This window comes from Priestia sp. AB (assembly GCF_028369225.1).
In the GTDB taxonomy this organism is placed as follows: Bacteria; Bacillota; Bacilli; order Bacillales; family Bacillaceae_H; genus Priestia; species Priestia megaterium.
This window is the reverse complement of sequence record NZ_JAQMYN010000005.1, coordinates 173,015-230,685: the sequence shown is the minus strand read 5'-3', so window position 1 is coordinate 230,685 and position 57,671 is coordinate 173,015. Positions and strand designations below refer to the sequence as shown.

At 38.4% G+C, this 57,671-nt stretch carries 55 protein-coding genes, 1 pseudogene and 2 riboswitches (2 of these 58 running past the window's edge); of the genes and pseudogenes, 21 read left to right on the top strand and 35 right to left on the bottom strand.

Going from position 1 to position 57,671, the window contains the following annotated elements; all coding sequences use genetic code 11:
- Both POF52_RS17240 and POF52_RS17235 read left to right on the top strand, forming a co-directional pair.
- Positions 1 to 386, top strand: partial view of an FAD:protein FMN transferase gene (locus tag POF52_RS17240; protein ID WP_271993616.1) — the 3' portion only. The gene continues 538 nt to the left of window position 1, outside the view; 386 of the gene's 924 nt are visible here — the last part of the coding sequence; its start codon lies off the left edge, out of view; it ends in the stop codon at positions 384 to 386.
- Positions 361 to 939, top strand: a complete 579-nt coding sequence (locus POF52_RS17235) for a ferric reductase-like transmembrane domain-containing protein (protein ID WP_271993614.1) — start codon at positions 361 to 363, stop codon at positions 937 to 939. Before POF52_RS17240 ends, POF52_RS17235 begins: the two co-directional genes overlap by 26 nt.
- A 32-nt stretch (positions 940 to 971) precedes the next feature.
- Here POF52_RS17235 and gdh read toward each other — a convergent pair whose 3' ends face one another.
- From gdh to POF52_RS17215, 4 genes are all read right to left on the bottom strand, one after another.
- The gene (gdh, locus tag POF52_RS17230; protein WP_043980290.1) at positions 972 to 1,757 is read right to left on the bottom strand and encodes a glucose 1-dehydrogenase; all 786 of its coding nucleotides are present in this window, start codon (positions 1,755 to 1,757) and stop codon (positions 972 to 974) included.
- A 17-nt stretch (positions 1,758 to 1,774) separates the two neighbouring features.
- On the bottom strand, positions 1,775 to 2,635 hold the full coding sequence (locus POF52_RS17225) for a RhaT/GlcU family sugar-proton symporter (RefSeq protein ID WP_013081864.1): 861 nt from the start codon (positions 2,633 to 2,635) through the stop codon (positions 1,775 to 1,777).
- Positions 2,636 to 2,854: 219 nt separating this feature from the next.
- On the bottom strand, positions 2,855 to 3,541 hold the full coding sequence (locus POF52_RS17220) for a response regulator (RefSeq protein WP_013081863.1): 687 nt from the start codon (positions 3,539 to 3,541) through the stop codon (positions 2,855 to 2,857).
- A 12-nt stretch (positions 3,542 to 3,553) separates the two neighbouring features.
- A complete protein-coding gene (locus POF52_RS17215) occupies positions 3,554 to 5,122 on the bottom strand; it encodes an ATP-binding protein (RefSeq protein WP_271993611.1) in 1,569 nt (522 codons plus the stop codon).
- A 108-nt stretch (positions 5,123 to 5,230) separates the two neighbouring features.
- Between POF52_RS17215 and POF52_RS17210 the strand changes: the two genes are divergently transcribed.
- Together POF52_RS17210 and POF52_RS17205 are read left to right on the top strand one after the other, a co-directional pair.
- The gene (locus POF52_RS17210) at positions 5,231 to 6,289 is read left to right on the top strand and encodes a DctP family TRAP transporter solute-binding subunit (RefSeq protein ID WP_255323476.1); all 1,059 of its coding nucleotides are present in this window, start codon (positions 5,231 to 5,233) and stop codon (positions 6,287 to 6,289) included.
- A 145-nt stretch (positions 6,290 to 6,434) separates the two neighbouring features.
- Positions 6,435 to 7,703 carry a dicarboxylate/amino acid:cation symporter gene (locus POF52_RS17205; RefSeq protein WP_013081860.1) on the top strand — a complete coding sequence of 423 codons (1,269 nt, stop codon included), beginning with the start codon at positions 6,435 to 6,437 and terminating at the stop codon, positions 7,701 to 7,703.
- A gap of 75 nt (positions 7,704 to 7,778) precedes the next feature.
- On the opposite strand, the gene POF52_RS17200 is transcribed toward POF52_RS17205, so the two are convergent.
- Positions 7,779 to 7,916: a hypothetical protein gene (locus POF52_RS17200; protein ID WP_176585045.1), complete on the bottom strand. Its 138-nt coding sequence runs from the start codon at positions 7,914 to 7,916 to the stop codon at positions 7,779 to 7,781.
- A 133-nt stretch (positions 7,917 to 8,049) separates the two neighbouring features.
- The gene (locus tag POF52_RS17195) at positions 8,050 to 8,715 is read right to left on the bottom strand and encodes a TerC family protein (protein WP_057241420.1); all 666 of its coding nucleotides are present in this window, start codon (positions 8,713 to 8,715) and stop codon (positions 8,050 to 8,052) included.
- Positions 8,716 to 9,091: 376 nt separating this feature from the next.
- On the opposite strand from POF52_RS17195, the gene POF52_RS17190 reads away from it, so the two are divergent.
- Positions 9,092 to 9,274, top strand: a complete 183-nt coding sequence (locus POF52_RS17190) for a YolD-like family protein (RefSeq protein WP_074679081.1) — start codon at positions 9,092 to 9,094, stop codon at positions 9,272 to 9,274.
- Between the two features lie 160 nt (positions 9,275 to 9,434).
- Here POF52_RS17190 and bioA read toward each other — a convergent pair whose 3' ends face one another.
- The 5 genes from bioA to POF52_RS17165 form a co-directional block, all read right to left on the bottom strand.
- Positions 9,435 to 10,808 (bottom strand): adenosylmethionine--8-amino-7-oxononanoate transaminase, encoded by a 1,374-nt coding sequence (gene bioA, locus POF52_RS17185; protein WP_271993605.1) that lies wholly within the window; start codon positions 10,806 to 10,808, stop codon positions 9,435 to 9,437.
- Positions 10,789 to 11,511, bottom strand: coding sequence for a dethiobiotin synthase (gene bioD / locus POF52_RS17180; RefSeq protein ID WP_074893940.1), 723 nt, complete (start codon positions 11,509 to 11,511; stop codon positions 10,789 to 10,791). Before bioD ends, bioA begins: the two co-directional genes overlap by 20 nt.
- Positions 11,512 to 11,541: 30 nt before the next feature.
- Positions 11,542 to 12,105: a biotin transporter BioY gene (locus POF52_RS17175; RefSeq protein ID WP_271993603.1), complete on the bottom strand. Its 564-nt coding sequence runs from the start codon at positions 12,103 to 12,105 to the stop codon at positions 11,542 to 11,544.
- Positions 12,106 to 12,242: 137 nt separating this feature from the next.
- Positions 12,243 to 13,679: an amino acid permease gene (locus POF52_RS17170; RefSeq protein WP_013055535.1), complete on the bottom strand. Its 1,437-nt coding sequence runs from the start codon at positions 13,677 to 13,679 to the stop codon at positions 12,243 to 12,245.
- A gap of 314 nt (positions 13,680 to 13,993) precedes the next feature.
- A complete protein-coding gene (locus tag POF52_RS17165) occupies positions 13,994 to 15,187 on the bottom strand; it encodes a NupC/NupG family nucleoside CNT transporter (RefSeq protein WP_176585048.1) in 1,194 nt (397 codons plus the stop codon).
- Positions 15,188 to 15,325: 138 nt separating this feature from the next.
- A riboswitch (purine riboswitch) is annotated at positions 15,326 to 15,427 on the bottom strand.
- A gap of 387 nt (positions 15,428 to 15,814) precedes the next feature.
- Here POF52_RS17165 and liaG point away from each other — a divergent pair.
- The gene (liaG, locus tag POF52_RS17160; RefSeq protein WP_271993601.1) at positions 15,815 to 16,684 is read left to right on the top strand and encodes a LiaG family protein; all 870 of its coding nucleotides are present in this window, start codon (positions 15,815 to 15,817) and stop codon (positions 16,682 to 16,684) included.
- A 26-nt stretch (positions 16,685 to 16,710) separates the two neighbouring features.
- Here the strand turns inward: liaG and POF52_RS17155 are convergent, their stop codons facing one another.
- Positions 16,711 to 16,905 (bottom strand): hypothetical protein, encoded by a 195-nt coding sequence (locus POF52_RS17155; RefSeq protein WP_013055532.1) that lies wholly within the window; start codon positions 16,903 to 16,905, stop codon positions 16,711 to 16,713.
- A gap of 251 nt (positions 16,906 to 17,156) precedes the next feature.
- Positions 17,157 to 18,005, bottom strand: coding sequence for a dihydropteroate synthase (gene folP, locus POF52_RS17150; RefSeq protein WP_176585050.1), 849 nt, complete (start codon positions 18,003 to 18,005; stop codon positions 17,157 to 17,159).
- A gap of 353 nt (positions 18,006 to 18,358) precedes the next feature.
- On the opposite strand from folP, the gene POF52_RS17145 reads away from it, so the two are divergent.
- The gene (locus POF52_RS17145) at positions 18,359 to 19,345 is read left to right on the top strand and encodes a S8 family peptidase (protein WP_442956646.1); all 987 of its coding nucleotides are present in this window, start codon (positions 18,359 to 18,361) and stop codon (positions 19,343 to 19,345) included.
- A gap of 69 nt (positions 19,346 to 19,414) precedes the next feature.
- On the opposite strand, the gene POF52_RS17140 is transcribed toward POF52_RS17145, so the two are convergent.
- From POF52_RS17140 to POF52_RS17125, 4 genes are read right to left on the bottom strand one after another with little or no spacing between them, the layout of a single operon-like run.
- Positions 19,415 to 20,611: an ABC transporter permease gene (locus POF52_RS17140; RefSeq protein ID WP_016763129.1), complete on the bottom strand. Its 1,197-nt coding sequence runs from the start codon at positions 20,609 to 20,611 to the stop codon at positions 19,415 to 19,417.
- Positions 20,608 to 21,297: an ABC transporter ATP-binding protein gene (locus tag POF52_RS17135; protein ID WP_013081850.1), complete on the bottom strand. Its 690-nt coding sequence runs from the start codon at positions 21,295 to 21,297 to the stop codon at positions 20,608 to 20,610. Before POF52_RS17135 ends, POF52_RS17140 begins: the two co-directional genes overlap by 4 nt.
- A complete protein-coding gene (locus POF52_RS17130) occupies positions 21,294 to 22,424 on the bottom strand; it encodes an efflux RND transporter periplasmic adaptor subunit (protein WP_271993594.1) in 1,131 nt (376 codons plus the stop codon). Before POF52_RS17130 ends, POF52_RS17135 begins: the two co-directional genes overlap by 4 nt.
- Positions 22,425 to 23,111 carry a Yip1 family protein gene (locus tag POF52_RS17125; protein WP_074893936.1) on the bottom strand — a complete coding sequence of 229 codons (687 nt, stop codon included), beginning with the start codon at positions 23,109 to 23,111 and terminating at the stop codon, positions 22,425 to 22,427.
- A 344-nt stretch (positions 23,112 to 23,455) separates the two neighbouring features.
- Between POF52_RS17125 and POF52_RS17120 the strand changes: the two genes are divergently transcribed.
- The 3 genes from POF52_RS17120 (at position 23,456) to POF52_RS17110 (ending at position 26,350) form a co-directional block, all read left to right on the top strand.
- Positions 23,456 to 24,763 carry a homocysteine synthase gene (locus POF52_RS17120; RefSeq protein WP_271993592.1) on the top strand — a complete coding sequence of 436 codons (1,308 nt, stop codon included), beginning with the start codon at positions 23,456 to 23,458 and terminating at the stop codon, positions 24,761 to 24,763.
- 97 nt (positions 24,764 to 24,860) lie between these two features.
- Positions 24,861 to 25,598 carry an ABC transporter ATP-binding protein gene (locus tag POF52_RS17115; protein WP_271993590.1) on the top strand — a complete coding sequence of 246 codons (738 nt, stop codon included), beginning with the start codon at positions 24,861 to 24,863 and terminating at the stop codon, positions 25,596 to 25,598.
- The gene (locus tag POF52_RS17110; protein ID WP_013081845.1) at positions 25,595 to 26,350 is read left to right on the top strand and encodes an ABC transporter permease; all 756 of its coding nucleotides are present in this window, start codon (positions 25,595 to 25,597) and stop codon (positions 26,348 to 26,350) included. The genes POF52_RS17115 and POF52_RS17110 overlap by 4 nt, the downstream gene beginning before the upstream one ends.
- Before the next feature lie 30 nt (positions 26,351 to 26,380).
- On the opposite strand, the gene POF52_RS17105 is transcribed toward POF52_RS17110, so the two are convergent.
- From POF52_RS17105 to POF52_RS17080, 6 genes are all read right to left on the bottom strand, one after another.
- Positions 26,381 to 27,388, bottom strand: coding sequence for an aromatic ring-hydroxylating dioxygenase subunit alpha (locus POF52_RS17105; RefSeq protein WP_034654223.1), 1,008 nt, complete (start codon positions 27,386 to 27,388; stop codon positions 26,381 to 26,383).
- Positions 27,389 to 27,780: 392 nt separating this feature from the next.
- On the bottom strand, positions 27,781 to 28,224 hold the full coding sequence (locus POF52_RS17100; RefSeq protein WP_176585059.1) for a hypothetical protein: 444 nt from the start codon (positions 28,222 to 28,224) through the stop codon (positions 27,781 to 27,783).
- Between the two features lie 217 nt (positions 28,225 to 28,441).
- The gene (gene ppc, locus POF52_RS17095; RefSeq protein ID WP_176585060.1) at positions 28,442 to 31,210 is read right to left on the bottom strand and encodes a phosphoenolpyruvate carboxylase; all 2,769 of its coding nucleotides are present in this window, start codon (positions 31,208 to 31,210) and stop codon (positions 28,442 to 28,444) included.
- A gap of 463 nt (positions 31,211 to 31,673) precedes the next feature.
- The gene (locus POF52_RS17090) at positions 31,674 to 32,183 is read right to left on the bottom strand and encodes an acyl-CoA thioesterase (RefSeq protein WP_013055518.1); all 510 of its coding nucleotides are present in this window, start codon (positions 32,181 to 32,183) and stop codon (positions 31,674 to 31,676) included.
- Between the two features lie 151 nt (positions 32,184 to 32,334).
- A complete protein-coding gene (locus POF52_RS17085; protein ID WP_271993892.1) occupies positions 32,335 to 33,381 on the bottom strand; it encodes a DUF5105 domain-containing protein in 1,047 nt (348 codons plus the stop codon).
- 182 nt (positions 33,382 to 33,563) lie between these two features.
- Positions 33,564 to 35,159 (bottom strand): APC family permease, encoded by a 1,596-nt coding sequence (locus POF52_RS17080; RefSeq protein ID WP_271993583.1) that lies wholly within the window; start codon positions 35,157 to 35,159, stop codon positions 33,564 to 33,566.
- Positions 35,160 to 35,215: 56 nt separating this feature from the next.
- Positions 35,216 to 35,294, bottom strand: a riboswitch (ZMP/ZTP riboswitch).
- 384 nt (positions 35,295 to 35,678) lie between these two features.
- On the opposite strand from POF52_RS17080, the gene POF52_RS17075 reads away from it, so the two are divergent.
- From POF52_RS17075 to POF52_RS17065, 3 genes are all read left to right on the top strand, one after another.
- Positions 35,679 to 36,278, top strand: a complete 600-nt coding sequence (locus POF52_RS17075) for a cupin domain-containing protein (RefSeq protein ID WP_080621362.1) — start codon at positions 35,679 to 35,681, stop codon at positions 36,276 to 36,278.
- A gap of 377 nt (positions 36,279 to 36,655) precedes the next feature.
- Positions 36,656 to 36,859 (top strand): DUF3311 domain-containing protein, encoded by a 204-nt coding sequence (locus tag POF52_RS17070; protein ID WP_013055514.1) that lies wholly within the window; start codon positions 36,656 to 36,658, stop codon positions 36,857 to 36,859.
- Complete coding sequence (locus POF52_RS17065; RefSeq protein WP_271993581.1) at positions 36,859 to 38,358, top strand: sodium:solute symporter family protein; 1,500 nt, start codon at positions 36,859 to 36,861, stop codon at positions 38,356 to 38,358. Before POF52_RS17070 ends, POF52_RS17065 begins: the two co-directional genes overlap by 1 nt.
- Positions 38,359 to 38,387: 29 nt before the next feature.
- Here the strand turns inward: POF52_RS17065 and POF52_RS17060 are convergent, their stop codons facing one another.
- Positions 38,388 to 39,818, bottom strand: a complete 1,431-nt coding sequence (locus POF52_RS17060; protein ID WP_057241399.1) for an alanine/glycine:cation symporter family protein — start codon at positions 39,816 to 39,818, stop codon at positions 38,388 to 38,390.
- Positions 39,819 to 39,921: 103 nt separating this feature from the next.
- Entirely contained in the window at positions 39,922 to 40,911 is a 990-nt protein-coding gene (locus POF52_RS17055) for a glutaminase (RefSeq protein WP_013081836.1), read from the bottom strand.
- 266 nt (positions 40,912 to 41,177) lie between these two features.
- On the opposite strand from POF52_RS17055, the gene POF52_RS17050 reads away from it, so the two are divergent.
- Positions 41,178 to 42,428, top strand: coding sequence for an ATP-binding protein (locus tag POF52_RS17050; protein ID WP_013081835.1), 1,251 nt, complete (start codon positions 41,178 to 41,180; stop codon positions 42,426 to 42,428).
- A gap of 4 nt (positions 42,429 to 42,432) precedes the next feature.
- A complete protein-coding gene (locus POF52_RS17045) occupies positions 42,433 to 43,371 on the top strand; it encodes a response regulator (protein WP_176585064.1) in 939 nt (312 codons plus the stop codon).
- A 39-nt stretch (positions 43,372 to 43,410) separates the two neighbouring features.
- Here the strand turns inward: POF52_RS17045 and POF52_RS17040 are convergent, their stop codons facing one another.
- The 8 genes and pseudogenes from POF52_RS17040 to POF52_RS17005 form a co-directional block, all read right to left on the bottom strand.
- Positions 43,411 to 44,019, bottom strand: a complete 609-nt coding sequence (locus POF52_RS17040; RefSeq protein WP_013081833.1) for a malonate decarboxylase holo-ACP synthase — start codon at positions 44,017 to 44,019, stop codon at positions 43,411 to 43,413.
- Complete coding sequence (gene mdcD / locus POF52_RS17035) at positions 44,007 to 45,707, bottom strand: biotin-independent malonate decarboxylase subunit beta (RefSeq protein ID WP_271993577.1); 1,701 nt, start codon at positions 45,705 to 45,707, stop codon at positions 44,007 to 44,009. The genes POF52_RS17040 and mdcD overlap by 13 nt, the downstream gene beginning before the upstream one ends.
- The gene (locus POF52_RS17030) at positions 45,694 to 45,996 is read right to left on the bottom strand and encodes a malonate decarboxylase subunit delta (protein WP_013055506.1); all 303 of its coding nucleotides are present in this window, start codon (positions 45,994 to 45,996) and stop codon (positions 45,694 to 45,696) included. Before POF52_RS17030 ends, mdcD begins: the two co-directional genes overlap by 14 nt.
- Positions 45,997 to 46,019: 23 nt before the next feature.
- Complete coding sequence (locus POF52_RS17025) at positions 46,020 to 46,886, bottom strand: triphosphoribosyl-dephospho-CoA synthase (protein ID WP_013081830.1); 867 nt, start codon at positions 46,884 to 46,886, stop codon at positions 46,020 to 46,022.
- 5 nt (positions 46,887 to 46,891) lie between these two features.
- On the bottom strand, positions 46,892 to 48,544 hold the full coding sequence (gene mdcA, locus POF52_RS17020) for a malonate decarboxylase subunit alpha (RefSeq protein ID WP_271993574.1): 1,653 nt from the start codon (positions 48,542 to 48,544) through the stop codon (positions 46,892 to 46,894).
- A 37-nt stretch (positions 48,545 to 48,581) separates the two neighbouring features.
- Entirely contained in the window at positions 48,582 to 49,508 is a 927-nt protein-coding gene (mdcH, locus tag POF52_RS17015; RefSeq protein WP_176585070.1) for a malonate decarboxylase subunit epsilon, read from the bottom strand.
- A 224-nt stretch (positions 49,509 to 49,732) separates the two neighbouring features.
- A pseudogene (locus POF52_RS17010) lies at positions 49,733 to 50,689 on the bottom strand (LLM class oxidoreductase).
- A gap of 57 nt (positions 50,690 to 50,746) precedes the next feature.
- Positions 50,747 to 51,946: an MFS transporter gene (locus tag POF52_RS17005; protein WP_014461498.1), complete on the bottom strand. Its 1,200-nt coding sequence runs from the start codon at positions 51,944 to 51,946 to the stop codon at positions 50,747 to 50,749.
- 329 nt (positions 51,947 to 52,275) lie between these two features.
- On the opposite strand from POF52_RS17005, the gene POF52_RS17000 reads away from it, so the two are divergent.
- The 6 genes from POF52_RS17000 (at position 52,276) to budA (ending at position 56,775) form a co-directional block, all read left to right on the top strand.
- Positions 52,276 to 52,644 (top strand): winged helix-turn-helix transcriptional regulator, encoded by a 369-nt coding sequence (locus POF52_RS17000; protein ID WP_013055500.1) that lies wholly within the window; start codon positions 52,276 to 52,278, stop codon positions 52,642 to 52,644.
- An 83-nt stretch (positions 52,645 to 52,727) separates the two neighbouring features.
- The gene (locus tag POF52_RS16995; RefSeq protein ID WP_013055499.1) at positions 52,728 to 52,907 is read left to right on the top strand and encodes a hypothetical protein; all 180 of its coding nucleotides are present in this window, start codon (positions 52,728 to 52,730) and stop codon (positions 52,905 to 52,907) included.
- The gene (locus tag POF52_RS16990; RefSeq protein WP_013055498.1) at positions 52,907 to 53,104 is read left to right on the top strand and encodes a YwbE family protein; all 198 of its coding nucleotides are present in this window, start codon (positions 52,907 to 52,909) and stop codon (positions 53,102 to 53,104) included. Before POF52_RS16995 ends, POF52_RS16990 begins: the two co-directional genes overlap by 1 nt.
- Before the next feature lie 870 nt (positions 53,105 to 53,974).
- Entirely contained in the window at positions 53,975 to 54,139 is a 165-nt protein-coding gene (locus POF52_RS16985) for an aspartyl-phosphate phosphatase Spo0E family protein (RefSeq protein ID WP_014461503.1), read from the top strand.
- A gap of 226 nt (positions 54,140 to 54,365) precedes the next feature.
- Positions 54,366 to 56,045 carry an acetolactate synthase AlsS gene (alsS, locus tag POF52_RS16980; RefSeq protein ID WP_442956645.1) on the top strand — a complete coding sequence of 560 codons (1,680 nt, stop codon included), beginning with the start codon at positions 54,366 to 54,368 and terminating at the stop codon, positions 56,043 to 56,045.
- A gap of 16 nt (positions 56,046 to 56,061) precedes the next feature.
- Complete coding sequence (gene budA, locus POF52_RS16975) at positions 56,062 to 56,775, top strand: acetolactate decarboxylase (RefSeq protein WP_074893920.1); 714 nt, start codon at positions 56,062 to 56,064, stop codon at positions 56,773 to 56,775.
- A gap of 111 nt (positions 56,776 to 56,886) precedes the next feature.
- Here budA and POF52_RS16970 read toward each other — a convergent pair whose 3' ends face one another.
- Both POF52_RS16970 and POF52_RS16965 read right to left on the bottom strand, forming a co-directional pair.
- Positions 56,887 to 57,309 (bottom strand): NUDIX hydrolase, encoded by a 423-nt coding sequence (locus POF52_RS16970; RefSeq protein ID WP_013081823.1) that lies wholly within the window; start codon positions 57,307 to 57,309, stop codon positions 56,887 to 56,889.
- Positions 57,310 to 57,316: 7 nt separating this feature from the next.
- A protein-coding gene (locus tag POF52_RS16965; protein ID WP_271993565.1) for a 2-aminoethylphosphonate aminotransferase crosses the window boundary here: on the bottom strand, positions 57,317 to 57,671 show its end. Its footprint extends 1,487 nt past the window's final position; only the last 355 of its 1,842 coding nucleotides appear in the window; the start codon falls outside the window, past its right edge — the gene reads right to left on this strand; it ends in the stop codon at positions 57,317 to 57,319.

Sequence of the window (57,671 nt, the reverse complement as noted above, 5' to 3'; positions counted from 1 at the left end):
CCATTGCGCTCTCTCATCCATTTAATTTATCAAAAAATCTCATGAGTATTAAAGTAAAGAGCAACAGCGGCATTGCCACAAGCAGTGTGGGCAAGCGATTGTGGAAAATAAACGGACACACTCACCATCATATTATTGACGGCAGAATCAGCAAGCCTAGTTCATCAGAGCTTCTGCAAGTAACGGTTGTTTCAGAAGACTTGACCGTTTCTGAAGTCTATGCAAAATGCATGCTTATTCTCGGGTGGGACGCCGGATTAAGATTAGCTAAAATGCATCACCCTTCTTTAGAGGTAATTGCGGTTACAAAAGAAGGCGAAGTGTTAATCGAAAAAAATGTGAAAGGTCAGATATACCATTATGGCTACTCTCCTCGCGCAATTTAGTGCCCACTTTCCCGTTTGGAATACCATTCGGGCAGCCGGCTTAACTTCTTATTTGCTCATGTTTGTATCGGTTGCCGCTGGCATTTCTCACAGCTTTTCGTTTTTTAAACCAAAACGAAAAAAACAGCTTTTGCTGGTTCATCAATCATCAGGGTGGTTCGGATTATTATTTGGCATGATTCACGGACTTGTTTTATCATTTGATCAATCGATTCATTTTTCACTTTCTGACATTTTAATTCCGTTCACTTCCAATGACAAACCAATTAGCACAGGTCTTGGTACTATTTCACTCTACATTTTATTCGTACTGATTATCACATCCGATTTTATAAAACAGCTGGGGAGAAAAACATGGAAAGCCATTCATTTTCTTGCTTTTCCAGGCTATTTGCTCGCACTGTATCACGGCATTACTTCTGGAACAGATACACAGCAGCCGCTTATTCTTGGGATGTACAGCATCACTGGCTGCATCGTTTTGATTTTGCTTTTTTTACGACTTCAACACCAGTCAGCTCCTAAGAACCAAAAAAAAGCTCAGGAAAACTAAAAAACGCACTCTATCATAGAGTGCGTTTTTTCTTATCCGCGTCCTGCTTGGAATGATGGGTACTGTGTCATACCGCCGTCAGCAAAGAGTGTAATCCCTGTTACATAACTTGCCTCTGAAGAAGCTAGCCATGCAGCAACCGCTGCAATTTCTTCCGGCTCTCCAATGTATCCCATTGGAATCATGCTTTCTACATCTGCACGCTGCTCAGGATCAGCAAATTTCTCAGCGTTAATCGGTGTATTAATCGCTCCCGGTCCAATGTTATTTACACGAATACCTTTTGGAGCGTATTCTAATGCAAGTGTTTCGGTCATGAGCTTCATTCCGCCTTTACTTGCTGCGTAATGAACAAATAATGGCCAAGGAATTTTCTCGTGAACACTCGACATGTTAATAACTGTTCCCTTAATATCATTTTCCACAAAATATTTAATCGCTTCACGGCTGCCTAAAAATGCTCCCGTTAAGTTCGTATCAATGACTTTATTCCAATCGCTTAAAGACATTTCATGAGATGAAACCGGATTTTCCATTCCTGCGTTATTAATCATAACGTCTAACTTTCCAAATTCTTTAATAGCAGATTGAACTAAATTGATCACGTCAGACTCAACTGTTACGTCACCTTTAACGGCAATTGCCTCTCCGCCGACTTTTTTAATTTCTTCTAAAACGCTGTTAGCTTCTTCTTCTTTCGAACGATAATTCACAACTACCTTGGCTTTTTCTGTAGCAAAACGAATCGCCATTGATTTTCCCAAACCGGTAGATGAACCTGTTATGACAACTACTTTTCCTTCTAAATCTTTATACATTGTTAATACCCTCCTAGTTAGCTTTTGGCGAGCCCTAACATGACTCCTGCTATGATGATCAGTATAATCCCAATAATAATCCCAACTAGCTGACGCTTCGTTTTCTTCTCACCTAAAATAATGATCCCGCCTAATGTTGAAATGACGATTCCCATTTGGGAAAGCGAAAAGCTTGTCGCTACGCCTACTTTAGGTTGTGAGATGAATAAAAACATATTACCAGCGGCCCAAATAAGACCTGGGATAATGTTGCGAATTGCATATTTATTAAATGGCTTATGCTTAAACGTCAGCAATACTCCTCCAATAACCATACCAATCGCTTGAGGTAATAAAGCCGACCATCCGTCTACATTAAATAGACGGGCTACTACAACATAAACTAAATAACCAACGGTTGAAATTAATAAAATAACAATTCCTTTTTTGAAGTTTCCTTTTCCTTCTTCAGCCTCTTTCTCTTCTTTGCTTTGAAGTGATGCTAAAACAATCCCTACAATAATAAAGATAAGAGCGAGCACACCAAGAATGATTGAAGTTTTTGTAGACCACTCGTGAAACACAATTACTCCAAACAATGAAGTGGAAACTAACTGAAGCCCAGTTGAAATAGGCATCGTTTTAGAAACTCCAATTAAATCAATACTTTTCAGCTGATTACTTTGTCCAACTGCCCAAAATAGCCCCGATACAACTCCAACCCCAAAGATTAAAGGTGTAAACGTAGGGTGTACAAAAATATAAATACCGATGGAGAAAATCAAAGCTCCCAATGTGGTTCCAAGCGTTTGACTATAAGGTCCTCCGCCTAGTTTCACATTGAAAAGCACAATGCTTCCCCAAAATATGGCTGGTAAGACAGCTAAAAATATGTCCATGTTTCAAAACCTTCCTGTGCTAAAATTAAATGTCAAAGTGCATATTCCCCAACTTTTCCGCCATTAATCCTTTTTCAGGGACATTTTATGAATTAATGACCGCACGAAATATTCTTTGGATAGCGAAAACTGTATACCTTAATTTGTTCTAGGAGAGAAAAAGATATACTTTCTAACGCAAAAAAACAGCTTTTCCAAATAAAAGCTGTTCTGTATCATTTAATTTATTTTTAACATATAGCGATTAATAGGTCTCCCCACTCTGCCGTATTCAACTGATAATTTCAGCTCGTTTTCCTGTTCTAAAAACTCTAAATACCTTCTTGCTGTCACACGCGCAATTCCTACACCGTCCGCTACTTCTTCAGCAGAAATTGGATGATTTTGTTCGGAAAGATATTGTTGTATCCTCCTTAGCGTAACCGCATTTAGCCCTTTTGGAAGCAAATCGGCTTTTTCTTCGAATTGCTGAAACAGCATAGAATCTAATTCAGACTGAGTAATATGTTCTTTTTGACTTATTTTAACTTGAAACGAACGATACTGCTCAAGCGCTTGCTTCATTCGTTCAAACTTGAACGGTTTCATAATATAATCCACAGCGCCATATTGAAGAACTTTGCGTACGGTTTCAATATCACTTGCAGCCGTAACTGCTATCACGTCTGTTTTATAGCCATTTGCTCGAATTTGCTGTAAGGTAGTTAAGCCATCTTGACTAGGCATATACATATCAATAATCGTTAAATCAGGCTGATGCTGTTTAATGAGCTGTACCCCCTCTAAACCATTCGAAGCTGCAGCGATAACGGTGAACCCTTCAACTTGTTCAATAAATTGGCGGTTCACTTCTTGTACCATAGGATCGTCTTCTATGAGAAGCACGGTCCATGCTTTTTTATTCATTTCCCACTCCCCCTATAAAAAGAATGTAATGATAAAAGTCGTTCCAACATCTAATTCTGACTCTACTTTGATCTGACCGTTTCCTTTTTCAACAATTTGTTTTACTAAATGCAAACCAATTCCTCTATTTTCCTTTGCTTTGGTTGAAAAACCTTCATCAAAGATTCTCGCTACCTGATCCTCATTCATGCCACACCCGTTATCTTCAACTAATATAGAAAGAATGCCGTCATTTTGTTCCATACTTATATAGATCTTCCGTTCACGACGCTCCATATGTTGATACGAATCAAAAGCGTTCTCAATTAAGTTACCAATAATAATCACAAAATCATGATGATCTAAGTAAGGAGGAAATGAGTGAAGCTCGCTGTGGCGATCGATAGCTAACTCAATTCCAAGTTCTTTGGCACGGCTGACTTTGCTCAACAGCAATCCCGATATACTTTCATCTTTAATATGCTTATGAAGAAATTGGGTGAGCTCTTCTTGCTGTTCAGACACTTGAAAAACATACTGAAGAGCCTTGTCTTTATTTCCAAGTTGGATAAGCCCTGCAATGGTATGAAGTTTATTCATGTATTCATGGTTTTGAACTCTAAGAGCGCTTACAAATGATTTAACTCCTGTTAACTCTTCAGCTAATTTTTTAACTTCCGTTCTGTCTTGAAAAACAGCGACCGCACCGACTGTGTGATTATTAACCTTAATCGGCACACGATTGCTTAAAATATTCAAATTTCGAACTTGAAGCTCTCGATTATAAACAGGCTGATTAAGCTGCAGAATTTCTGGAAGCCTTGTATCTGGAATCACATCATAGATCTTTTTTCCAATTACCTCATCGGGTACATCCATCATAATTTTCGCTTTATGATTAAAAATAGTGATGTTCTCCTCTTTATCAATGGCAATGACTCCTTCATGCATGGCATTAAAGGTCTCCGTTCGTTCTACGAACAAACGAGCAATTTCATGAGGTTCAAGTTCAAACATCTCTTTTTTGATACGAGATGCAAGCGCCCACGCTCCCCATCCTCCAAAGAAAAGAGCAAGACCTGAGATAAGAAAGATTTCTTTTTTTAAACTTAAAATGACCTCTGTAAATTTCGGAAGAAGATAGCCTGAGACAACCACTCCTACTTGTTCATGCTGATCGTTTACAACGGGCACAAAAGAGCGAATGACCATTCCGCCTTCTCCTTTTGCTTTATCGGTATAGGTATGTTCTGCAAACGCCTGTCCCTCATCATCTCCTTTAGAGGTTTTTCCAATCATGCTTTGCAAAGGGTGAGACAAACGTTCATGATTCATATTCATAACCACTACATAATAAGCACCGTGAATAATGCGAATCGGCTCTACAATTTGATTAATGTTCTTACTATCTTTTTCAATTTTTTCTCGAATTTCAGGCATTTCAGCAACTGTTCTCGAAGTGATTAAAGCCCTTTGCTCTAAATCATTTTCTTTTGACTGCACAAAATTATTAATCACCACGATACTTGCTAAAAACAACGAAAAGGCCACGATAAAAAAGATTAACCCCGTCATTTTCGTTTGCATCGATAAGCGCATCATAGCGGAACACCTACTGCTGATTGAAGTTTATTTTAATTTTACCACGTTGAGAAATTGCGTGTTAGAATATTTGTAGAGAAAAATTATTGAATCGTGGGGTTGGACATTTTGAAGATGTTTATAGGGGCAAGTATCATTGTTAGCGTTTTCTTGATGATCTATGTTTTTTTGCAGTATACGGTTATAAATCAGGATAATGTGTATCATGACGATGAGCAAAAAGGATTAAATAAGCAAATTGTGATTAATTTTAGCCACGTGGTAGCTGAAAATACTCCAAAAGGCTTAGCCGCTCAAAAATTTGCTGAAATCGTTAATCAAAAATCGGATGGTAAAGTTAAAATTGAAGTATATTCAAACGGCGTATTGTATTCAGACGACGAAGAACTTGCCGCCCTTCGCCGAAATGATGTACAAATGATTGCACCTTCCATTTCAAAGCTAAGCGACCTCTCCCCTACGTGGCAACTTTTTGATCTTCCCTTCATTTTCGATGATTACAGCGAGGCAAAACAAGTGTTTACCGGTAAAATCGGACAGGATTTGTTGAGTACGCTGCAAGAGAAAAACATTAAAGGGCTTGCTTTATGGAGCAACGGCTTTAAACAAATGACTAGCAATACGAAACCTTTGCTCCATCCAGCAGATTTTCAAGGTCAAACGTTTCGCATTATGCCAAGTGAAGTAATCAAAAAACAATTCGAACTTCTTGGCTCCAAGCCTCAGGCTGTCTCGTTTAATAAAGTATATCAATCCCTTGAACGACAGGAATTTGACGGACAGGAAAATACCATTTCTAATATTTATTCAAAACGTTTGTACGAGCTGCAAAAATATATGACCATCAGCAACCATGGATACTTGGGCTACGCTGTTTTAATGGATGAAAAGTATTGGGACAGCCTCCCTGAAGATGTAAAACAACTATTAAGTGATGCAATGGTAGAAACAACTAACTGGATTTGGACTCAATCAAAAATGATGAACGATGAACAGCTGCAGCAAATAAAAAATAAATCTGGCATGCGCGTTTATTACTTAAATGATTTACAAAAAGCTGAATGGAAAAAACAGTTTAACTCTCTTTATCAATCGTTTGAAAACAATGCAACAAAACAAACGCTTGATATCATTCAACAAATAAAAAATATCGAAAGCAAAAAGTGATGACTATATGTTCATCACTTTTTTTGACCAAAATGACCAAAAAGAACATTATCACCAGAAATATAAATAGTTAAAATTATCAGTTAATATAAGGATAAGAACAATGTAAGCGTTAACAAAAACATTCTCGAAAGGAGCATTACGTATGAAATTAAGTTTTAAAAATCTAACTGTTCAAGTTGTTATCGGTATCCTTCTTGGTATTGCAATTGGCTTCATGTTTCCTGAATTTGGAGCTAAATTAAAAGTATTGGCTGATATCTTCATTAAATTAATTAAGATGGTGATTGCCCCAATTATTTTCTTAACAGTGGTCATCGGTATCGGAAGCATGGGAGATTTAAAGAAAGTGGGACGAATTGGAGGTAAAGCTCTTTTATACTTTGAGATTGTCACTACTTTTGCCTTAGCAATTGGAATTATCGTTGTAAACTTTATCAAACCTGGGGCTGGCTTTAATATCAATGGCGCAAGCGGAGCTGATGTTACTCAATATACGCAGCAAGCAGCTGAAGCGGAGCATGGCTTTATGGAGTTTATCATGGGAATTATTCCAGACAGTGTATTTGGCGCAATGGCAAATGGTGAATTATTGCCAATCTTATTCTTTGCCGTACTATTTGGAATGGCTACAGCTACACTCGGCGAAAAAGCGGCTCCTGTCATTACATTCTTTGAACGCTGTACAGATATTTTCTTTGGAATTGTTAATATGATTATGAAACTTTCACCTATTGCGGCGTTTGGAGCGATGGCTTATACGATCGGTAACTTCGGAATAGGCTCTCTTCAAAAACTCGGTTTCTTAATGGGATCTGTTTACATTACTATGTTCTTATTTATTGTATTTGTACTTGGAACCATTGCTAAGATTTATGGATTTAATATTTTTAAATTCATTGCTTTTATTAAAGAAGAAATTCTACTTGTATTAGGTACGTCTTCTTCGGAATCTGCACTGCCAAAAATGATGGACAAAATGGAGAAGTACGGATGTTCAAAATCTGTAGTAGGACTTGTCATTCCAACTGGTTACTCATTTAACCTAGATGGAACAGCAATCTACTTATCAATGGCTGCTATCTTTATCGCTCAAGCGTATGGAGTCGACCTGTCGTTAATGCAAGAGATTACACTACTTGGTATTTTAATGCTAACGTCTAAAGGAGCTGCCGGAGTTACTGGCTCTGGATTTATTACACTAGCAGCTACGCTTGCTGCATTCCCGATGATTCCAGTTGAAGGAATCGCGCTGTTAATTGGGGTAGACCGCTTTATGTCGGAAGCTCGTGCCATTACAAACTTAATTGGAAATGGTGTAGCAACTGTAGTTGTATCGAAAATGGAAAATGAATTTCATCCTCCTGTAGAAACAGTACAAGACGTTAATTCCGCACCTCCATTAGCTAAGTAATAAAAAAAGAGGTTGAGACATAGCCTGATGAATTCAATCTAAAGGCGAATAAATGGGATACATGAGCTGAACCGCTTATGACACCGCAGTTGATTTCCGTACAAGACTTCGCTTTCCGCAGGCGGCCGATGAGCCTCCTCGTCGCGTACGCTCCTGCGGGGTCTCATCTGTTCCGCTTTTCCCGCAGGAGTCTTCGCCTTGTCCTCCAATCAACTGCTAGATGGATCTAAACAAATGAAGCCTACGTTCATCCCAACAAAAAAACGAATCACTAATCAAAATGTTTGATTAGTGGTTCGTTTTTCACTTCATCTTAAATACTTTTGTCCCAACCTCTTTTTTAGGATTAATGCGTTTCTTTTTTAGAACGTCCGCTAAGTTTCCCAACAACAACAACTAAAATAGCTAACAAAATAGGAATAATCGTATGCAAATACGGATTCAACCCTTCTAATACGTGTCCCACCGCTTTGTCTTTAAAGATCATTTCACCAGCAGTATAGCCAAGAAGCGCTGCTCCAGCAATGATGATAATTGGGAATTTTTCCATAATTTTCATTAAAAGCTGACTTCCCCAAATGATTAACGGAATGCTAATAACAAGACCAAGGATAATGAGTAGAATATTGCCGTTAGCCGCACCCGCAACCGCTACTACGTTATCTAAACTCATAACAAGGTCCGCTATAATAATTGTTTTAATAGCACCTGCTAGAGTTGAATTCGCTTTAATATCTCCATCATCTTCACCTTTTAAAAGACTAATAGCAATCCATAGAAGAAGCAGCCCTCCGATGAAATTTAAAAATGGGATTGTTAATAAATATACAGCGACAAACGTTAGCCCTACACGTAGTACAACCGCTCCTAATGTACCGAAAACAACCGCTTTGTTTCGATGCTCGTCCGGAAGATTCCGACAAGCTAAAGCAATCACGACTGCGTTATCGCCACTCAGTACAATGTTAATCAGTAAAATTTCTAAAAGATTTAAAATAAAACTCTGATCCATAAAAAAACTCCTTGATTGATTTTTATTAGTCTATTTCTCTATCTCTTATTTCATTACTAGAAATAGAGAACTAAAACTCTATCAATATAACCCGTTCTTACTCTTTAATGAAGAGAAGTAGTTATTTCACTAACAGTATTTTATCACTAAAAAGAAATTTGAAATAGGTATTTGTAAAGGAAAAGTCAGTTCATTACAATAAATCAAACCTTGTCCTTTATCTTTCATCTATTTTTCACCATCACTCTCTACTATTAGTAGCAGGAGAGCATTTATAAAAAATAGAGTGATTTTTATAAATAATACAAGCCTCCAATGCTTCTTCGTTATTTTGTAGTTTTTCGTCAGCTACGATATAAGAAAGGAGAAAATAGGTATGATTTTAAAAGCGCTAAAAACAAATAAATTATTAACTATTAACTATCAAAACAACGGTTTTGTTCAAACAGTCAAAGGTTATATTCAAAACTTAAACTTGCTCGAACAAACTCTTCTATTAAAAGATGAAAATCAGCATGTACGATCACTTCGGCTATCAAGTATTAAAAAGATTTATTGATAAAAAAAGTAGAGATTGAGAGATAACTACACCAATCAACCGCTAGAAGCAGCTAAATAGAGTACATTCACGTTACCATAACCATAAAAAAATCCGAACGCTTCATCGTTCGGATCTTTTTTCAACTAAATAAAAAACTTTTGTCCTATCCTCTTTTTATTTAACTCACTGTATGACGTGCGATTACTTCTTTAATTGATTCATATACAATTTCAACCATTGTTTTTAATTCTTCGTTTGTCATTGAAAGAATAGGCATCATCGTAATCACAGGACCTAGCTCTCTAATAATTAAACCTTTTTGGCGAGCCGCTAAAATGATGTCTCCCATCACTTTTTTATCTTCAAAAATAGACTTTGTTTGGCGGTCTTTCACAACTTCGATTCCTGCCATTAATCCTCTTTGTCTAATGTCTCCCACGTTAGGCAGCTCATAAAGCTTTAATAGATAACGTTTAAAAACTTTTTCCTTTTCTTTTACACTACGGATTAATTCTCTTTCTTCTATCAGTTCAATATTTCTAAGCGCTACTGTACAGGCTAATTGATTTCCCGTATACGTATGTCCATGAAAGAAGGTTTTATTTTCATCTGGATGAGCTAAAAAAGCATTAAATATCTTTTCGCTTGTTAACGTAGCAGCAAGCGGCATATACCCTCCTGTTATCCCTTTTCCTACACACATAATATCCGGTACAACATCTTCTTGTTCACATGCAAACAGCGTTCCTGTTCGTCCAAATCCAACTGCTACTTCGTCACAAATCAGCAATACCCCGTACGCTTTGCACAGCAGCTCTACTTGTTTTAAAAAACCGGGAGGATGTGTAATAATACCCGCTGCTCCTTGCACAAGCGGTTCAATAATCAACCCGGCTACTTCTTCCCCTTTGTTCTGCAAGAGCTTCTCTAGCTGGTGAATGCAGTAAGCTGAAGCTTGCTCTTCCGTTTCAAATCCTTCCATACGGTAAGTATAAGGAGAAGGTGCAGGAATTCGTTCAAACAGCAATGGCTTAAAGATGCGATGAAATAAATCCATGCCTCCTACACTGACTGCCCCGATTGTATCTCCATGATATGCCTCATTCAATGAGATAAATTTACTTTTGTTTTTATACTTTACAGAGTCGAGATTTTGCCAATATTGATAGGCAATTTTCAACGCAATTTCAACAGCGGCGGAGCCTGTATCAGAGTAGAAGACTTTCGATAAGCTGCCAGGAGTAATTTCCGCTAGCTTTTTGGCTAACAAAATGGATGGAACGTTCGCCGATCCAAGCAGCGTAGAATGCGCTAATCTTTCCACTTGTATATGTAAAGCTGTATTTAATTCCGGATCATTATGTCCATGCACGTTCACCCATAGAGAAGCGTATCCATCTAAATATTTGTTTCCCTCTACATCATATAAATAGCTTCCTTCTCCTCTTTCAATAATAAGAGGATTCGATTGACGATAAGCTTTCATTTGTGTAAACGGATGCCATACATATTCTTTATCCCATTTCTCCAGCTCAGCTTTTTGATACGGCACAGTCAAACACCTCCTGAATATGTTGAATAACACTTTTTTGCCTCATCATTTTCTCAATATATGCATCTAACTCTTCATCGATATGTGTGAATACTGGAACGGTCATTAGAGATGATATTTGAAGCAGCTTTTCAATCGTTCGAACATTGTCGTTATGAATGATACTGCTGTGATTAAAACGATTAAAAATGAGTCCGTTGATTTTAAGGTGATGCTCACTTGCATATGAAAAGGTAGAAAGCGCATCATGAATAGCTCCTAATCCCGTCGTTCCAACAGCAATAACCGGCATTTGTGCATCTATGATCAGATCTTTTGTCATATAAAACGTTGTTTTCTCCTCAATTAAAGGCACGGCAAGACCTCCCGCTCCTTCTACGAGCACTACATCAAATTTCTTTTTTAATTCATTAATGCGTTTTAAGACGATTGAAGGCTCCACTTGCTTGTTGCTCAGTGCAATAGCCAAATGAGGAGACGTCTCCGGCTTTAACTGATAAATACCCGTATCTGCTACTCCGAGCCTTGTTTCAAACCAGTGAATATCCGGATAACCTCCAATTTCGTCTTGGTAGCCGGTTTGAAATGGTTTGCAAATTGTCGTTTTTATTCCTAGACGACCAAGTACTTTATACAAAATACTTGTAACCAGGGTTTTTCCAATATCTGTTCCAGTTCCCGTAATAAAATACGCTTTGCCCATTTTTTTCTCTCCTTTTTTTCTATGTCTTAGTTACCCCGCTTTGACCCGCTTTGATGACAAACGACTAAATTGAGGCTGCATTCGGTGAATCAGCACTGAACATAAAATACATAACAAAAGATCTCCAGGCATTGGCAAAAAAGCTCCAAAAAAAAGTGTATCACTCAGTGAAAGAGGCTTTTCAATTATCCATTTCATTGCTCCGTAAAGCCAGAAGCAGCCGACTGCGTACACAATAGCTAGCGTAGATAAATTAGCTGAAAAGATAGAAAAAGGTTTCTTTAAGTCATATTTTTGAATAAGGTAGCCGTTCATAAATGCACCCATAGCATAGCCAATTAAATAGCCAAACGTTGGTTTGAAGATATACCCTAAACCTCCTCCTTCTGCAAAAACCGGAACACCGATTAACCCAATACCTATGTAGCATAGCTGACTATACAAACCTAAACGCGGACCTAACAGCGCACCGGCTAAATAAACAGGAACAATTTGAAGAGTAAACGGTATGTAGGGAATAGGAATTTTTATAAATGCACCAATCGCCGTTAAAGCTGCAAATAAGGAAACATACGCCATTATTTTCGGTTTCATATTCACCCTCCTTTCTCTTTTCATTGCTTTAAGTTTGCAATAATTCCTTTTTATTTGTCAACTTAATTTTATTTTAAGTTTACAAACAAACAATAAAAAAAAGACGCAAAAACCTGGGCTTTTGCGTCTTTTGATTTTTATAAAATTACTTTTTTGTCGTCTTTAAGCTGCACTTCTTGACGGCTGATAGATAAATCAACTTTCTTTTTTACACGTGCATGATAATAAGCATAAAACAGCAGCGCTAGTGGAATACCGACATACAACGCCATTCGCTGTTCTGCATCAAATGCCATGCTTCCCAATACGATTGTATTTAATACTAATGCGATTAAAGGTAATACCGGGTAAAGAGGGACTTTAAATTTTAAATCCTCGATTTGCCCTCCTTGATTTATATATCTTTTTCTAAATGCAAGCAGTGATGCAGCAATCGTAATCCAGCCAATTTGTGCACCTAAACCCGCTGCAGAAATGAGCCATACAAATACTGTTTCTTGAGCAAAGAATCCTGAAAGTAAAGATAAAAGCGCAATGCCTAATGTTAAAAGCAGGGCATTCATCGGCACACCGCGTTTATTTACTTTCATGAAAGCTGAACTTGCCATGTTATCTTTTGACAATGAATACAGCATACGCGTTGCTGCATAAAGACCTGAGTTAGCTACAGATAACAGTGCCGTTAGGATAACAAAGTTCATAATATCTGCCGCATATGGAATACCAATTTGGTCAAATACAACAACAAATGGACTCTCAACTACGCCTGCTTTTTCAAGCGGAATCATACCCGCTAAGACAGCTACAGCTAGTACAAAAAATACAAGCGTTCTCCATACCGTTTGTTTAATGGCTCTTGGTACAGTCTTGTCTGGGTTTTCACTTTCCCCAGCCGCTACACCAATAAGCTCCGTGCCTTGGAATGAAAAGTTAACTGTAATCATGGTAATCAACACGGCACTAATTCCGTGAGGAAACACGCCATGAGCCGTATAATTAGAGAAAAGCGGTGCGCTGTCCCCATTACTTAGTGGAAGAAAACCAAACATAGCAGCTCCACCAAGCACGATAAATAAAATAATAGCTAACACTTTAATGCTGGCAAACCAAAACTCCGCTTCACCAAACGCTTTAGCTGACAGTGCATTTAATGAGAATAATAAAAGGGCAAATATAGCACACCAGATCCATACAGGAGAATCAGGAAACCATCTTTGCATAAGCTGACCTGCTGACAAAAATTCTAATGCAACCGTTACAGCCCAGCCCAACCAATATAACCATCCAAAAGCGAAACCAACACCAGGGCCAATAAATTTTGTTGTATATGTCTGAAACGAACCCGAAACTGGCATCGCTACTGCAAGTTCCCCTAAGCAAAGCATTGTTAAGTACATAATGAAGCCACCTACGATAAACGAAAGGATAGCTCCAATCGCTCCTGCTTGGCTAATCGTGTATCCTGTTCCTAAAAAGAACCCTGTACCGATAACCCCGCCGAGCGAAATCATAAACAAATGTCTGCTTTTCATCGTCTTTTTTAATTCATTTGTTTGCTGTTGTCCTTCTATCATATTAACGACATTTCCTTTCAACCTATTTATTACGAGATATTACCTAGAAAAAAATTAATAAACCTTTGTTTTCTATGCATATTTACTTACATATTTATGCGATGTTCTCAATTTAAATGAAACAGCCTTTTGTAATCTTAACATAATGCTCACTAGATTTAAAATGTTTTTCTGCAAAAGTAAAATGAATTTTTCTTGAATAGTGTGATTTTCTTTTACTGTTGATATTCATAACCGTTTTTCTTTAAATGAATAGAGGATGCAACAAGAAAAAAGCTGTGCTTTCGTCTTCGAAAGCACAGCTTTTTCACTTTTTACCAAACAAACAATCCAACAATCATAGCACTTAATAACGAAACTGCGATACCGCTCACAAGCAGTTTCCATACGTTTTTTCCAATAATCGTTGATTTACCTTCTGATAACGTAGAATTATACGTCCCATAAATCATACCTACCGTACTGAAGTTAGCAAAAGATGTTAAGAATGTTGTAGCAACTGCAATCGTATGCGGTGGAAGTGTATCTAGATTTTTCTTCAAATCCATCATTGCCACGAATTCATTTGTTGCTAGCTTGATACCCATCAGCTGAGCTACGTACATTGCATCATGTCCCGTTAGCCCTAGTAAAAATGCAAATGGACTAAAGATATAAGAGAAAATCTTTTGTACAGTCAAGCCGTCTACGATAACGCCTAAAATACCGTTAAGCGCAGATGTAAGAGCTACATATCCAATAACCATCGCTAAAATAACAATAACCATGTTCATTCCGACTAACATACTGTTTGAAATGGTAGAGAAAAAGTCTTTTTTCTCCGACTTTGGCGGTACGTAAATCATATCTTCTTCTTTTGTAACATGAACCGGATTCAATAAGCTCACTAAAATAAGCGCGTTTAAACAGTTCAGTGGAATTGCTGTAAACACGTACGTAGGGGGAACCATCGTTAAATAAGCACCGATAATAGATCCGCTAATACTGCTCATACTCATAATTCCAAACGTAAGCAAACGGTTGTCTTTTAACACAGAAAGCTGATTACGAATAACCGCTAATGCTTCCGTATTTCCTAAAAACATCATTTGAATAGCGAAAAAGCTTTCTAATTTAGGCAAACGAGAAACTTTCGAAATGACCCAGCCTACTTTATCAATAATCCACGTTAAAATACCAAAGTAAGATAAAATATCAAAAAATGTCACGACAAAGATGATAGGCAGTAATGCACTGAAGAAAAAGTCAACCGTTTCATTTCCCATTACAGATGGGAACGCAAAAGCAATTCCATCGTTAGCACAGGAAATTAGCCAAGTAAAGAACGAAGCAATCTTATTAATAATCCATGTGCCGATTGAAGTTCCTAACATAAACCAAGTAATGAGGACTTCAACGACTAGCAGTGAAGCAATTGGACGCCACTTTATCTCTTTCTTTTTAGGAGAACATAAAAAGACGACACCCATTACGACAAAAACGCCTAATAAATTTAATAAAAAGTACATGCAAGCCACTCCCAGGTGTGTATTTGAAAAACAAAAAAAGCTCTTACTTTTCATAAATTCTGACAATAACAGAAAGTATGAAAAGTAAGAGCTTTGAAAGAAGACTGTACTCATGAGAATACGCCCTTCTTTTTGCTGCTTATATCCAAACTTTCTTGTAGTCTAGTTTTTTACGGTTACTAGGTAGAGACTATCAGACCATATTACTGATAATATACAAGATCGTAATCTTAGCTGTATTCAATTGATATGAACAAATTCTACCCTTTATTTTTTTAATAATCAACACTTTAAAAGTTTTTCGGAATAATAAAATTGGTATGAAAATTCTATTTATTTATCACTTCTTTTGAACTACCCATCGGAAAATCACACAAAAAAAGTGAATTTAACCGTTCTTTTAACTCAATTTTTTTCCTATTTTTGAAACAAAGAAATTGATTCTTTGATGAGTATGTTTAAATATCTACTTCGCTTTTCATTTAATTCCTCAAAAAAATGTTTCATTTTTACGACTTGAGACGTAGAAAAAAATAATCCTGCTGTTCGTTGAAATTAACCGCTTTTCAATTTACACTTTATGGTAGAAGAAAACAAATTTAATTTAGGTAGAAAGCGGGTTATAACGTGAAAAAAATATTGGCTTTTATTTTAGTGATAGGTGGTACGGCAGTCCTCTTTTCTACTGCGTTTGCACCTTCCTCTTGGTCGTTAAGTTCATTCAAGACGTCCAGGTCTGAAGCGGCGTTATCAAGTGATATTCAGCATATTCAAATTGACTCTCCAAGCATTAGTACAACTGTCGTGCCGCAAGATCGTCAAGATATTAAAACAAAAGTAGAAGGTAAAGGAAAAGTAGATGTAAAGCAAAACGGAGATACCCTAGTCGTCACTTATCAAAAAAGTCCTTTTCAATGGCTTTCTATTTTTTCAAATACAAAAGTGACAATCTACATTCCTAGAGATTATCACCACAACCTTGCGCTTACGGTAGGTTCTGGGGACCTTCAAGTTGCTGCACAGCCTGAGCAAGCGCTTCAGCTGAAAGATGTTTCGATTAAAGTAGGTTCTGGAAATGCAAGTATTTCAAACTTGAGGAGCACCTCTCTTCGTACGGATGTCAATTCTGGAGGTTTACAGCTGAGTAATGTTGAAAGCCAAACAGCTAAATTTGCTGTAGGCTCTGGGGAAATTAAAGGAACAAACTATAAAGGAAAACTTCAGGCGCGCATTGGATCTGGTGATCTCTATATGGATTTTAAAAAGCTAGAAGAAGCCGTTTCTATAGATGTAGGATCTGGAGATGCCGTGCTGGTTCTTCCGAAAAGCGCTGGTTTTAAAGTGAATGGAAAAGTAAGCAGCGGTGATATAAACAATGACTTTAAGTTAAGCAATGCAACCGTAACAGAAGAAGTATTAAAAGGAAAGCATGGAAATGGAAAATATCCTATTGATGCAGCTGTTTCAAGCGGAGAATTAACGTTAAAATCAAAATAAAACGAACACGGAAGTGTTCGTTTTATTTATGGTCTCACTGCAATATACCACGCTACTCCTACGATTGATCCTATGAATACGACTCCGTAAATAATAGATAAATTCACTATACTTTTCTTTTTAGATTTTCCGTAATCTTCATCTACTTTCTTTGCAGCACTGATCGTACCTGCAAGGGCAGCAACGCCGATAATAATGACAAGAAGCAATGCTAGTTTCATTCATTCTCTCCTCCATATTTCGGTGATTGAATAAGACTGAATACCAAGATGTTATTTATTTCATTTTAAGCAGCACGATTTAATCAGAATATGAAAGCGTTATATCTTCTCTTTCTATCATAAAGCTAAATTATGTAAAATCAACCATCCAATCGTGCATTATTTTCCTCCGCCACTTTACATACATAAAAAATTCCCGAGCTTCACTGCTCGGGAATCTTCACCTAATAGAAATGGCATTTTAATGATTATTAAAACTGAAATGTATGTTTTCCTACCAGTACATCTGCCATCTTTACAAAGCGCTTGATTTCTAATACGTCATGAACCCGAACCATTTGAACGCCTTGTGCAATCCCTGCATATACAGTAGCTGCAGTTCCTTCCATTCTTTCCGTAGGAGGAGCATTGACTATTTGTCCAATAAATCCTTTACGAGAAGTAGCAAGCAGCACAGGATAGCCCATCTTTGTCAGCTGATCTAGATGCTGAATCGCTTCTACATTATGCGCAGCCGTTTTTCCAAAGCCAACGCCTGGATCTAAAATAATTTGATCATCTCGAACTCCTGCAGCTTTTGCAATTGATATGCTTTCTTCCAAATCACTTATCATATCTGTAATCAGATTTGTATAATTGGGCTCATGGCGATTATGCATTAAAATAATAGGAACATTATAGTCAGCTGCAACTTGAGCCATTTTGGGATCAGCCTTTGCGCCCCATATATCATTAATAATATGTGCTCCTGCTTCTAGCGCATGCTTGGCCACTTCCGACTTGTATGTATCTACAGAAATCGGCACCTCTACGCGCTTAGCCACTTCAGAAATAACGGGCACAATCCGTTTAATCTCTTCTTCATCGCTAATTCTTGTATAACCAGGACGAGTTGATTCTCCTCCGATATCAATGATGTCTGCTCCTTGCTTCACCATTTCCTCAGCATGAGCAACCGCTTTATCTACATCGTAGTATTTTCCGCCATCTGAAAATGAATCCGGGTTTACATTTAAAATTCCCATAATAAGCGTACGGTCCGCATAATTCAGTTCATACTTTCCGCATTTAATGACCGATTGAGACGTTAAAGTTGACACTATCCTCAGCCCCTTCGTAATTTGCAAATTGATGTATATTTATAAATATCATGTATTTTGAGAATGTCATACCGTTCGTAATTATATCAAAAGTTACCAGTCCTATGTGATTTTTCTTGGAGTTTCTTTCTTCTATAGTGTGAGATAAACATTAAAAGTGAATACACAGATAACATTAAAAATCTCTATCGGGCTTGTCTTCAGGGTCTTTTTTCCTCTTCTCACATCTTTTGTGAGTCTTTTTATTCAAAAAGAAAGGATTCGCATGAAAAATGTTTAATTTATAGCAATAGTTGGGAATTTATAATTAAACAACTTCCGTTTTTATGAAATTCATTTTAAGGAGGATGACTATGACTCAACAACCGTTACAAGTCAAATTAATTCCTTATACAATTGAGGCGATTATCAACTCAACAAACGAAACGCCTAAAGGAGTAAGCTTAATTCAAGCGCCTGCTATTTGGGAACAAAGCAATCAAGGAGAAGGCATTGTAATTGCAGTTATCGACACTGGTGTTGACACAAATCATCCTGACTTAAAAGATTGTATTATCGGAGGAAGAAACTTCACTTCGGATTATGACGGGGATTCTTCTGTATTTGAAGATAATAATGGGCACGGCACTCACGTGTCTGGTACCATTGCTGCTGCGCTCAATAATGAAGGGGTAGTAGGAGTGGCACCCAAAGCAAAAATTCTAAGCTTAAAAGTACTTACCGGTGAAGGATCGGGAAATTACGAATGGATTATTGACGCTATTAACTACGCCGTCGAATGGCGCGGTCCTAACAATGAGCGAGCACGAGTTATTTCCATGTCACTCGGGGGGCCACAAGACGTTCCAGAACTGCACGAAGCTGTTCAAAATGCTGTGAATAAAGATGTTTCTGTTGTTGTTGCGGCTGGGAATGAAGGTGACGACCGCGAAGAAACCTTTGAATATTCATATCCAGGAAGTTACAACGAAGTCATTCAAGTAGGAGCAGTGGACAGCAGCTTAAATCTTGCCCCTTTTACTAATGCAAATGAAGAAGTGGACCTAGTCGCACCGGGAGTTAACATTATCTCTACTTACTTGGAAAATAAGTACGCGACTCTTTCAGGAACTTCAATGGCAACTCCCCACGTGGCAGGAGCTTTAGCTCTATTAATTAACTTATGTGAGAAGGAATTTGGGCGCTCTTTAATCGAAGCCGAAATCTATGCTCAACTTGTAAGAAGAACCCTTCCTCTTGGATATCGAAAAAGCTCTGAAGGAAACGGATTTCTCATGCTCGATTTGGTAGAGAAAATACATGATATTATTAACGTAGCCCGTATCAACCCTAGTAAGTAATAAATAAGAAAAACGAGAAATCTTCTTGGTTCTCGTTAAATTAAAATAAAGACATGCGAACGCATGTCTTTATTCATATCTTAATGCTTCGATTGGATCTAGCTTCGCCGCTTTGTTTGCAGGAAGCATGCCGAATACAATGCCAATCGTCATGGAGAACAACACTCCTCCAAGTACTACTTGCCACGAAATTAATGACGGCCAGCCAGCAAATAATGAAACAAGAGCTGCCCCGCCCGCGCCGAGGCCAATTCCAAGCAAACCACCAATTAACGTGAGGGTAATGGATTCAATCAAAAACTGAGTTAGAATTTGTCTTTTAGATGCTCCCAACGCTTTACGAATACCAATTTCTCTTGTACGTTCCGTTACAGAAACCAGCATAATGTTCATAACGCCAATCCCGCCAACAAGCAGGGAAATGCCTGCAATCGATCCAATAATCGTTGTCATAATCCGCGTTACATTTCCAATGCTATCTGCTATTTCTTCTAAGTTCTGCACTTGGTAAGCATCTTCCGCATCATGCAAATTATTTAACAAATCCGTTGCGTCATTCCCTACTTTTTTTAGTTGATCAGAGCTTTTTGCTTGAACACTAAGGTTTGTGTAATCGAGCTTACCGAAGCTTGATTTATACGTATTATTCGGAATATAAATGGTTGGTATTTCAAATGCTAAAAAGCCCGTTGCCTTTTTTGTGACACCAATAATTTTGATAGGCTGGCCTTGCACCCATACTACTTGTCCAAGGGCTTCTTTTTTATCAAATAGCTCTTTTTTCATATCGCTTGTGATAACACCTACTCGATTACCTGATAAAAAGTCAGAGCTGTCTAACATTCTTCCTTTTGAAACTTCCAGCTGATTAACTTCAATATAGCCTTCGTTAATAGCATTAACAGTCGTATCAGATTCCTTGTCTCTATATCTTATCCCCATTCCCATTGAACTAGAAGCCACCACATTCTTCACTCCGGGAATAGTCGAAAGAGCTTTAATATCATCCTCTGTAAAGATAGGCTCACCCGTCATTGAAAGGTCATCAGCTTGCATCTCGTCTTCGGGAGGCTGATAGTATACATCAACTGTATTGCTTGCTCCTGTTATTTCCGACTTAATCATTTGTTCTCCACCCTGACCAATGGCTACAACGATAATAACAGCCGCTACGCCAATGATAATACCAAGCATCGTTAAAATAGAGCGCATTTTATGAGCAAGAACCGAAGAGAGAGCCATGCGAATATTTTCTATCAAACTCATAAGCTATCGTTCTCCTTATCGCTATGACTTAGCACTTTACCGTCACGAACGATAACTGTACGCGATGTGTATTCTGCCACTTCAGGTTCATGGGTAATAACTACAACCGTTGTGCCATCTGCATTAAGCTGAGAAAATTGCTCCATAATATCAGCACTTGTTTTTGTATCTAGAGCTCCTGTTGGTTCATCTGCTAAAATAAGCGTCGGATTGTTAACAATAGAACGAGCAATAGCAACGCGCTGCTTTTGCCCTCCTGATAGCTCGCTCGGTAAATGTTTCATCCGCTCACTCAGCCCTACTTTTTCAAGCGCAGCTTCTGCTCTGGCTCGTCTTTCCTTACGCGTTACACCTGCATATACCATTGGAAGCTCTACGTTTTCTACCGCTGTTAAACGCGGCAACAGCTGAAATTGCTGAAAAACAAAACCGATATGAATATTTCTTACTTTTGCAAGCTGCTCATCACTATAAGTGGAGATTTCTTGTTCATTTAATAAATAGGACCCTGAAGACGAACGGTCTAAACATCCGATAATGTTCATTAGCGTTGATTTACCAGAGCCAGAAGGTCCCATAATCGCAACAAATTCACCGTCATAAATCTTCAAATTAATATCTTTTAAAATTGGCACTTCCTCTTTGCCAAGATGATAACTTTTATGAATATTCACAAGCTCGATCATTGAACAGTCACTTCCGCACCGTCAGTTAAGTTCTTTGTAGGATTTGTAATGACTTTGTCTTTAGAAGATACGCCGCTTTTGATTTCAATAAATTTATTTGTTGTTTCTCCAATCTTTACTTCCTTACGAACCGCCTTTTTATCTTTCACCACATATACATATTTTTCTCCGTCTTCATTTACAACTGCTTTTATCGGCAGTGATGAAGCTTTTTTACTGCTTGTTTCAATTTCAAGCAGCAGCTTAAATCCCGGCTTAATCATCGTGATATCCTGGTCATCTACTTTTACTTCAACTGGATATTGATTAGCCGCATCATTGCCCGCTTCTGCTGATGCCTGCTGCTGAGGTAGATAGTCAATTTGTTTAACGCTCCCTGCCCATTCTTTATCAGGCAGCACATCTGATGTAATTTTGACAGCTTGACCGGTTTTAATTTTTAATGCATCGTACTCAGACAGCACACCAGTAGCTAAGTATTCATCGGTATTACCAATATGTATAAGCGGTTTTTGAACGTCACTTGTGTTATTAACCGCTTCTTTATCTACTTCTAGCACCGTCCCATTGATATCACTCGCTACATCTAAATTACGTTCTTTTTTAGCAATTGATTTGGCTTCTAGTTTGTTTCGTTCTAAATCAATTTTAGCCGTTTCTAAATCGAGATTGAGCTGCGTACGCTCTGTATCGATTTGATCTTTCGCTTCTTGCTTACTCATTTCTTTTTCCAATTCTTTTTGTTTTTTATTTAAATTAGAAAGCTGTTTACCTACTGAGTCAATTTGCAGCTGACTGGATTTTCTTTCTAGCTTGTTTTGTTCTTGCTCTAAATCAAGCGTATCGCTTTCGTATGTTACAAGAGAGGTTCCCTGCTGGACACGAGAGCCTTCTGTTACGTGAAATCGTTCAACCTCGCCTTTTTCAGCATCAAAATAGACATATTGCTCATTAGCAAGCTTTAACGTACCCGGAACCATAACTGTATTTCTTAACTTTTTTTCCTTTATATTTGCTACGTGAACATTGACTGCTTTCCCACTTATACTTTGTGCACGATATACGTTAATCCCAATAACCGCAACAATAACAACTGCTACAGCTGTAATAATTATTCCTTTTTTCATTTACAACCCTGCTCCTTTAAGCGCTTCTGAAGCAGCTCCTCCAACTCCTGAAATAGCGGCTCCTAAGATGAATAAAATAATCACTGTAATAATAGAAACAACTTTTGATACATTTGCCACTTTTTGTAGTCCTACTGCTGTCAGAATAAGTCCCCAGATAGAAAAGATTTCAATGGAAGTAAACACTCCTCCCATAGCACCTTTCGCACCAACCATTCCATTTAACGAAGTCACATTAGCTGAAGTATGTGCTAGTGCAGCTACTCCCGTATTAATTAGCTGACCAATTGCTGTGATGAACGTAACAAACAAATTTAAGCTAAACATTTGACGGTAAGTTGTTTTTCCAGTCCCTAACTTTGCAATTAAAAACAAAATTAAACTCGTGAATGCCAGTGTAGCAACTATTGCAATCACTCCTCCAACCGCTCCGCCGATCATACTAAATGTTGAATTCACTTCAATCCCAGCTTCTTTTTGCTGCTGCAGGGCCTCTTGTCCCTGAGGGGTATAGACGGCTAGAATCGTTGTTGCAGCTGTTAAGATGAGGATAAGTAAAAGAGGTCCCCAAATGACCGGGCTGCTTTTCATTTTCTCAAACTGTACAACTGGACTCGTAATAAAACCAAAAATAGAGGGCTTTCCTTTCTCTTGGACTTCCGAAGATACGTTAACTTCTGTGCTCATAATCAAACTCCTTTTATATTGTTTCGTTATTAGCTCTTAAGACCCGTCTTTTGCTGTTTTTTAAAGTTTTCTAGCAAAATCGACTCTTTCTAAGAAACTCTCAAACACCTAATATTCTAACATAATTATACAAATTAATTTACATTTTTATTACATTTTATATTTTTTATGGTATTTTTAGAAATTAAAGAGATATCTTAATGCTGAATGACAGTATTAATCTTATTTATATTTTCTAAATATTCAAATTACCATTTGACATCATTCAATAGAATTCGTATATTATGATTAAAGTTTATTATTCCTATGTTTTTTATGAGTTTTATATTTAAGGAGGAGTTTCAATGTCTATTAAGAAAACATTTCGTCCTGAAACACAAGCCATCCATTCTGGCCAACAGCTTGACCCAGCTACTTTTTCGCGTGCCGTACCTATTTATCAAACAAGCTCGTTTGGATTTAAAGATACGGAGCATGCTGCGTCTTTATTTAATTTAAGTGAACAAGGCTATATCTACACCCGAATTGTAAACCCTACTACGGACGTTTTTGAACAGCGAATTGCTGAGTTAGAAGGCGGCGTAGGTGCTCTAGGAGTAGCTTCGGGTCAGTCAGCTACTACCTTTTCCATTTTGAATATCGCTTCCGCAGGAGATGAAATTGTATCAGCAAGCAGTTTATATGGGGGAACATATAACCTCTTTTCGTCTACGCTTCCTAAACTGGGCATTACCGTCAAATTTGTAAACGCCGATAATCCAGAAAATTTTAGAAATGCAATCACTTCCAAAACAAAGGCAATTTATGCTGAATCCGTTGGAAATCCGCAGGGAAATGTGCTAGACATCGAGGCAGTTGCAGACATTGCCCACGAACATGGAATTCCTCTTATTATTGATAATACGGTTCCAAGCCCTTACCTTCTTCGCCCCATCGATTTCGGAGCAGATATTGTCGTTCATTCTGCTACTAAGTTTCTTGGAGGACATGGAACAGCAATTGGCGGTGTTATCGTAGACAGTGGAAATTTTGATTGGGAAGCGAGCGGGAAATTTCCAGACTTAACAACTCCAGATCCAAGTTACCATGGCCTCGTATACACAGAAGCTGCCGGTGAAGCTGCTTATATTACAAAAGCGCGAGTTCAGCTTTTACGAGATATTGGAGCTGCTTTATCACCTTTTAATTCCTTTTTACTCCTTCAAGGGGTAGAAACACTCCATTTGCGATTAGAGCGTCACAGCGAAAACGCATTAAAGGTAGCAAAATTTTTAGAGCAACATGAATTAGTAGAATGGGTAAATTATGCGGGGCTTCCTTCCCACCCTTCCTATTCTTTGGCACAAAAATACTTATCTAAAGGACAAGGAGCCATTTTAACTTTTGGTGTAAGGGGAGGGAAAAATGCTGCGGCTAAGTTAATTGATTCGGTTCAGTTATTTTCTCATTTAGCCAATATCGGCGACTCTAAATCACTTATTATTCACCCGGCAAGCACCACTCATCAACAGCTATCTGAAGACGAACAAAAAGCTTCGGGTGTGACGCCAGAACTCATTCGTCTATCGGTTGGAACAGAAGCAATCGACGACCTTCTTGAAGATTTAGATTATGCCTTAAAAGCCAGCCAAAAAGTGAATACAACTGTTTAAAAGCTGTGATTTCTCACAGCTTTTTTTATATCACTCAATAACTTTTTATACTTTCGCTTATGCTACAATAAACAAAACGAATGAAAAAGGAGTTACTATGAACACGTTCAATTCAATACCTGCCATTACATTTACAGACGTTCATAAAACATTTAAGGATAAAGAACATAGTGTTTTAAAAGGCATATCGGGTACAGTGATGCAAGGCTCGCTCGTCATGCTGGTAGGACCATCAGGATCCGGAAAAAGCACCCTTCTTTCCATGTGCAATTTACTTTCTGCACCTGATGAAGGAAGTATTGAAGTATATGGAAAAGACATTAGCAAATGGACTATTTCTGATTTACGAAAAAAAGTGGGCATCGCTTTTCAATCAGCTCCTGTTATTGATGGAACAGTGCGAGATAATATGATGCTTGTTCAAAAACTACATGGCAAACAGGGTATTATGCCTGAAGAACTCTGTGCCTTAACCGGTCTTTCCCCTGACTTGTTAGAGCAGGATGCAAGAGATTTATCCGGTGGTCAAAGACAAAGGTTATCATTAGCCCGCACGCTGTCGAACGGATCTGACCTTTTACTTTTAGACGAAATCACTTCCGCTTTGGATGCCACTTCTGCTCATGAAATTGAACAGCTTATTTCTCATTTACATAAAGAACAGAATAAAACGATTATTTGGGTTACCCATAACTTAGATCAAGCGAAACGTTTAGGAGAGGAGGTCTGGCTTTTAATGAACGGAGTGATTATAGAAAAAGCGAAGACGGAGACTTTCTTTCATGCTCCTGTAAAAGCTGAAACAAAACAATTTATTGAAGGAGCCTTTCTATGAGTTCACTTTCACTGATTTTTACAATCGTTTTTGTTTTTATTGCTCTTTTTTTATCAAAATCTTTTCGTATAGGACTCGAAAAAGATATTATTATTGCCAGTATTCGAGCAGCCGTTCAGCTGTTAGTGATCGGATATGTTTTATCGTTTATTTTTGACGCGAATCACCCTGCGTTTATTATTCTCATTTTATTCGTTATGCTGACGGTCGCTTCCCAAAATGTTGTAAAGAAAAAAAAGCAGGGATTTAAAGCTTTCTTTCGTGTATTTGTCACTCTTTTTATTGTAGAAATCCTGACCCAAAGCGTTATGCTCGGACTACATATTATCCCTGCTACTCCGCGATATATCATTCCCGTCAGCGGTATGATTATTGGAAATTCGATGATTTTGGCCAATTTATTTTTAAATCGGTTAGATGCTGAAGTAAATAGAAGACGAGACGAAATTCAATTGATTCTGGCGCTTGGCGGCACTCCTAAACAAGCTATTCATAGTATTTTAAATGCCGCAATCAAAGCTAGCATGATTCCTACTGTAGAAAGTCAAAAAACAATCGGACTCGTTCAGCTTCCGGGTATGATGACAGGCCAGATTATTGGAGGGGCAGATCCGATACAAGCTGTCAAATTCCAGCTGCTTATCGTTTTTACTATTCTAGCGTCTGCTACGCTTTCCTGCGTCATTTTAAGCCAATTAACATATCCTACCCTTTTTAATAGCTATCAGCAGCTTATCCGTGAGCATGCATAAAAAAAGAAAGGAGACTCCTTTCTTCTTTTTTTATTGAGCAGCTTTTTTTAACCTTGATCCTATATCACTTCCAAAAGTTACTCCTAAATCGCCGAGCCATCTTCTATACGCAATACTCAGTCGGTCCGGATTCAAATGAAGCTCTGCTTGTAAGTCAAGCGGCAGCTCTTCTGGTTTTTGACTTTCTACAATACTGGTATCTTGTTCAATAATAAGCTGCTGAAAATCGCGGAAATATTGATCAGGTGCATCAAACGAATAGTTTCTAGAAACCAGCGCAAACACGGTGGACTTTCTTTCCTCTTCAGGTAAAACCGCAAACAGCATTGAAAAGATTTCACCCGTTTCGTGGTTCACTTTTTTCAACCTTGCAACGGTAGGACGAAGAATTTCAAAGGTATAATAAATAGTCGTAAAGTTACCCGTGCCATCTGCATCTGCGTACACAGCGATTTCATCAGAAACGTATCGGTTATCTTTCCAATGCACCTTATAATCAGGAATTTCGGCGTAGTCAGAGTGCCCAAGGCTTCCTTCGTGAACAAAAGCCAAATGGCTTACATCTAGAAAGTTTTCTACGACACGAGGAGCTGCTGCCTGCAGAGTATGAGGGCTGGCGCAAACCGTTTTGAATCCGGAGTTAAGATGTTCATCATACAGGGGAAGAGGAGTATCACCTGCCTCGCTGTTCATCTTCACCCATATAATCCCGTACTTTTCAACGCAGTCATACACCTGTGCTTTTGCTTTTGAAGGAATAGCTCTTCCCGGCGGCTGTTGAGGAATTTTCACACAAGCCCCGGCATCATCGTATTTCCATCCGTGATAAGGGCATACAATGCAATCATCTACCACTTTTCCAAGAGATAACGCTGCACCGCGGTGGATGCACAAATCCTTAAATGCTTTAATAGCATTAGTTGTGCGAAAAAGTACAACTCGCTCTTCTAAAATCGTTACTTGCAAGGGCTGATCTGTTAAATCATGTGAATAAGCTGCAGGCAGCCATTCCTTAGCCAATACTAAATCTTTAATCATCTGCATCGCCTCCGTACAATAAGTAAATTTATTTCTTGTTTATAAAAAAAACCGCAGAAATAGAAGGAGTGCTTCTAATTCCGCAGCTTTTTCGTTCCGTAAAACAGACTATAAGCGCGCGAAGATTCTACATGATTGCAGATAGAGCGACCTTAGCACTTCATCTACAATGACAATACGTATTCATCGCTATTTTTTTAACCTTAAAACCTAACCCTTATATATTGAATAAAGAGCGGCCAGCCGCTAAAAGCTTTTCTGTCCACTGATTTCTCTTAGTTTTACTTTATCAATTTCCCACTGAAAAATCTCTTGATTTGTAAGCATCTCTAACATAATTTTTTCGGTTAAACGAATAAAAGCTGCGGTTTTAAAAACCGCAGCTTGCTTTATTATGAGCTCATATAACTGGCTGTATATTTTTTCGTCTGCTTTTGTATTTCTTGATTTAAATGCTTGAAAAATGAGAGGGTTTCTTCATAATCCGTCGCTTTTTCATGAAACTTCAATGTAAGACTTTCTTCAAACAACGTTTCTCCTTGATGACCAACCGCTTTCAGCTGAACATCTGTAACAATACCTTGCGAAATCGAACATAATAAATAATTAAAGCAATGAACCGGAACGATATGCATGAGATGAAAATCGTCGATAGTTCTATCACTTTTTGTTTTCTTAAATTCCACGGTGAGTTCTTCTGGATGAATAAACACATTTATATGCTGTTTGGACAAACAAGTAGGATTCATTTTTTGTGTATACTCACAAAATTCCAGTCCAATAAATATAGAATTCTCGGAGTCAGCTTCAATGAAGATTTGCGAATTTTTTACCATTGTCCTCGTCCTCCATATTCAATCTAGTTATCCCGTCACCCGCACCCATTTGTAGAATATTTCCATCCTTTCTCTATTCTATCATTGATTTTTCTCAATGCCTATTTCGCAGGCGGAAGTTCTCTTTAAAAGAGAGGGAACTGACAGACAGTTCTTTATGTGAGAAGAATAAACAAAAGACACCTCTTTTATTTTCTTGAGGTGTCTTTTGATATCATCAGCCTGTGTTACGCAATCCTGCTGCAATGCCGTTAATCGTTAATAACGCTTCTTTTAAAAGTTCTTCATTTAACGTTCCAGCCTCATCTTCACGCAGCTTGGAAATGACCTTAACTTGTAAGAATGTTAGAGGGTCCACATACGGATTTCGTAATTTAATAGATTCTTTAATCGTAGGAAGATGATCCATTAATTCTTTTTGACCTGTGATTTGAAGAATCATTTCTTTTGTGAGATTATACTCTTTTTTAATGGCGGTAAAAATCCGCTCTGAAATAGCCGGGTCTTGTACCATTTCCGTGTATTCTTTTGCTGCCATTAAATCTGCTTTTGTTAAGGCCATTTGCAGATTATCGACGGTGGAGCGGAAAAATGGCCATTCTTTATACATTTGCTGAAGAAGCTGTATATCTCCGGATTTCTCTACTAAATGCTGTAAGCCCGTACCTGCAGCGTACCAGGCTGGAAGCAGTTGTCTGCTTTGAGTCCATGCAAATACCCACGGAATCGCTCGCAAGTCTTCAAAACGATCACTTCCTTTTCGACTCATTGGACGTGACCCAATATTTAAAGCCCCCAGCTCAGGAAGAGGTGTAGCTTGTTTAAAATACGTTAAAAAGTCTGGATCTTTGAAAACAAGCTCTTGATACTTACGTAAAGAAGCAGTTGAAATTTCGTCCATTGTTTCTTCCCATTCATGTGTACGAATATCACATTGTTCAGCTTCTTGAGAAACATTTGCTGCCGCTGTAAGAAGAGCTGAGACCGCTTGTTCAAGGCTTCGGTAAGCAATGTCATATAAAGCGTATCTAGAAGAAAGAACTTCTCCTTGCTCTGTAATTTTCACACCGTCTCCTAGCGTCTCAACAGGCTGAGATAAAATGCTTCGGTTTAACGGCCCACCGCCTCGGCCTAGTGAGCCGCCTCGACCATGGAAAAACTTCAGACGAACTTGATACTTCTTCGCCATATCATGAATTTCCTGCTGCGCTTTGTAGAGCTTCCAATTAGCAGTAAGCGTTCCTCCATCTTTGCTTCCATCTGAGTAGCCAAGCATAATTTCCTGCAAATCCTGCTGTTTCCTTAAGTGCTCACGATAAAAATCTAATCGAAATAGCTGTTCCATGATTTTAGGACCCGCTGTGAGATCATCAATCGTTTCAAGCAGCGGAGCTATATTTAACTTACTTTCAATGCGGCCATCTGCATGGAGGCGGTAAATACCCGCTTCTTTGGCGAGTACCATGACTTCTAACAAGTCACTTGCAGACTGCGTCATACTGATTAAGTAGACTTCAATAGATCTTTCTCCAAATTCTTTATGTGCTCGATGTATCATGTTAAATACTTCAATTACTTGCTGCGTTTCTTTAGAGTAATTCTCTACAAACGATATCACAGGTCTTGGGTCTTGAAGAACTTTCCCTAGCAGCTCGACTTTTTTCTCTTCCGTTAACGCTGAATAATCTTCAGCTAAAGAAACAGCATGGAAAATTTCTTTGATTGCCGCTTCATGTTCCCCGCTGTGATTACGGATATCAAGCGTTGCTAAATGAAAACCAAACAGCTCAACTTGGCGAATTAATTTACATAAGCTTTTTAACTGATAATCCTGAGGCTGATGCTTTTGCAGGCTATCTTTGATTAGAAATAAATCATGTAGAAGTTCTTCCGACCTTTGATAACCTGCTTCCGATTCTCCAACTAAATTTAATTTATGAAGCATAATCGTAAGCTTGCAGCGATATACTTCGTGTTTGATTCTCCATCGCTTTTTCTCAGGCAGCAGCGATATTTCTTGATTAATAGAATCAAGAAGATTATCTGAAACTGCGACTCTTTTTGTAGACTGACTTAACCTTTGTCTCAATTGAGTAAGCGACTCTTTATATTTACGAATAGCTAACTTCCTTTGTTTGACAAGCGTTTGCCAGGTTACTTTAGGAGTTACGTTTGGATTTCCATCTCGGTCTCCGCCAATCCATGAACCAAATCGAAGAATATTAGGCACCTTCCAATTTTCTTCGGGGTAATTCTCCTGCAATGAATTTTCCAACTCCTGATGAAGTTGAGGAAGCACTTCAAATAACGTTTCATCAAAATAATATAATCCATTGGATACTTCATCCATTACCGTCGGCTTGCGATCTCGCAGTTCATTTGTTTGCCATAAAATTAATACTTCGCTAAACAGTCTTTCTTCAATTTCCGTACGTTCACGTTTTGTTAACATTGGATTATCCAAGTTTTTTAGAAGCTCAGCCATTCGTTTATGAATATCAAGGACACTTCGTCTAGTGGCTTCTGTTGGATGAGCAGTGATGATGAGCTCTAGAGATAGAGTTTGAAGCAAGTTAGCAATTACGTCTGGCGCCACGCCATTATTTTTAAGCGAAACAACGGCACTTTCCAATGAGCCCGGCTGCATAATAGAATCTTCTTGCTGCTGATATTCGCGTCTGCGACGAATTCGATGATTTTGCTCTGCAATATTAACTAAATGAAAATAAACTGCAAACGCCCGAATAACCTGCTCGCGCATCGGCTGTTCAAGAGTAACGATTTCATTTTTTATTTCTTTATAGATAACTTCATCTTTGTTTTCTCTAAGTGATTTTGCTACTTCGCGTATTTTTTCTACTTTGCTGAGCAGTTCTTCTCCACCTTGGTGAACCAGAACTTTCCCTAACAATTGACCGAGAAACTTAACATCACGGCGCAGGGCAGTGCTGCTGTTTTGTCTTTCTGCTGCTTCTACTGTTACCATTAGACACGACACCTTTCTTCATAAATATTGTACTTTTTAAACTTTTTAGAAAATTATATTAAATTCATATTACCATGAACGAAAATAAATTTCATATAATTTTATTTCCTCCTCTCGTTCAGGAGAGGAGATTCATCAAATATAAAAGAGAGGTTAAGACATAACTAAATGAATCCAATCTAAAGACGAACAATTGGGATACATAAGCTTAACCGCTTGTGACACCGCAGTTGATTACTGTGCAAGACTTTGCTTTCCGCTGGCCGCCGATGAGCCTCCTCGTCTCTTTCGCTTTTCCGCCCCTTAGTCTTCCTCTTGCCCTCCAATCAACTGCTAGAAGGAACGAAACAGATGAAACCTACGTTCACCATAACAAAAAAAACGAACCACTAATCAAACATGTTGATCACTGGTTCGTTTTTCATTTGAGCTAAAATACTTTTGTCTCGGCCTCTCTTTTATGCTACCAAGGTTGTCCTAAATCCAATACCGAGGCTAGTTCATTGCTTTTTTTACGCACTTGTTTACGCGTGGCAGCGCGATCTGCCCCCGTTTGAAACAGGTATTTTTCTTCTTCTGTTTCTGGAATGAGCTCCGGTACTGCACGGGGCTTTCCATCATCATCCATTGCAACAAAAGTTAAAAATGATGTGGCTGCAATTTGACGCTCCCCGGTTTTTAAATTTTCTTTAATCACTTTCACAAACACTTCCATGGATGAGCGACCTGTCCATGATACGTATGACTCCAAACATACAGAATCCTGAGGCGTAATAGGGTGCAGAAAATGAATAGAGTCTGCTGAAGCTGTTACACACTCTGTACGACTGTGACGATAAGCTGAAATGGACGCAATCATATCAATATCACTCATTAACTTTCCGCCAAATAACGTATTGTGATTATTAATATCATTAGGAAAAATGCGGCTCGTTCGAACGGCCTTTGTATCTTTACAATAATTTGCTTTCATTAGTAAGAACCTCCATTGATGCCTATCATAATAAGAATAAAAGAATGAATGAACCTATACTAGCATATTTTGATAAATTTAGCTTTACAAAAAACTCGTTGATTTATTTACAGAAAACAAAAAAGAGAAGAAAAATTCTTCTCTTTTTTGTCTACCGAATATAGCTTAATCCAAACGTTTTACCTAACGAATCACTGTATAGGTCACTTGACTTTACAGTCCATTTCCCATCTTCTTTCACCATAAAAATTCGTAGGGGACGACTTCCTTCTTTCGTTTCTAATTCATTTACAATATCTTTGAATTTAGAAGCCGCAAACTCTTCAGAGTGTTCTGTATCGTAATCTTTCGTTTCATCTGTATATGCTCGCTTAAGCTGCGATACGTATGAATATAAGTCTGATAAATTAAGAGTAGTGTACTCCACTTCTAGTACGGCTTTATTATTTGCATTCGCAATCACATTTGTTTTCACGCTTGCTTTTTCTTTTAAAACATCTTTATACATGTTAAAAAAATCTTTTTTTGCTTTGTCGGTTAAACTGTTAGAAAACGCACCTTTTAATTCCTCATTAAACGCTTTTTTCTGTTCTTCTATGACAGCTGTTTTGTCTGCTGTTACATATTTATCATAGTCTACGTTTTCTTTGTTTAAGTAAAGGACTTCTGTATAAGCTTGCAGAGCTTTTTCTGGATCTTGCAGTTTATTATAGCTTTTCGCGTATTTTTTCGTATCGAGTGTTAATGTCACTTCGTCAATTTCTTCATCATAATCAGATGATTTTGGCTGAAGCCCAATTTTGTACTTTTTATCTTTTTTGACTTCAAAGACAAACGTTAATTTTTTTTGTTTTCCAGCGCCAATCTTGTCAGATGCACTGCTTTCTAGTCCAAGCTCACGACTGTTCACTCCCGTTTTTGGAGACAGCTGTTCATCTCCTTCGTATAAATACACACCGTCGTAATCCGATAAAGATATACTGTTTTTGGAGACATTTTTCACTTTTAAATCAACTTTCAACAGCCCTTTTTCTTCACTTGTAGCTCCTTCATCACTATCTACTAAAATGTAAGAAGCGCTGTCAATGGATGCTTCAATCGCCTTATTTTTAGCCGACGTGGATCCTCCCGTTTCCTTAGAATTGTTGCAAGCCGCTAATACTAGCATAAGTACAAAAGCTAAAGCCAAAACATTCATTTTTTTCACAGCTGCCTAATCCCCTTTATTTTGTTTTTTTGGAACTTTATCCCAAATAAAGGTTCCCTCTGTATAAATACTTAAACCTTAAAATCTATATTTTTTACAATATTTTGATAAAAACTAAGTCTAAATTCTCCACTCATCTAAATAAAAAAACACGAGCACGGGCTCGTGTTTTTTTATTTAGATTTAAAATTTTCTTGATTGATTTGTTCAGCTTCTTTCATATATCGGTTAGATTTTCCACTTTTAATTCCCCAGTAATAAAAAGCTAATGATACGCAAGTAATCACTAGCATATCCCATCCGAAAGGCAAAATATTTTTGCCTCCGAATTTTTCGCTTCCTATGTAGGAAATAAAAATCATGCACGCTAAATAGATAAGCATCCAAGCCCCGGTTAAAAATTCTTTTTTAAAGCCCACCCATTTATTTTTCGCTTGGTAATAAAAATAAACAGGCAGGCCAATTGCCATAATAAAGATCACTTCACCTGTAAGTGGCCACCTTGCCCAGTAAAGAGTCAAGGAAGCAAAAACGAAGCCGCATGGCGCAATAACTGATGCCCCTTTTAAATAAAATGGACGGTAAAAGTGTGAAGCCGTTTTTCTTAATGTTATAAGCGCTACAGGACCCATAATATAAGAGATAAGCGTCGCTACTGAGATCACTTCTGCTAAGACACCCCATCCTCTAAATAAAAAGAGAAACAAGAAGCAAGCTGCTAAATTTAGCCACATAGCTGGGCGCGGGACATTGTAAAGTGGATGAAGAGTACCAAATATCTTTGGCAAGTATCCATTTCGCTGCATCCCGTATAACATTCTAGAAGTAGTTGCCGTATATGTAGCACCTGTGCCGGAAGGAGAAACAAATGCGTCTGCGTATAACACAATTGTTAGCCAGTTAATTCCAAGCGCAATCGCTAAATCAGCAAAAGGAGAATTAAAATTCAAATGATTCCATCCATCAGCAATTGATGACGGACTTACTGCTCCGATAAAGACAATTTGCAATATAATGTATACAATTCCTGCAATAAAAATTGAACCAATTACAGCTATCGGAATCGATTTATTAGGTGATTTTGCTTCTCCTGCCATATTTACAGGACTTTGAAACCCATTAAATGCAAACACAATACCTGATGTTGCCACTGCCGTTAAAACACTGGCCCATCCATAAGGGGCAACCCCATGCTCACTTGAAAAGTTTCCACTATGAAAACCAGCAAAAAATAAAGCCCCTGCCGTTAAACCAGGAATAATTAATTTAACAATCGTAATAAATGAGTTTGCTTTAGCAAAGAGATTTACCGTCCAATAGTTCACAAAAAAGTAAACGAATAATAACAAAGACGCAACTGCCAACCCCTTGGACGTTAAAATTCCATTGTCTACCAATTCATGAGTCCAGCGAGCCCACTTCCACGGCCAAGTACTCATATATTGCACAGATGCAATAGCCTCCACTGTTATCGTTGAAGCGATTGAAATCCAGTTAGCCCAAGCAGCCAAAAAACCAATAAATGATCCGTGTGAATACTGAGGATATTTAACCATCCCCCCTGCTTGTGGAAACATCGCGCCCAGTTCAGCATATGATAGGGCAATGGTCAAAATAACCACCATTCCAATAACCCATGAAAAAATAGCCGCGGGTCCCGCAATTTGAGCTGCTTTCCATGCTCCAAACAGCCACCCTGAACCGATAATCGAACCTATGCCTGTCATGGTTAAAGCAAATGTTCCCATCTTCCTTTGCATATTGCTCATCCAAATCTACTCCTCTTCCCTAGGAAAATAAAAAAAACACTTGCCGAATTTTCTCAAGTGTTTGCCCAGGCGCGCGGCTTATACGCTATATGCTCCCCCATGGTCATCCATGTTGCGCCAGTCACATATAGGAATATATTTTTTATCAGTATATAACATTCATTACTATTACTCAATATACAAAATGTTTACATTACTTTTCTAAAAATAATAAATTATTTGTAAAATTCCGAATTAACCTTCTAAAAATCTCTTTTTAATTATAAAAAGAACTAAAATCCTAACTTTTCTTGTTGTTTGATTCTTTTACTCCACGAGCAGATTATCTTCTGAAAATTATACTAATATATAATATTCATTTACATAATAAGAATTAACAGCTATATATCCATAGAATTCTTGCACTAGACCCTTTACTTATATACAATATGAAGAAAAGATACTAAAGTGAACTGCCCACCACTTAGCTACGCTTGAAGTGGGAGACTCCTTTTAGGAAAACGTTAAAACCTACATATCATGCACTTCGCAACAAATGAAGTACTTCGAGCAAACTTCTCTGTTTACGCAAGCACAAAACAGGGAAAATTACGAAAAAAGATTGTTAGAGGGATGCTTATGAATTATGCAAATGTAAAAGTTCTTTATTTTGATGACGACGGAACCATTCCAAATCACCCTCGTCTTCCAGTTTTGTTGTATGAACACGTATTTATTAGTAAGAAAGAGAAAGTGGAGAGCATTTTCAATTCTCACAACTGGAAAAACAGCTGGGTAGGCGGTATACATGATTTTCACCATTACCACAGCAATTCCCATGAAGCACTAGGTGTAATTAGCGGATCTGCACGTTTAAAACTAGGTGGACATATGGGGGAAAATATCGTGGTGCATGCTGGTGATGTGCTCGTACTTCCTGCAGGAACAGGGCATATGCGTCTGCAGTCAACTGCTGATTTTAAAGTGGTTGGAGCTTATCCAGAGGGCATGGATTACAATTTACGAACAGGAAAACAAACTGATCGCCCTCACGTATTTGATGAAATTGCACAAGTACCTATTCCTACAACAGATCCTGTTTATGGCGACAAAGGACCATTGACAGAGTGGTGGAACTAGACAAGCACTTATTGTCTAGTTTTTTTATTTGCTCTGTTTTATTCTTTCCATGAATCTCTATTTGAACATACAAATTCTTTTCTTATGATGCAATAGCAATATACTTTATCTCAGCGAAATAACAAAAACTTCCCGGTCAAAACTAAATTTCTTCTTTTCCGTTCTCTTTTTACTTCAAGAGCAACTTCGCTTAGATTATTCCCCTTTTTTTCTTTCATAATTATTTCAAATATACTCTCATCACAAGCTCTTTTTTGTTTTTCTAAAAAAATTTTCATAGATTATAACGAAATTTTCAAAAAACTCATTGCTTTACCATGTCAGACTTGCTATCATAGTGAACATTGTTAGATAAATTTTTAGTAGGAGGAGTAAAATTGAACAGAAAATTCATAATTTTTATTTTATTCATCATTCCATTTATTGCTCAATTCGCTTTTTTACCTTTTGTAAATAACATTCATCCAATTATTTTTGGATTACCTCTTTTGCATTTATGGTTATTTTTATGGGTCTTCTTAACGCCTGTGTGTACATTTATCATTTATCGTTTACAAAAATCTTGGGGGGACATTGAATAATGCAAGGAAATTTAACCGCACTTTTAATCACATCAGCAATTGTTCTTGTTGTTATCGCAATTGGCTTTATAGCGGGACGTGACAAATCATCTAGAAGCTCAGTTGAAGAGTGGGCTGTAGGTGGAAGACGTTTTGGAAGCCTGCTCGTCTGGCTTTTAGTAGGAGCAGATTTATATACTGCTTATACATTCCTAGGTCTTACAAGTACAGCTTATCAGGGAGGAAGCATCGCATTTTTTGCCATTCCTTACTCTGTTTTAGCCTTTTTAATTTCATACTTTTTTCTTCCAAAGCTTTGGACTGTTGCTAAAAAGCACAAACTTACTACGCTTGCTGATTATGCCAGAGAACGTTTTAGCAGTAAATTTCTCTCCTCTTTAATTGCCATAGTAGGTGTATTGATGCTCATTCCATATATTGATCTTCAGCTTAGCGGTATTCAAGATACTCTTCGCGTTGCAGGAACTGGCTACATTAACGTAAAAGCAGTCGTTATTCTTTCATTCTTTCTTGTGGCTCTTTATACCTTTTTCAGCGGAATTAAAGGTCCCACATATACGGCAATTATTAAAGATATTTTAGTATGGGCGATTATGTTATTTATGGTTGTTTCTCTGCCAATTATGCATTTTGGAAGCTGGGGCAACATGATCGACAATGTTGCAAAGGATGCACCTCAGCTATTAACGATCCCAACACAAGGACCTAAAGGCATTCCATGGTTTATTACAGCATCACTCGTATCTGCTTTAGCTTTATTCATGTGGGCCCACGCTGCTACAGGTGTTTTCACTGCTAAAAGTGCAGATTCGCTTCGTAAAAATGCTATTTTCTTACCGCTTTACAATATTGTTTTAATTCTAGTCATCTTCTTAGGATTTATTGCTTATCAAGTATTACCTCAAGATACGACGGATCCTAGATTAGCATTATTAACCTTAATTCAATATTCATATGGCGGCATTGGTCAAGGGTTAGCTTATGCAACGATTGCTCTTGCTTCATTAATTCCATGTTCTATCATGGCTATCGGAGCGTCTAACTTATTTGCAAATAATATATTCAGAGATTTAATTAATCCAAATGTACAGGGTAAAACATTAACAATGGTTACTCGTTCTATGGTTTTCGTTGTTATTGGACTGGCACTTTTATTCGGTTTATTATTCCCTCAAGCACTTGTTTCCCTACAGTTACTAGGGGTATCCGGTATGGTACAAATCTTCCCGGCTATCGTTATCAGCCTGTTCTGGAAAAATCAATCGAAAGAAAGTACGATTGCTGGATTAGTAGTAGGGCTGGTTGTAACGTTTACCGTACATGCCACAGGAAATTCATTTGGTCTTTATGAAGGGTTCTGGGGATTATTATCTAACTTACTCGTAGTTGTTATTTTAAATCCAATCTTTTCGGCCAAAACAAAAGCAGCAAATAACGGCGTGAAAGAAACATTGTTTTCTAAAAGCACTCCGCAAACTGAATTAAAGAAAAACGCATAAAAAAGTTCAGCCAATTGGCTGAACTTTTTTTAGATAATATTCTCTTTTTCAGAAGGGGGTGGAGTAGATTCTCTTTCCCAACATTCGATATTTTGATTGTTTTCTAACGCATCTCTATAAAAGACTGGATTTTTTCCTTCCTTTTTTTGCTGAGTATAGTCATGCAAGGCGGAAAATGCCACTTTCGATAATAGAAAAATAGCAATCAAGTTCACGACTACCATCATCCCCATAAATAAGTCTGCCAAATTCCATACAAGCTGAAGCTGAGCGATCGATCCAAAAATAACCATCGCTAAAACACCTACACGATAAGACCAAAGCCACAACTTATTTGAATTTAAAAACTCAATATTCGTTTCTCCATAATAATAATTGCCAATTAACGTACTAAAAGCAAATAGAAATACCATGATAGCTAAAAACCCTGATGCCCAAGAGCCGATATGGGTACTAAGAGAAGCCTGCGTTAGTTCAATGCCGCTTAGTCCCTGCTTATAGGCGGGGGATAAGAGAACGATAAATGCTGTGCTTGTACAAATCACGAGTGTATCCGTCAAGACACCAAATGCTTGGATAAGACCTTGTTTAACTGGATGACTCGTCACTGCAGTTGCCGCGGCGTTGGGAGCGCTTCCCATTCCTGCTTCATTGGAAAACAGTCCGCGCTTTACTCCGTTGATTAACGTTGCACCAATTGACCCCCCAAGCGCCTGTTCAAATCCAAATGCATTTTTCACAATTAGAGATAGAACCGCAGGCATTTGATCAATATTTTTAAAGATAATAAACAGAGCCATTCCAATGTATAAAACGGCTAATACGACCACGATGTATTCCGATATCTTGGCGATGCGTTTGATTCCGCCAAAAATAATTACCGCAAATATAACTGTCATAATAATCCCAACCAACAAGCGGCTCGTTCCAAAAGAGTTCTCAAATGCTAGCGTAATCGTATTAGACTGCACAGCGTTAAACACCAGGCCAAATGATAGTGTAATGAGTACAGCAAATAGCCCGCCCATCCACCTTTTATTTAACCCTTTTTCCATATAATAAGCGGGTCCTCCTCGAAACCCGTTTGATCCTTTTACTTTATAAATTTGAGCGAGTGTACTTTCTACAAAACTTGATACTGAACCGATAATGGCAATAATCCACATCCAAAATACAGCACCCGGGCCACCAAGTGCAATAGCAATCGCTATCCCTGTAATATTGCCCGTTCCTACTCGAGCTGCCATGCTTATGCAAAAAGCTTGAAACGGAGAGACTCCTCCACCTTTAGCCGCTCGTCCTTCTTTCAAAACAAGTACCATTTCTTTCAACATGCGAAACTGCAAAAAACGAGAGCGAATCGTAAAATAAATACCAATTGATACAAGTAAAATAATTAATAAATTCGACCAAAAAAAATCATTGATGACGCTAATCACACTTTCGACTGCTTGTTGCATGCCTATCACCTCATTAAAAAATTTGGTAGAACAAATGCACAACATGAAAGTTTTTTCTCTTGGTGTTTATATTATTGAAGCGAATGAAGAGTACGTAAATAGACTAAAAAATACTTAAATCCCATTCTTTTGCGATTTTTTTTAGCAGCGTAACGCCTTTTACGCTATTCCCGTACTCATCAATAGCTGGACTGTATATTCCGATACCGCATCCGTCTGGAAATGGAGACTGCTTTTTCGTATTAGGTGGCACCAATGACATGATTCCTCCCGATACACCGCTTTTAGCTGGCATACCAACAAATGCCGCAAACTTTCCTGAAGCATTATACATACCGCATGTAAGCATGAGCGCTTTTGTTAATTTAGCTACTTCTTTTGGAATTACTTGTTTGTGAAATACTGGATGATATCCGTCTAATGACAGAATTAATCCAATCAGTGCAATATCTTCAGTCGTTACTTCAATCGAGCACTGCTTTAAGTAAACCTCTAGAACCTCTTCTACTTCTCCTTGTAAGTAATTCGTTTCTTTTAAATAGTAGGCAAGCGCACGATTTCGATGAGACGTTTGCCATTCTGATTCAAAGACCGTTTCATTAATAAGTGGTGTTTTCCCGGTAAGCATTGTTATCACATCAAACAAATAGCTTAATTTTTCTTTTGCCGTCTCCCCAGATAAAAGAGATGAAACCGTTAAAGCACCGGCGTTAATCATAGGATTGAACGGCTTTCCTGGTTTATGCATTTCCAGTCTTATAATAGAATTAAATGCATCTCCAGTTGGCTCTACATCCACTCTCTCTAGCACATAAGGAATGCCGCAGCATAAGCAAGCTGCTATAAAGCTAATGACTTTAGAAATACTTTGAAGAGTAAATACCGATTCATAATCTCCAGACTGGATAACAGTTCCGTCAGCACCAATCAAACAAATACCTAATTGAGACGAGTCCATATCTTTCAGAGCTGGAATGTAATCAGCCGTTTTTCCTTCTGAAGAAAATTCTTTTATTTGCTCTACCCACTCATGTAACTGCTCTTTTGCAGTGACGTGTAAGTAAGACATTTCCTGTTCAATTTCTCTTTTCATTAAAATCACCTCATCACTTAATTAACTTTTTATTTTAAAGCGCTTTCATAAAGCGGGATTTCATTTTCATTTTTAATGTACAATGCAACCTACGAGAGCATACAAAAACCTACAAAACTTTTTGTAATTATATTTTTATCTTTGGCACTCTTCTCCATTGTGCTGGACGCTGTCACAATGTATACTAATTCACGAATCACTTCAGGAGGTGAAATTATCTGAATTTTAAATCTTTCATTCGAAAAGATCCGTACATTTTATTGCTCATGCTCATTACTGTCCCGCTGGCGGGAGAGTTAAAATTTTATCCGTTAAATGAAACATTTCGAATTACATTTGGAGCTCCTACATTTTTCTTTTTCCTGTTGCTTTTAAAACGAAAAACCGTTTTAGCCGGGGGCTTGTTAACCGCTTTAAGTGTCGTTCTCTTTCGCATCATGCTCGATTATGTCATGCTCGATCATTTTCAATTTGCGGCTTCTGCACATACGCATTACCCTACATTTTTCTTCTACTTTACGTATGCACTTTTATTTTTTGTTTTTAAAGTAAGCCGCATGAACTATAGTGCTATTGTAATTGGAGTGATTGGACTCATCATTGAAATTGCTGCTGATGTAGTGGAACTAACTGCGCAGTATATAGTTTTGCACACAACAATCCATGTCGATTCATTATCTGACATGGCCGTTATTGCTTTTGCTCACAGCTTCATTGTACTTAGCTTTTTTAATATGATGACGATTTATGAATCACAGTCACGAGAACGTCAAATTCGCAAACAAAATGAGCACATGCTAATGCTCATTACAAGCCTTTATGAAGAAACCGTTCATTTAAAAAAGACCCTTCATAATACAGAAGCGATTACAAAAGCTTCGTACGATTTATACCGCGTATTAAATCAGCAGGAAAAAGATCATTCTGTGCTAAACCAAACGCTCAGTAAAAAAGCGCTTCGGATTGCGGGAGATATTCACGAAGTAAAAAAAGACAACCAGCGTATTTTTGCGGGCTTATCTAAAACAATTTCAAATGAAAGTTTCCAAAATTATATGAAAGCAGAGGAATTAATCGAGCTGATCGTACGCATCAACAAAAAATATGCCGATTCTCTTCACAAACAAATTACCTTTTTTTCTTCTGTAAACGGGGAACATTTCAGCTACCACGTTTACACCATTTTATCGATCATTAATAACTTGGTAGCCAACGCAGTGGAAGCGATCAAAGATGAAGGAAGGATTGTTTTATCGGTACATAGACAAGCTGAACATGTAGAATTTCATGTACAAGACAACGGTCCTGGAGTACCTTTAAAGTACGAAAAAGCTATCTTTGAACCTGGTTTCACCTCAAAATACGATCAATTTGGAAACCCCTCTACTGGCATTGGTCTTTCTTATGTAAAAGATATTGTTCAAGAACTTGAAGGTACGATTAAAGCTACACAAGAAGACAGCGGAATGACGTTTATCATTCAAATCCCCCTTCGTAATCTAATTCAGAAAGGATGAGTTTATGCGATTTTGTATTACAGATGACGATTCAGCTATTCGTTCAACGCTCAGTCAGCTGATTGAAGATGAGGATTTAGGAGAAGTTGTAGAAGAAGTCGTCGACGGAAGCTTTTTAGATGCCTCTACGTTAAATTTAAAACAAATTGATATTTTATTTATCGATTTACTTATGCCAGGGCGGGACGGAATCGAAACGATCCGTCATTTAAAAGATTCATTTAAAGGAAAAATGATTATGATTTCACAGGTGGAATCCAAAGAATTGATAGGAGAAGCCTACTCATTAGGAATTGAATACTATATTACAAAACCAATTAACCGAATTGAAATTTTAACGGTTATTCGAAAAGTAACGGAACGAATCTCCCTTGAGAAATCAATCGATGATATTAAAACCTCCTTGAATAGTTTAGCGACAGCTCATCACGCCCCCCCTTCAAGCCAGCCGGTAACGAAACAAGCCCATCTATACGATGTAGGTAAATTCTTATTAGCCGAGTTAGGTATTGTAGGAGAAAATGGTGCAAAAGATTTACTGGATATTTTACAGTTTCTGTACACTTATGACCAAAGAGAAAGTGTGGAAAAACATTTCCCTTCTCTAAAAAATATTTTTGTGAATGTGGCTGAGAAAAAATTAGGAGCTCACGCGTCTTCCATTGAAATTAATCGCGAAACCAAAGCTTGTGAACAGCGAATAAGACGAGCAGTTACTCACTCACTAAATCACTTTGCTTCTATCGGATTAACAGACTTTTCAAATCTGAAATTTGAAAATTATGCTTCTAAGTTTTTTGACTTTACAGCTGTTCGTAAAAAAATGAAAGAATTACAGGGAGATTCTAAAATTTTGCCGATTCGCATTAACACCAAAAAATTTATTCAAATATTCTTTTTTGAAGCAAAGCGCTTGTTAAGCAAGGAAAAAAGCTGGTATTGACAGAAAAGACGGAAAAGGTGCAAATACCTCTTCCGTCTTTTATACTAATTGATTCAGTTTTACTAAGGAAGGTCCATATACAGTACGCAGAAGCAGCGTCTTTTCTCCCCTTGCATATTCCACCAGAGAAAATGCTCCTTTTTCTGTTTCTACCTGTACATCTACAGAAACTGGACACTCTTTTAACTGATTAACTATCAGTTGCGCTTGTTCCACCGACAAATAAGAAGAAAGGCGAATAAGTATATCCAAATCACTAGTTGTTGTAACAACTTCGGCACCACTTGCAAATTCGAATCCCACACTGCCGGTTGGTCCCCACGCAAAATCTTTTAAAATAATAGCAACTTCTTTTAAAGCACCTGTGGCTGGCATGTTTCTAAAGTGGCCGTTTTGAAAAATAGAAACGAGATCTTCCGGCCTAATTCTTTGTTTAACGGCCTGCTCAGATACAAATGCTCCAAAACGCTGATTCCTTCTTTCTCCTCTTACTCCAACAGGTATCAGGCTATCTCGTTGAACAGCCCGCCTTACAACGACAAACGGAGCCTTCCCTAAAGAATGCTCCACCCAATCAGGGATAGGTGTATAACTGATAAGCTTTGCTTCCTCTTTTAACTGAAGCAAATCATGAGCTATATATTCCATTGTTTTTCCAACTCATCTCTTACTAATAAAGAAGCTTTTCGCCCTTCCTTCCTTGCTTGCTCACTGTATAGCCGGGTGCTTAAATCGTACACACCTTCACGGCGTACATCTTCTACTGCTCCAGTCAAAATATCTTGAATCGTTTGAACGTCACGCTCTGTGGGCTGCTCTGCTTGAATACCGCTAACCAGCTCATATAAAGCGCCAAGTGAGGCAAATGATTCAATATCATAAGCCATGGAAGGGACTTTCTTTGAAGCTTCTTCAAGTTCTTTTATACTTCTTTTAGTAATGCGCGCTGCCGACTGTTTGGACATGGCGTGAACATTCACTCCTTCGTCTTTTAAAGCCACAATTCGATTTGATTGGTACCCATGAGCTAGAAATGCTCCTGAAATTGCTTTTCCGACAATTAACGTAATAACCGGATGACCTGCTAAGCGCGCTGCTGCATAAGCATCAGCCGCAGCACCGCAAGCATAGTGAATACCTAGAAGTTCTTCATGATAGCCATACGCTTGACTCAGTACGTCCACAATGGCGATTATAGGCCGAGGAGATTGATTTCGATCTTCTTTTATTATTTCACGAACGTGCTTGGCAATTGCCCATCCTTCATCTAGTCCTACTTCCCCTTTTCGTGCACGTAAGAAACGATTATAAGGATTAGGTACAACCGATATATATCGGACCTTTTCTCTTCCTAGCAATGCGTCTTTATAAAGAACGGAAGGAATTTCAAAATCTGCTTCTTCATCATTTATTAAGGCGTTGATCCACACGCGACCGCGGCTGTTGGGCATGTTACCTGGAACTTCATTCAGCGAGTAAGAGACTGTTGAAGGGATAGGTTCATTTTTTGTTGTGTTATACAATTCTTGAAACTGATCAGGAGCCAGTTTTTCTGAAGGATCAACCTTACTAAGCAAATGTCTGTAAAAATCTACTTGTTCTGTTTTACTAGTTACTTTTCCTTTCTTCTGAAACGTCTCTTGAACCGCTCGTTGAATAGCAGTGACATCATCCTGTGCTAAGGTATCTGCAAACCCGGTTTCATAGCGTTGCATACCGCCAATCATTTTCCAGATTAAGCTTCGGTCTCTTGCATCAAACTCTTCAACCCCTGCTTCTTGTTCGATCACTTCAGGGCCGTTAAGGCCAAACCTTGCTTCTTTTGTCATAATGAGATAACTAAAGAGTGAAGCAGTGATGGACATTCCTCCAAAGCAGCCTACATTTCCTGAAATAACTCCAACAACAGGTGTATGCTCACGCAAAGCAACCACAGCTGAGCCAATTTCAGATATCGACAAAAGTCCATAATTCGCTTCTTGGAGCCTTACCCCTCCTGTATCGAATAGAAAAACAGGTCTAACAGGAACACCTTTTTTGTGATTATTAAGGGCTAGTTCTAAAGCTCCTGCAATTTTAGCTCCCGATACTTCACCAATGCCTCCCCCTTGAAACCCTCCTTCTATTGAAATGACAACGGCTGGCTCTCCTGCTATCATCCCACCTGCTATAATGACACCATCATCGCTTTGAGGAACAATATTTTGCTTAGGTAAATGAGGCGATTCGATTCCGTCAAAAGGGCCAAGCAGCTCACAGAATGTTCCTTGATCTAAGATGGCCTGCGCTCGTTCTCTTCCATTTAACTCAATAAAGCTTTGATTATTCACTCCCATTTTCACTCACCTCCAAAGCTTGTGCAAGACGCAAGGCGACTACACCAGGCGTAGCACCGAAATCATTAATTACAATTTTCGCTTGAATGGTATGAACACTAAAGAACCGGTCTAATACGGCTTTCCAGGTTTCACTAAATCCTTCACTTCCTGTTCGTACTGATACGTGAGCATGTTCTTCATCAGAAGGAACCATTAAAATTTCTAAATCCCCTGAACCAACAACGCCTACATGTGCGCGCTGAGTTAACTTTCGATCGGCTTTGTATTTAAACACTAACGTTTCCATTAGCCACTCCTCCCTGCAGACGTTTACGATTCTTTAAAAAGAGATATTCGATCTAAAAATAATACAGCAGCCAGCAAATCTGCACTTCCGCCTGGAGAAGCGTTAGATGATAGAAGTATATGATCTAACGCTTTTAGCCGCTGTTTTCCCATTGATGTAGATACCCCTCCAGCTTCTAACACATTGGATGCCGCCATTTTAACCTCCTTTAACACAACCGGACCAGCACGATGCAAAATACACGTATCATCAAGGTTGGCGATTAGTGTTACTAAAGTATCAATCCTTGCTGATGTTTCATGTATGCCTAGCTTACGAGCTTTATGTAAAGCAGGCAAGCCTATATGAATTACGTGAGGAAATCCTTGCTTCGCCTCTCCAGCCGCTCCTTTTGCGCCATACTGTTTTTTCACACGAAGTCCATTAGATGAATGCAGAGGACAAAAACGATCTGCATAACGAGCAATTTTTCCTGCAGCTTCTGTGATGGATGCAGGTGATGCTTGAATGCCGCAAACCGCTGTTGCAGACGCAAGTAGGCCTAATGCCCAAATGGCTCCTTTGTGTGTATTAACACCATCCGTAGCCCCGTACATAATTTGTTCGCCCTCGCGTCCAATTCGAGCAATTTCTTCCCTTAGCATCTGACTTGGCTGCTTTCCTTGACTGTATAATGCAATCTGTAAAAAGGTCGGTTGTAAAGCATAAGCAGAAGTTAACAGCGTCTCAATATTCATATCTTGATGAGATCCAGTTGTTGCTGCATCTACAAGCCCAGGCTTAGGTGTAAGCACCGCTTCATCAACCAGAGCGGTAACTGCCATTTTAGCTATTAGACATGAGTAAAACACAGCTGGTCTTGGCTCTTCTTGAATACTTTGAATACGCATATTTCTTACCAGCTCCTAAATTTAGCAGGCGGATCATACAAGCCATCCGACCATTCTACTAAATCTTCGACACTTCTTGCTGCCAATAATGAACGTTTTGCTTCTGTACGGCGAATCTGTAAATCTTCGGGAAAAGCCACTAGGCCATCTCTGCGCATCTTTTCCACTTTATTTTGGTTATATCGAAGGCCTATAGGTGTTACCCCTGCTACTGCTTCAAGCGCTGCTTTTCTTTCGTCCAAGCTTTGTGCTTTATATAAATAAGCAATTCCTTCTTCCGTCACAACATGCGTCACATCATCCCCGTAAATCATGACAGGAGCAGTAGCTACGCCTGCTTGTTTCGCTACCTTTATCGCATCCAAAGACTCCACAAAAACAGGCTCATTTCCTGATTGAAAGGTTTCAACCATTTGAACAACTAATTTTCTGCCTCTCGCTAGTTCGTGCTGATCGTTTATCATATCCAACCAAGCAGGCGTAGAATGTCGGCGGCCTCTAGGGTCATGCCCCATATTAGGAGCTCCGCCAAACCCTGACAAACGTCCAGATGTGACGGTAGAAGAATTTCCTTCTCCATCTATTTGCAAAGTTGATCCTACAAAAGCATCTACCGCATATTGACCTGCCACTTGACACATCGCACGGTTTGAGCGCAGGCTGCCGTCGCGTCCTGTAAAAAACACATCTGGACGCGCTGCTGTGTATTGTTCCATTCCTACTTCTCCGCCAAAGCAGTGCACGCTCTCAATCCATCCGCTTTCAATAGCCGGAATTAACGTGGGGTGAGGATTCAGAGCCCAGTGCTTGCATATTTTACCTTTCAGTCCTAACTTTTCTCCATAGGTAGGCAGCAAAAGCTCAATTGCAGCGGTATTAAAACCAATGCCATGATTTAATGATTGTACGCTGTGGCGCTCATAGATACCTCGAATTGTCATCATAGCCATTAAAATTTGGAGTTCTGTAATATGACGAGGATCTCGCGTAAATAAAGCTTCCAATTGATAAGGCTGATCCGCCACGACGATACAATCAACCCAAGAAGCCGGAATATCAACTCGCGGAAGTTCTTCAACAAGTTCATTTACCTGCACAATAACAATTCCATCCTTAAACGCGGTTGCTTCGATAATGGTTGGTGTTTCTTCCGTATTTGCTCCTGTATATAAATTACCTTGTACATCCGCTTTGTCAGCAGCCACTAAGGCAATGTTCGGAATTAAATCAATGAAAAGGCGTCCGTAAAGCTCTAGATATGTATGAATTTCTCCCATTTTCAACGTCTCATCTTCAATCATTTGAGACACGCGAAGGCTTTGAGCACCGGCGTACGAAAAATCAATTTTTTCAGCAATTCCTTTTTCAAATATGTCGAGATGTTCCGGACGTGAAATACTAGACATAATCATATGAAGGCCGTGTATTTTATCAGCGCTTACTTCATTCAGCGCCTTTGATAAAAAAGATGCTTGCTTTTGATTGTCTCCTTCAAGCACTACTTTATCTCCGGGTGATATAAGCAATTCTAACGCTTCAATAATGTGTTCATTACCCAATAACTTCCCTTTAAGAAGATGGTCTATTTTCGCAAGGCGCGCTGCTTTTTGATCTCGGCGATTTGTCCATGATTTTGAAGTTTTTTTTATGCCACTCATGTTCTAGCTCCTTTCTGATACTTCTAAATTAATACGCTTACATTTTTTCTTTTTCCATTAAAATCATCAAAGTTTTCATCGTAGATTCGGCTGCCGAAATAGCCCTTGCTTCAGGGAAGCTCTTAGCAGCCAAATCCGCTAGCACTCTTCCTGGAGCCATTTCAATATATAATCTTGTGCCCATTTCATACATAACTTCCGTCGTATCATGCCAACGGACGGGCAGGGCAACACTCGCTGCCAAATCTTCCTTAATATCAGCAGCTTTCCATAATTTCCGAGCTTTACAATTACCTATAAAAGGAACGGACGGGTCCTTTCCTTGCACTTCCGTTATGGTTTTTCGTAATTCACTCGAAACTCCTTCCATAAGAGGACAGTGAGAAGGCACCGTTACATGAAGCATTTTAGTTTTTCTAGCCCCTTTTTTAGATGCTTTTTCAAGAACTTTCTCAATTGCTTTTAAGGTGCCAGAAATCGTTATTTGATCAGGAGAATTTAGATTCGCTACGTACACAGGAGCTGCATCAGTTGATAGTTCATTTACAATAGAGAGAAGCTGATGTTCACGCAGTCCCATCACAACCCCCATACCATAACCATCAGGATAAGCATTTTCCATCAGTTTCCCTCTTTTTTTCACAAGAAGAAGAGCTTCTTTAAAAGATAACACTTCAGATGCAACTGCTGCTCCAAACGCCCCTATAGAATGCCCTCCTACCACGTCTGGCGAGTATCCTTTGTTTTTAAACGACCTAGCCGCAGCCACTCCTGCAATAAAAAGACATATTTGAACATTTTTATTATATTTTAATTTTTCTGACGAATCTAAAGATAATACGTCTTGATTTAAAACCTCACTTGCTTCTTCAAACGTAGTCGCTAATCCCCATTTATTTTTTATATCATGAAGCATACCAGCATATTGTGCACCTTGGCCTGGAAATAGAAATGCAACACTCATCGTGTTTCTCCTTTCGACTTTATATCATCCAAGGAGATAATGGATAATTTTATTATAAAGAACATAGGATCAATAACTCTAATACATATTTCTTATATATCTTATAACTTGAAATCTATATAAAAAGAGATTGAGACATAACAAAATCAATGGAAAAATCCGAACGGGTTAGATTCTCCATTAAGAATCTAACCCGTTCGGATCTTCAACTAAAGTACTTTTAGCTACAGATGAGCCGGAAAATGCGGAAGCACTTCTTCGCCAAGCTCATGTATAACTTCTTCAGCCGGACGCTTGCTATCAAAAAGAGCAAAAAAGAGATGATTAACTCCTATTTCTTTATAAATAGAAAGAAGTTCAATTAATGTATTACGACCTGCTCGAAATCCTAAACGAATTGGCGTTGGCATTTCATTTGGATCTTCTGCCAAATCTAGATGCATAGGTTGTGTAAAAGGTTTAAAAACGCCTGGATGATAGATATCAACCAGTTTCCTCCATTGTGTAATAGCTTCTGCTTGAAAATGGGGATGACGAGGATAATACATCCAGCCGTCCCCATACTGTGCAAACCACTCCATATTTTGCTGACTGTATCCCGTGATCATCGTTGGAATACGTTTCGTTGGCTTAGGAACGACATTTGCTCCTTGAATGGATCCCAAAGCAGACTCGATAGATGGAAATTCTTTATTTAACGCTTCTTCTAAATAATGAAAAGCCTCTGAAAATCGCTTTCCTCTTTCTTCATGAGGAATACCTAACCCTCGAAAATCTGCTTGACGGTCTCCAGAAGATACGCCCATAATCAAACGCTCAGGAAAAAGCTGATCAATGGTTGCCATTTCTTTGGCTACGCGAAGCGGATGGCGCAAAGGCAGCACAATAGCAGATGTACTAAGAGCAATTTCTTTTGTTTGACTGGCCAGATACGTCAAATAAATAAGCATATCATAAATTTGACCCGTGGCTGGATCGCCAAATGATGGATCTTGAAGAAGGACATCGCGGAACCATAAGCTTGTAAATCCATATTATTCTGCAAGCTGCGTGAGCTCTACTTGTTTCTCCATCGTAGGCGTGGCATATTGATAATTTTCAAGCGGCATATGCAAACCTAACGTTAACTCATTCTCCTTGTACATACGACGATACGCCTTATGATGTTGAAATGTAGTCATTTGCTTCCTCTCCCTTTATAGCTAAGAGATCATCGCCTTTTGCGATGATCTCTTGTTTTATTTTGCTTTTGCTTCTATTGAGCGGCTCCATGCTGTTAATAAGACCGCCCCTAAAACCATAACTCCTCCAATCCAAGGAGTATGAACAAGACCAATCGAATCAACAATCAGGCCGCCTACAAAAGAACCAATAGCAATTCCAACGTTAAATGCCGCAATATTAAGCGCAGAGGCTACGTTCACTGCTGAAGGAACATACTTTTCAGCTAAGTTCACGACCAGCACTTGAAGTCCAGGTACGTTCATAAATGCCAATAAGCCCATGGCAAAAATCGTAATTGTTCCCGCTACTTTAAACGATGCAGTAAACGATAAAATAACTAAGATAACTGCTTGAATTAAAAACATCCAAAATAATGCTTTTAACGGGTTTTTATTCGCAGCTTTTCCTCCGATCGTATTTCCGATGGCTACTGCTACACCGTATACCAGCAGTAAGATACTGACCGCGCTTGGTGCGTATCCTGTTAGTTTTTCAAGAATAGGTGCTAAATACGTATAAGCTACAAACGTTCCGCCATATCCTAAGGCAGTAATAGCAAACGATAGTAAAAGCGGCCCGTTTTTCAAAATTTTCAATTGATCACTAAACTTTGCCGGCGGCGCTTCCTTTAAGTTTTTAGGCACTAAAAGAGCACTTGCAATAATGGCAATAACCCCAAGTAACGCTACTCCCCAAAATGTTGCTCTCCAGCCGAAAGCTTGTCCGATAAATGTACCAAGCGGAACACCTGTAACAGTTGCAACTGTTAAACCTGTAAACATTAAAGCAATGGCACTTGCTCGCTTATCTTCTGGCACTAAATCAGCAGCGATAGTCGCACCGATAGAAAAGAAAATCCCGTGTGAAAATGCAGTAATAATTCGTGCTATAAGCAGCAGCCCAAAGCTTGTTGATAAAGCTGCTACTGAGTTTCCTACGATAAAAATAACCATCAATAGCATCAACAGTGATTTTCTGCTCATTTTACTTGTTAAAGCTGTTAATACGGGAGCTCCAAATGCAACTCCCATTGCGTATCCTGAAATTAATAACCCTGCTAGTGTAATGGAAATATTTAAATCATCTGCAAGCGATGATAATAAACCTACTGGAACAAACTCTGTAGTCCCGATTCCAAAGGCGCTAATAGCTAGCGCTAATAGCGGCAAAGCACCGCTTTTTTTACTTTGTTGTGTTTGTGAAAGTGTGTTCACTTCTTAACGCCTCCTGTTCGTTATGATAACTTCTTCATAATAGCTTCTCTTACGGCTAATTAGCTTAGGTACCTTTCATATATTCGCTAACTCGCCATCAACAATTGTTATTATGAGCGATGTAAAACCAAAGAAAAAGTACGCACTTTCAAGTGATATAGGCACCTGGAGGTTACAATAAGCGTAAATACTAAAGTCATGAACTATTGGGTATTCTAAAAAAATGCTTACACCTAGAAAATTTTGCTCTATAGTGATATGATAAACATCAGAAAAAATGCGAAAACATGCATTTGACCGTTATCTCTAGAACAAGGAGAGTTGTTAACGTGAAAAAATATAATATTCCAGTGGAAGCGGCACTAGAAGTCATTGGAGGCAAGTGGAAAGTCGTTATTCTTTGCCACTTAATTAAAGGGACAAAGCGCCCTGGAGAATTAAAAAGAATTATGCCGCGCGTTACGCAAAAAGTATTAACGCAGCAGCTTCGAGAACTTGAAGCAGACGGCATCATTGTTAGAAAAATGTACAATGAAATGCCGCCTCGAGTAGAATACTCTTTAACAGATTACGGATGGTCTTTAAAAAGCATTCTTGATTCATTATGCTCTTGGGGAGAACATCATATTGAAAAAACGTATCCTGATAAAGAAGCTGTACTTATGCAGCCTGTAGAAGAAGTCACTGTTTCTAATTAAAAAAGCTGACTAGATAGTCAGCTTTTTCATTCCCTTACTTTCTTTGTTTTTTCAGATGATGTATATATTCAGGAGGAACCCATATGACAGAACAACTTAAAAAGAAAATTAGTCTTCAAGATGCTATCAAACAGCAGCTTGCTAATAAGAAAAATCAATCTTCAAGTAAAGCTCAAAATAGCAGCACCAATCAAGCAACCAAAAAGCTGACGAGTCAACAAACAAAAAAAACGAATAATCAGCGAAAGAGAACAGGTGTATAATGAACGGACAAAATAGAAAAGACGTAGCTCCTGGAATTGAAGTCGACATTGTTTTAAAAGCAGATCAGCGTTCTGGAAAACTTACACACGGAACGGTCAAAGACATTCTGACCAATTCAAGCTTTCACCCACACGGCATCAAAGTCCGTTTAACAGATGGACAAGTCGGACGCATAAAAGAAATTTACCCAAATTAAAAAAGCATGTATTCTACATGCTTTTTTAATTTACACTTCAAATAAATCTACTTATCATTTCCTACTTTTGTTAAAATAAAGAAGCACTGTCGTCCCCTTTCTTTCCTTTGGGAATTCACGCAAGGAAGAAAAAGGTGGTGGATAGTCTGAGACGAATCCTCAAGTCATTTTTCCTAGATGCTGAGAATGTTCAGCTCCTAACGGCTTACGTAGAGCTTTTAGGAGCCATAGTCGCTCTTATTTTGCTATTTTTCCAGTAGTAAAATAAGTAATCACCGATAAGTATCGTCTAAAAGGTTCTTCATCCATAAGGCTCGTGTGCTGATTGTCTTTAGGGAATCGTGTTTGGCGGCACTTCCCTATAGTAAAAAGACAGCTTCCTTGCAGAAATGGACAAGGTGTAATCAACTACGGCCGATTATGGGTGCGGGACCTTTTTCTTTATTAGTCTATGTCTTTTTTTTACTTCCCATACACAAAAATAAAAAAACCTCCGAGTTGGCGGTCTCGAAGGTTTTTTCTAGTGAATCGTTTTCGACAAATCCTCATCCAGGCTAACAAGGTTCAGATCTAATAAGATTATGTGATGAATTTCTTCACCTTACAAGTTACACTTGTCAAAGCTAAGAATTCATTCGCTTGTTAAGAATAACTGAACGTGCGCTCCAGATTGTCATTTTTCCTAGCCTCAGTATATCATACTTATTGAAAACAGGTAAAAAAAGTGTTCGACAAAGCTTGTTAGCAACTCTTCACCTATGTCATATTTTTCAAAACAAAAAACATTTTACAAATATGAAGGAATTTCATACTATTAGATAAAAGATAAAACATAGAAGATAGAAGTATTCTGACTTGGAGAGGATTTCAATGAAGCAGCCTCAGTTAGAAAAAGAAATTCGAGCCTTACAATCAGATATTTACCAATTAGCTAAAAAAACAAGCAGCTATTCTCACGGTGAGATTTTAAAATTAAGTCAAAAGCTAGATCAAAAAATTGTTAGTTACCAAAAGCTTTTTAACCATACCAAATAAGAGCCGCGTTGGACTTTCACTTGCTATCCCTCAAGTACCATAAACCTACAAATAAAACAGATATGTTTTATTCGCAATAGGTACATCTCTGCTTCCCTAATTAATAGGGAAGTTTTTTATTTAGAAAATTAAAACCTTCTCCTTTCCTTAGGTTAGTTGTCATACAAATTGGGTATTCAATCAGTAGGCCTTAAAACCTATCTAAGAAACATAAAGGAGAGAATGCATGATGAGTAATGCTGATACTGCCGAAACAAAAAAAGGCGCTGACTTACTAGTAGAAAGTTTGGCAAGTCAGAATGTGCCTTATATTTTTGGCATTCCAGGAGCCAAAATTGATGGCGTATTTGATATTTTGAAAGAAAAAGGACCAGAAGTAATTGTTTGCCGCCATGAACAAAATGCTGCGTTTATGGCAGCTGCTATGGGAAGACTGACAGGTACGCCGGGCGTTTGCCTTGTCACATCAGGTCCAGGTGCCGCTAACTTAGCCACTGGCCTTGTGACTGCTACTTCTGAAGGTGACCCAGTAGTAGCCCTAGCAGGAGCCGTTCCAAGAGCAGATCGATTAAAAAAGACGCATCAATCAATGGATAATGAAGGACTATTTAAATCTATCGCCAAATTCAGCGTTGAGGTAGAAGACGCTGCAAACGTTCCAGAAGTGATAACAGACGCCTTTCGCGAAGCTGTTTCTTCTCCTTCAGGAGCATCTTTTGTCAGCTTGCCGCAGGATGTAATGGATAGCGAAACATCAGCTTCCACTCTATCCGTTTTAAAAGCTCCTACGATTGGGACTGCCAATTTAGACGCTGTTGCCCAAGCTATACACACTATTCGCACAGCAAAACTACCTGTCTTGCTTTTAGGTATGAGAGCAAGTAAATCTAAAGCAGTGGAATCAATCCGTCAACTTATAGCAGAACATGACCTTCCTGTGGTGGAAACGTTCCAAGGTGCGGGAGCTGTTTCAAGAGAGCTTGAAACCCACTTTTTTGGGCGAGTAGGTCTTTTTCGCAATCAGCCTGGAGACGTCTTATTGAAGCATGCTGACGTCGTCTTAACAATCGGATATGACCCAGTTGAATACCCTCCTTCTCTTTGGAACTCAGAAAGTCAAAGAAGCATTATTCATTTAGATGATTTACAAGCACAAGCTGACCACCATTATCAGCCGGAAATTGAGTTAGTAGGGGATATTCCAAGCACAATTGACATATTAGCGGATAAACTCCCACATTTAATACGTTCAAAAGAAAGTGCTTCTTTTTTAAAAACGCTAAAAAGTAAACTTGAACAACCTGACGATCAGTACGAGTTTTCTAATGACACTCACCTTCATCCCCTACAATTAATTGAAGCTCTGCAGAACTTTATTGAAGATGATACTACCATCACATGTGACGTTGGTTCGCATTACATATGGATGGCTCGTTATTTTCGTTCCTATGAACCTCAGCATTTACTATTCAGCAACGGTATGCAGACACTAGGTGTTGCTTTGCCTTGGGCTATTTCAGCTGCACTCGTTCGCCCCCATAAAAAAGTTCTGTCTATGTCTGGAGACGGCGGTTTTTTATTTTCAGCTATGGAGCTCGAGACAGCCGTTCGATTAAACTTACCAATTGTTCACATTATATGGAACGATCAAACCTACGATATGGTTGGCTTTCAACAGCAGATTAAATATGGTCGAAAATCTGCAGTAGAGTTTGGCAGTGTAGACTTTGTTACGCTTGCTGAAAGTTTTGGTGCCAAAGGATTTAGAGTTAACTCACCAGAAGAATTTTCGGACACTCTAGCAAGCGCTTTTCGTGAACAAGGCCCAGTTATCATCGATGTTCCTGTAGATTATAAAGATAATGAAAAATTAAATACACAGCTACTGCCAGATCAAATTAACTGAAAGGACTGAGTAAAGAATGAGCAATAAAGAAAAATTAACGATTCACCAAACTTCCACCATGATCGCTTTATTAGACGGAGTATTTGACGGTGTTGTCACATACAAGGATTTAGCTAAGAAAGGTGATTTCGGCATCGGTACGTTTAATCAATTGGACGGTGAAATGATTGCCTTTGACGGAGAATTTTATCATATTGCTGATGGGAAAGCCGCGCCTATTGGCGAAGATGCAAAAACACCTTTTGCCATTATGACAACCTTTTATGAAGATATCTCTTATCGTGTAGAAAAGGAAATGAATCGTGAACAACTAGAAACCTTAATGAACGAGCTTATTCCTAGCCCGAATTTATTCTATGCAGTTCGCATTGACGGGAAGTTTAAAGAAGTAAAAACGCGCACGGTTGCAAAGCAAGAGAAGCCCTATCCTTCTATGGTAGATGCGGCTGCTGATCAGCCTACATTTACATCTTCAGATGTAAATGGAACACTAGCAGGTTTTTATACGCCAGAATATTCTTCAGGCATCGGTGTTCCCGGCTACCACCTGCACTTTATTGATGAATATAAAAAAGAAGGGGGACATGTTTTAGATGTCTCTGTTCAGGATGTTACAATTCAAATCTGCAAAAAAACGAAATTAAATCTCAATTTATCGGAAACAAGTGAATTTTTAAATGCTAATTTAGAAGACCATGATGTAGAAGAAGAAATTGCGACGACTGAATAAACAACGATACTTTTACTGATAAAAAAACGCTCATCGTCATGCATGACGATGAGCATTTTTTATTTAATCGCGTTCAGGCTTCATTTCTAGCACAACACAGAAACCTTCCGCCTATACGTAAAAAGAGCCTGTGTCTTTTAAAACATAGAAAAATGGTATTTCAGTCTCTTTTAGACATCTAGCCATTCGATCCTTAAAGTTATCTAATTTAATTATATTTTTTGCTTCTTCTAACGTAAAATATCCCACATCCTGCGTTTCATTGGAGACAGAAATTTCCCCGCTAATCGCTTTTCCCTTTAATAAAATAACAGTAGTAGATCGTTTAACATCTTGTTCTACTCCTAGAAAGTTGGTCACTTCAATAACAATTCCAGATTCTTCTTTAACTTCTCGTATCCCCGCATCTTTTATTGATTCACCTGCTTCAACAAAACCGCCTGGAAATTCCCATCCCCGTCTATGGTTCTTGACTAGAAGCACGTGATGATCTTGATTTACCACCATAACTGCTACAGCTAATTTTTGATTCAACTTTTTCTCACTCTCCTTTTAGACCGTTAAGATATTGTTCAAGAAGATGAAGAAACCTTTCTATATCTCTATATGTGATATCACCAATATTTGCTATTCGAAACGTTTCTAATTTATCAATTTTACCAGGATAAATGGTGAATCCTTGTTTATAAAAAAAATCATGCATAATATCAAAATTATACTTTTTATCGGAAGGCTCGAGGATAGAGGTAATAATTTTAGAATGATGTGTTTCAGGAACCAAATAGGTTAACCCAAGCTGAGTAATTCCATCCGTTAAAGTAGTCCATGATTTTGAGTAGCGTTCATATCGTTTCTCAATTCCTTCCCACTGAGTTTCTATAATTGCCTGCTTTAAG

Excerpts from the sequence above, each read along its gene's own strand:
- POF52_RS17030 (WP_013055506.1), bottom strand. The coding sequence starts at position 45,996 with ATGGAAACGTTAGTGTTTAAATACAAAGCCGATCGAAAGTTAACTCAG.
- POF52_RS16990 (WP_013055498.1), top strand. The coding sequence starts at position 52,907 with ATGAACGGACAAAATAGAAAAGACGTAGCTCCTGGAATTGAAGTCGAC.
- POF52_RS17170 (WP_013055535.1), bottom strand. The coding sequence starts at position 13,679 with ATGATAGAAGGACAACAGCAAACAAATGAATTAAAAAAGACGATGAAA.
- POF52_RS17055 (WP_013081836.1), bottom strand. The coding sequence starts at position 40,911 with ATGAAAAGAGAAATTGAACAGGAAATGTCTTACTTACACGTCACTGCA.
- POF52_RS17195 (WP_057241420.1), bottom strand. The coding sequence starts at position 8,715 with ATGGATCAGAGTTTTATTTTAAATCTTTTAGAAATTTTACTGATTAAC.
- POF52_RS17105 (WP_034654223.1), bottom strand. The coding sequence starts at position 27,388 with ATGATTAAAGATTTAGTATTGGCTAAGGAATGGCTGCCTGCAGCTTAT.
- POF52_RS17080 (WP_271993583.1), bottom strand. The coding sequence starts at position 35,159 with ATGAGCAATATGCAAAGGAAGATGGGAACATTTGCTTTAACCATGACA.
- POF52_RS17175 (WP_271993603.1), bottom strand. The coding sequence starts at position 12,105 with ATGAAACCGAAAATAATGGCGTATGTTTCCTTATTTGCAGCTTTAACG.
- POF52_RS17100 (WP_176585059.1), bottom strand. The coding sequence starts at position 28,224 with ATGGTAAAAAATTCGCAAATCTTCATTGAAGCTGACTCCGAGAATTCT.
- POF52_RS17235 (WP_271993614.1), top strand. The coding sequence starts at position 361 with ATGGCTACTCTCCTCGCGCAATTTAGTGCCCACTTTCCCGTTTGGAAT.
- POF52_RS17045 (WP_176585064.1), top strand. The coding sequence starts at position 42,433 with ATGCGATTTTGTATTACAGATGACGATTCAGCTATTCGTTCAACGCTC.
- POF52_RS17190 (WP_074679081.1), top strand. The coding sequence starts at position 9,092 with ATGATTTTAAAAGCGCTAAAAACAAATAAATTATTAACTATTAACTAT.
- POF52_RS17145 (WP_442956646.1), top strand. The coding sequence starts at position 18,359 with ATGACTCAACAACCGTTACAAGTCAAATTAATTCCTTATACAATTGAG.
- POF52_RS17025 (WP_013081830.1), bottom strand. The coding sequence starts at position 46,886 with ATGCGTATTCAAAGTATTCAAGAAGAGCCAAGACCAGCTGTGTTTTAC.
- POF52_RS17090 (WP_013055518.1), bottom strand. The coding sequence starts at position 32,183 with ATGAAAGCAAATTATTGTAAAGATACAAAGGCCGTTCGAACGAGCCGC.
- POF52_RS17060 (WP_057241399.1), bottom strand. The coding sequence starts at position 39,818 with ATGCAACAAGCAGTCGAAAGTGTGATTAGCGTCATCAATGATTTTTTT.
- POF52_RS17115 (WP_271993590.1), top strand. The coding sequence starts at position 24,861 with ATGAACACGTTCAATTCAATACCTGCCATTACATTTACAGACGTTCAT.
- POF52_RS17140 (WP_016763129.1), bottom strand. The coding sequence starts at position 20,611 with ATGAGTTTGATAGAAAATATTCGCATGGCTCTCTCTTCGGTTCTTGCT.
- budA (WP_074893920.1), top strand. The coding sequence starts at position 56,062 with ATGAGCAATAAAGAAAAATTAACGATTCACCAAACTTCCACCATGATC.
- POF52_RS17155 (WP_013055532.1), bottom strand. The coding sequence starts at position 16,905 with ATGAAACTAGCATTGCTTCTTGTCATTATTATCGGCGTTGCTGCCCTT.
- POF52_RS16985 (WP_014461503.1), top strand. The coding sequence starts at position 53,975 with ATGAAGCAGCCTCAGTTAGAAAAAGAAATTCGAGCCTTACAATCAGAT.
- mdcA (WP_271993574.1), bottom strand. The coding sequence starts at position 48,544 with ATGAGTGGCATAAAAAAAACTTCAAAATCATGGACAAATCGCCGAGAT.
- POF52_RS17165 (WP_176585048.1), bottom strand. The coding sequence starts at position 15,187 with ATGTACTTTTTATTAAATTTATTAGGCGTTTTTGTCGTAATGGGTGTC.
- mdcD (WP_271993577.1), bottom strand. The coding sequence starts at position 45,707 with ATGGGAGTGAATAATCAAAGCTTTATTGAGTTAAATGGAAGAGAACGA.
- bioD (WP_074893940.1), bottom strand. The coding sequence starts at position 11,511 with ATGGGCAAAGCGTATTTTATTACGGGAACTGGAACAGATATTGGAAAA.
- POF52_RS17085 (WP_271993892.1), bottom strand. The coding sequence starts at position 33,381 with ATGAATGTTTTGGCTTTAGCTTTTGTACTTATGCTAGTATTAGCGGCT.
- POF52_RS17220 (WP_013081863.1), bottom strand. The coding sequence starts at position 3,541 with ATGAATAAAAAAGCATGGACCGTGCTTCTCATAGAAGACGATCCTATG.
- ppc (WP_176585060.1), bottom strand. The coding sequence starts at position 31,210 with ATGGTAACAGTAGAAGCAGCAGAAAGACAAAACAGCAGCACTGCCCTG.
- POF52_RS17040 (WP_013081833.1), bottom strand. The coding sequence starts at position 44,019 with ATGGAATATATAGCTCATGATTTGCTTCAGTTAAAAGAGGAAGCAAAG.
- POF52_RS17215 (WP_271993611.1), bottom strand. The coding sequence starts at position 5,122 with ATGATGCGCTTATCGATGCAAACGAAAATGACGGGGTTAATCTTTTTT.
- POF52_RS17065 (WP_271993581.1), top strand. The coding sequence starts at position 36,859 with ATGCAAGGAAATTTAACCGCACTTTTAATCACATCAGCAATTGTTCTT.
- POF52_RS17110 (WP_013081845.1), top strand. The coding sequence starts at position 25,595 with ATGAGTTCACTTTCACTGATTTTTACAATCGTTTTTGTTTTTATTGCT.
- POF52_RS17130 (WP_271993594.1), bottom strand. The coding sequence starts at position 22,424 with ATGAAAAAAGGAATAATTATTACAGCTGTAGCAGTTGTTATTGTTGCG.
- POF52_RS17075 (WP_080621362.1), top strand. The coding sequence starts at position 35,679 with ATGCACTTCGCAACAAATGAAGTACTTCGAGCAAACTTCTCTGTTTAC.
- POF52_RS17050 (WP_013081835.1), top strand. The coding sequence starts at position 41,178 with ATGCTCATTACTGTCCCGCTGGCGGGAGAGTTAAAATTTTATCCGTTA.
- POF52_RS16995 (WP_013055499.1), top strand. The coding sequence starts at position 52,728 with ATGACAGAACAACTTAAAAAGAAAATTAGTCTTCAAGATGCTATCAAA.
- POF52_RS17205 (WP_013081860.1), top strand. The coding sequence starts at position 6,435 with ATGAAATTAAGTTTTAAAAATCTAACTGTTCAAGTTGTTATCGGTATC.
- POF52_RS17120 (WP_271993592.1), top strand. The coding sequence starts at position 23,456 with ATGTCTATTAAGAAAACATTTCGTCCTGAAACACAAGCCATCCATTCT.
- POF52_RS17135 (WP_013081850.1), bottom strand. The coding sequence starts at position 21,297 with ATGATCGAGCTTGTGAATATTCATAAAAGTTATCATCTTGGCAAAGAG.
- mdcH (WP_176585070.1), bottom strand. The coding sequence starts at position 49,508 with ATGAGTGTTGCATTTCTATTTCCAGGCCAAGGTGCACAATATGCTGGT.
- gdh (WP_043980290.1), bottom strand. The coding sequence starts at position 1,757 with ATGTATAAAGATTTAGAAGGAAAAGTAGTTGTCATAACAGGTTCATCT.
- alsS (WP_442956645.1), top strand. The coding sequence starts at position 54,366 with ATGATGAGTAATGCTGATACTGCCGAAACAAAAAAAGGCGCTGACTTA.
- POF52_RS17225 (WP_013081864.1), bottom strand. The coding sequence starts at position 2,635 with ATGGACATATTTTTAGCTGTCTTACCAGCCATATTTTGGGGAAGCATT.
- POF52_RS17125 (WP_074893936.1), bottom strand. The coding sequence starts at position 23,111 with ATGAGCACAGAAGTTAACGTATCTTCGGAAGTCCAAGAGAAAGGAAAG.